This is a genomic window from Hymenobacter sp. AT01-02, assembly GCF_000961955.2.
Lineage (GTDB): Bacteria > Bacteroidota > Bacteroidia > Cytophagales > Hymenobacteraceae > Hymenobacter > Hymenobacter mucosus.
This window is the reverse complement of sequence record NZ_JZIR02000010.1, coordinates 1-57434: the sequence shown is the minus strand read 5'-3', so window position 1 is coordinate 57434 and position 57434 is coordinate 1. Positions and strand designations below refer to the sequence as shown.

Sequence of the window (57434 nt, the reverse complement as noted above, 5' to 3'; positions counted from 1 at the left end):
TGTTTGCGGGGCTCAGCTTTGACGTGCCAGGGTTGGGGCTAGTAGTGGCCGTGCTGCTGGTGACGGTAGTGGGCTTTGTGGCCAAGTCGTTTATGGTGCGCCCGTTTCTCATTATCACGGAGCGCCTACTGCACCGTACGCCCTTGGTGAGTATTATTTATTCCAGCCTCAAGGATTTGTTTGATGCTTTCGTTGGCGACAACCAGAAGTTTAACCGGCCGGTGCTAGTGCGCATGAGCAACTCCGAGCAGCTGTTCAAAATGGGCTTTGTGACGCAGCCCAGCATGAGCGCAATTCAGCGCGATGACTTGCTGGCTGTGTACTTTCCCCACTCCTATAATTTTTCGGGTGAATTGGTGTTGGTGCCCATCCAGAACGTAACCTACCTAGAACTACCTAGCAGTGAGGTTATGAAGTTCATCGTTTCCGGTGGCGTGTCGCGGATGGGGTAGGGGCGGAGTAGGCAGTATCTTCGGGTCAGCGCTGGCCGTGTTCTACTGCTTAAGGTATAAGCACAGGCTAGAAAAGCACGCGGGAAAGAACATGCGGCAGCTCACGGGAGTACAAGTGCGGAAGCAACGTTTCGCGCATCGGCTCCCATGACAACCTACTGGCACTTCCAAAAATACGGCTCGGGGCCGCGCGTGGTACTGGCCTTTCACGGCTATGGGCAAGGCGAAGGCACTGGCGTACTATGGTAGGTGTGCTGGGCCCAGAAGTGACGGTGTACGCCATTGACCTGTTTTACCACGGCCGTAGCCGGCTGGCAAAGGCCGATGCCCCCCTAACTAAAAGTCGGTTAGGAGAGCTGCTGGGGGATTTTTTGCGCGCTCAAGGGATTGGGCAGTTTAGCTTGCTGGCTTTTAGCATGGGGGCCAAATTTGCGCTTACAGCTGTAGAGGCCTTTCCTGATCAGGTAGAGCAGGTGTGGTTGATTGCGCCCGATGGGTTGCAGCGGCAATTCTGGTATTCATTGGCTACGTACCCGCCCTGGATGCGCGGGGTGCTCGGCCGGGCCGTGCTACGCCCTCAGCGCTTGTTACGCTTCCTGGACAGCCTGCACGAGCGGCGCCTCGTAGACGGCAACCTCATTCGCTTTGCGCAGTGGCAGCTAGACAGCCGCGAGAAGCGCCTGCGCGTGTACCGCAGCTGGGTAGCTTCCGCCACCTCACGTTCAGCCTGAAACAGCTAGCTACAGTGCTCAACCGCCGCCCAACTCCAGTAACGTTCTTCCTCGGCCGCCACGACCGGGTAATACCTCACGCTGGTCTTCAGGGCTTCATAAACTCATTGCAGCACAAGCGCACAGTACTGTTAGATGCGGGCCACGCCGGCCTGATTTATGATGTGGCTTCCTACCTGCGCCGCCACCCCGAAGTGCGGCTGTAGGCAGCTTAGGTCAGCCGGCTAGGGTTGCTTTTCGAGTTCTTGTTCCAGGGTGCGGTACCCGTCTTCATCAAACGCCACAAGTACTACCTTCTGGGGATGCTGGTGCTCTGCCAGAAATTGCCGTATCTCCCGCACGGCAATGCCAGCCGCCTCGGCTTTGGGGTAGCCGTAGATGCCGGTGCTAATGCCCGGAAACGCTACGGTGGCGGCGTTATACGCTGCGGCTAGGCGTAGGCTGTTGCGGTAGCAATTCGCTAAAAGCTCCGGTTCGTGTTTTTGGCCTCCGTTCCACACGGGGCCCACGGTGTGAATAACGTGGCGGGCAGGTAGGTTGCCGGCAGAGGTAATAACTGCGTGGCCCGTGGGTAAGCCGCTACCATAGTGCTCGGTCCGCAGGCGGCGGCACTCCTCCAAAATAGCGGGGCCACCCGCCCGGTGAATAGCTCCATCTACCCCGCCTCCACCTAATAGGCTGGAATTGGCCGCATTAACAATAATCGTAGTGTCGAGCTTAGTAATATCACCACGGTATAAGAAAAGGCGGCCGAAAGAGCGGGCGTGGGTGCACCAGTTGGGAGGGGAGGAAGCCATTGCACAGAAGCAAGCGTAGGGTTAAACCTGTCATCAAGAGTAGGCTGGGCCTTCGTACGCAAAACGCTCCCCAAGGGCTGCTACGCCTCAGTCTAAAAATCCAACGGTTCAGTACCCATAAGCAGCAGTTGGGTAAGGTTTGATTGGGGCCGGTTGCGGGCCGCTATATGTTTGGGCATCCTTTCACCCTAGCCTCTACCACTCATGGAAACTACCCGCAACCCCCAGCTCTGGCGCTTGGCCAAACAGCGCGCTAAGTTCAAGTCACACCTCTTCACCTACTTATCTGTGAATGCCTTGTTGTGGATAATTTGGGCAATTACTGATCGTCAATCCTCGCCTCTGCCCTGGCCTGTTTGGTCCACCGTATTCTGGGGAATTGGGGTATTTCTGAACGGGCTGGGCGTATACGGTGGCCTTGATAGGGGTAACCTCTCGGAGCGGGAGTATGAGCGGCTGGTTCGCCAGCAACAAGAGAAGCGGTAAGAAGCTGCGGGCATTCTACTGGGCGGTGCAACCTTCCGGGTAAGGAGGTAGTTTGTGGCAGTATGAAAACCCGCCGTTTCCTTCCCCTGCTACTGCTGGCTCCGCTGGCCTTCACTGCTTTCATTCCTGGTCCGCCCGCGCCGGCTGCCGATGCCAACTTGAGCAAAATCAAGCTGCCGGCCGGCTTTACCATCAGCTACTTTGCCCAAGGCGTGAAAAGTGCCCGCGAACTAGCAGTAGGCTCCGATGGCACCGTGTATGTGGGCACCAAAGACGACAAGGTATTTGCCCTGCCCGACCGTAATAAGGACGGCCGCGCCGATGAGGTAGTAACAATTGCCACGGGCCTGAACGCGCCCAACGGGGTAGCCGTGCGCAATGGGGCCCTCTACGTGGGCGAAATTAACCGCATCGTGCGCTTTGATAACATTGCCCAGCGCCTGCGTCAGAAGCCCAAGCCGGTGGTCGTGTACGATAAGCTGCCCAACAAGGACTGGCACGGCTACCGCTACATTTCCTTCGGGCCCGATGGCAAACTGTACGTGCCCGTGGGGGCGCCGTGCAACAGCTGCCTACCCGAAGATCCAATTTATGGTACTATCAACCGGCTAAATGCCGATGGTACGGGACTGGAAATATTCGCCTACGGAGTTCGTAACACGGTTGGTTTCGACTGGAGCCCCAAGGACAAGGCTCTGTGGTTCACGGATAACGGCCGGGATATGCTGGGCGACAACCTGCCGTCCGACGAGTTGAACCGCGCCCCCAATGCTGGACTGCACTTCGGCTTCCCCTTCTTCTTTGCCGGCGACGTGCCCGACCCTGAGCTAAGCAAAGGCAAGTCGGCGGCTACCTATGCCAAGCCCGCCCGCAAGCTGGGGCCCCACGTGGCGGCACTAGGAATGAAATTTTATACGGGTAGCAAGTTTCCGGCCCAGTACAGAAACCAGATTTTTATTCCCGAACACGGCTCCTGGAATCGTAGCAACAAAATCGGGTACCGCATCAGCCTCGTGAAGCTCGATGCAACGGGCAAGCAAGCCGTGAGCTACGAAACCTTTGCCGACGGCTGGTTGCAAGGACAGAAGCCCTGGGGCCGGCCCGTGTGCCTGCTGGTGCTCCCCGATGGCTCCCTACTGGTGTCTGACGACCAGAACGACGCGGTGTATCGCATCAGCTACAAAGGATAAGTAGTACCCAAGTGCGATGGAGAAAAGAGAGCCTACTGGATGGGTGCGCTAGTGGCGCAGCCTCGGTGGTAGGTTCTTATTTCTCCATCTCACATTTTCGGCTTTACTTGCCACTCATGAAAACGCAGCGCGCATCCAAGCGGACGGTAGGGCGTCGGGAGTTGGTAGACTTTCCGCACTTTCACCTGTGGGGGGTAGAAGCCAAGATAGATACCGGTGCCTACACCGGTGCCATTCACTGCAGCAACATCCACGTACAAACCGGTCCCGACGGCCGGCCGCGCTTGCACGTGCTACTGTTAGACCCCTCGCACTCCAACTTTGATGGCACGCCCATGGAGTTTGCGCAGTTTTCCTTACGCGACATCAAAAGCTCCAACGGCGACGTGCAGGAACGCTACGTTATCCGCGCTGCAATTCGACTATTTGGTGAAGATTTCGACACGGAGTTTTCGCTTTCCGACCGTTCTGATATGCGTTATCCAGTGCTGATTGGGCGGGTATTGCTGCGGCAGGCCCGTTTCGTGGTCGACGTGGCCCGGCGTAACGTGTCCTATAAAAGTCAGCTCGCAAGCCGCTAAGGCGGAGGTTTTGCCCCGTATCTTTGTGCGCGCTTCTGCTCCTTCTATCCTTCAAGCACCCTCTCTAATGAAACTGGCGATTCTATCGCGCGAGCCGAAGCTTTATTCCACTACCCGTTTGGTAGAGGCTGCCGAGCAGCGTGGCTACCAAGCCGTGGTAGTAGACCACTTGCACTGTAACCTGGTTCTTGAAAAAGGCAAGCCAGGCATTATTTACGAAGGCCAAAAGCTCGAAGGCTTCGACGCCATTATTCCTCGTATCGGGGCTTCCGTGACGTTTTATGGCTGCGCGGTAGTGCGGCAGTTTGAGATGATGAAGGTGCGCACAGCCGTCGAAAGCCAAGCCATTGTGCGCAGCCGCGACAAACTGCGTTCCATGCAAATCCTCAGTCGGGCGGGCGTGGGTATGCCCAAAACAGCCTTCACTAATTACTCGGATGAGGTGCCGGAAATGATTCAGCAAGTAGGTGGGGCTCCGGTCATCATCAAGCTGCTGGAAGGCACCCAAGGCCTCGGCGTGGTGCTGGCTGAGTCGGCCAAAGCGGCACAATCGGTTATTGAAGCGTTCCACAACCTGAAGGCCCGCATTATTGTGCAGGAGTTCATTGCGGAAAGCAAGGGTGCCGACCTACGGGCCTTCGTCGTCAATGGTGAGGTAGTAGGGGCCATGAAGCGCCAGGGTAAGGAGGGCGAATTCCGCTCCAACTTGCACCGGGGCGGTTCAGGCACGCTGGTCAAGCTAAGCCGGGCCGAAAAGGCAGCGGCTCTGCTGGCCGCTAAAGCCCTGGGCCTAGGTATTGCCGGCGTCGATATGTTGCAAAGCCAGCGGGGGCCCCTAGTGCTGGAGGTAAATTCCTCACCGGGCTTGGAAGGTATTGAGAAAGCAACCGGCCTCGATATTGCGGGCAAAATCATTGAATATACCGCCGAAATAGCTCAGAAGAAGAAAGTAAAAAAGGCCACTACCAAGCCCCAGAGCTCGGAAGTGCTGCCCGATAGCCAACCCGACTAACGGTACTAGCTGCTTACTTTTTCGTTAAGAGAGCCATCCTTTACAAAGCACGTTTGCACTGTGAAGGATGGCTTTTTCGGTTGCAAACGAAGGCCGCGAATGACCCGCTTTTCCGTTCCAGCTTTGCTCGGTGTTTGGGCGCGTTCTTATTCTTGGCTGGCTTACGTGCAGGGCGAGCCCAGGAGACTAGTGGGAGGTGAGGTGTAAGAGGAACACTATATAGTCGGCCGGGTTTTTGCTAAAGTGCAGGTTTGAAGCCATTTCGTACTGCCTTGCCTGATTCCGTAACTACTGCCCTTGCCCCCGTCAACCTGCTGCTGAATGGCTTAACCATCAAACCCGGCGAACAGGTGCTGACGCGGTTGGTAATTTCGCGGCTCCCTTCGGGGACGGTAATCGATATTCCGGTGCACGTGTTTCGCTCCCAGCAGCCCGGCCCCACGGTGCTGCTTATGGCTGGTATGCACGGCGACGAAGTCAATGGCATCGAAACGATTCGCCGCCTCATTCGGCGGGACATGCTGCAGCCCCTGCGCGGAACCATTATTGCCATTCCCATCCTCAACATCTACGGGTTCCTGAACTTTTCACGAGAAGTTCCGGATGGCAAAGACGTCAACCGTTCGTTTCCCGGTAACCCCCGCGGGTCGTTGGCTAGCCGGGTTGCGCACCGGTTCATGCGCGAAATCATGCCCTTGATTGATTACGGCATTGATTTTCATACGGGTGGCGCCACGCGCGCAAATATTCCCCAGATCAGGTGCCTCCTGCAGCAGGATGCCGAAACCGATGCGCTTGCGGCGGCCTTCTGTGCTCCGTTCACCTTGCACGCGGCGTTGCGGCCCGGCTCACTACGGGAAGCGGCTATGCAGCTGGAAAAGCGCATTATCGTCTTCGAAACTGGGGAGTCGTTGCGGCTTGATGAAAACGGTATCGACGAAGCCATTGCGGGCACGTTCCGGCTGTTGCAGCATTTAGGGATGGTAGCTGAGGCAGCCCTTCCCGCGCGGCCTAGCGTGGTATGTATGCGTTCTTCCTGGCTGCGCGCCCGCTACGCTGGGCTATTTCGTAGCCACGTGCACTTGGGCGACTACGTAGAGAAAGGGCAAGTGTACGGCACTGTATCGGACCCGTACGGAGAGCGGTCGGTGCGGCTGGAAGCACCAGTAGCGGGCTACATCATTGGCCTCAACCACATGCCAGTGGTCAACCAGGGAGATGCGCTCGTACACGTGGGTCGCACCGACGTGACGCCTACCCGCCTGGATCTGGCGGCTCCATTCGATGAGAAACCCGCTCTCCCCACTGATGCCGAGCCCGATGAGGAGGAAGACGAGCTGGATGGCGAGGACGAACTCAACCACGGCGAGTAACCGTCCTACTACCAGTCTATTGTTGCGGAGTGAGTGGTATAGTCGGCGGGGCTTTGTTTCTTTGGGTTCTGGTTGGGCTCAGAACCTACGAGCCGCTAGACGTTTCTTTCTTTTTGCATTTCGATGAAAAATTCTCTCCAACTGGCTATCAATGCCGTGCTGGTCATTGCCGTGGCCGTGTTGTTTTACCTGCACTTTGCCAACCAGCCTACTGCCACTACCCCTAAGAAGCCGGTAGCTGCCACCGCACCCTCCGACTCCGCTACTTCTTCTGCCATAGCTACTGAGGACCCCGCTGACCTGACTGCCGCCGCCGATACCGAGAAAGTAGCTTATGTGGAATCCAGCAAGTTACTAGATGGGTACCAAGGTATGAAGGATGCGCGGCGGAGCTTTGAAGCCAAGGCCAAGCGCTGGGAGGCGCAAAACCAAAAGATGGTGCAGGGCTTTCAGGGCGCTGTGCAGAAGTACCAGCAGCAAGCCGCTAGCCTGACCGCCGAGCAGCGCGCTGCTACGGAGCAGCAATTGCAAGGACGCCAGATGCAGGTGCTCAAGAGCAGGAAAAGCTGCAACGCCAGGCCCAAGAAGAGGAAGCTAAGATGACCCAGCAAGTGCTGGAGCGCATCCACAAGCAGGTGGAAGTGTACGGCAAGCAGAACGGCTACCGTCTGATTCTGATAGCGGCTCCTAGCGGTACCATTGCGTATGGCCGGAAGGACTTGGACATTACAACTCCCGTGCTCAAGCACCTCAACACGGAATACAGCAGCAAGAAAAAATAGCTTTCTGCCCGTTACAGTACAGTATAGAAAACGGCCTCGTCGAGATACTTCGACGAGGCCGTTTTTGTGGTGGGAGTGAGCAACCATGCACTTCGGTTGAGGACGAATTACTTGCTATGGGTAGGGTAGGTGGTATTAAACCTAGGCCTTGGAAATGCGTCAAAGAAACGTAAGCACTACCAACCTAGTAGCTCTCCGACCCCTGAAAAACTACCTGAAATTTCCCTTTTTCCTCTTCGTACTTCTGTTGGCCGCGGCTTCGCTTTCTGGTTGCGTAACTTCTGCGGGCACTGGCGTTGTTGTGGGCCCCGACCCATACTACCGGCCCTATCCTCGCCCTTACTACCGCGCCTACCGCGGCCTTATTACCACCCACGTCGGGTTATTGTGGCACCCGCACCTCGGCCTTACTATCATGGTCATCCAGGGCGGACGTACCGCGGCAGCGACCCAGGTAAGAATACCCGCGCAATCCTACGTAAGCAAAGAGGCCCCGCTGCATTGCAGTGGGGCCTCTTTGCTTACGTAGGATTGCTACTTAGAAAGCAAACCGCAGGCTGACGGCTGCATCGTTGTAAAGGCCGGTGTAACCATCAAACACCTCAAAGAAAGGTTTGTAGTCAACCCCAATAACGAAGGCAGGTCTTCCATTTTGTATTCTAGACCTAAGATAAGGTCGGCGCCTCCTACAATGTAGTTGGTATCATCGTACCAGTAGCGGTTGTAGAAAGAGTACTTTTTGCCCCGGCGGAAACGTACATCTTCAAAGTAGTAGCGGCCCTGGTAGGAGCCGATATGGGCACCCGCACCGTAGTAAAATTGCAGGCCTTTAAAGTCGGATACTGGTAGGTGCTTTTCCAGTAATAGGGTGACACGGCCACCCCGTGCGGCATATTCTCGGGTGAGTAGGCCTTCAAATGCCACATTGTTCTTACCACTCAGGAAGTGCTTTACCGTGAGGCCCGAAGACCAGCCTCCGCCCCGTAGGCCGATACCGGTAGTATAGCCGGAGCCGCTGCCACCACTTTTCTTTTTGCTCTGTGCATGTGCCCCCTCAACTGAGCTTAGCAGCCCTAAGCACAGCATACCAAAAACTAAACGCTTCATGCGCAAACTGGAATAGATAAAAATTAGTGTCTGGCAAAAGTACAAACAGGCTGGGAATACGGCTAGTCTTATTTATAATCCGCTGGAAGCTAGGCGTGCTGGGGTAGAGGAATGCACTTGTGTGCCTACGCTAGACGCTTCGGCGGCGCTTAGCATAGCATGCGCTACGGTATCGGCGCCCACAGCGCGGTACTTGCGTAGTGGTCCTTGCAAAATAGGCCCTAGGGTGCGCAATACGAAGGCCCCTATTCGCTCACCAGTGCGTGGCCTGGCGCGCTGGCCCAGCAGCAAAGAAGGCCGGAAAATATGAATAGCCCGAAAGGGGGCTTGCTGCACTGCCTCTTCCATTTCGCCCTTTACCCGGCTGTAGTAGAACCGGGAGTGAGAGTTGGCGCCCAGGGCCGATACGACCAGAAACTGAGCCGCAAAATTGCCGGCCGTAAGGGCGGCTAGCTTCACAACGTATAGATAATCAACCGTGTAAAAGGCCTCCTTGGAGCCAGCTTCGCGCAGAGTAGTACCTAGGCAGCAGAACACGTCATCGGCGATAAGCTGGAAGCGGTGGTCTTCGAGGTGGTCGAAATCGAGGAGGCGCTGCTCTAACTTGGGATGAACTACCAATACCGGCCGCCGGCCCACTACAATAACCCGGTTATACCGGTTGGAAGCGAGCAGCAAGGGCAGCAGCTGGCTCCCGATAAGGCCGCTGGCACCAGCAATGAGTGCGGTTTTCTGCATACGGAGACTGCATAGATCAGCAAAAAGCAAAGACAGGAAACGGCAGTAGCGCTTAAGTTGGTACGTGTACCATTCTGCTGTTGCCCACCTGCTAGCTAATGGATGCGGAAAGTTCTGTGGCAGTTGCCTACTCAGGCCAGGGTAGTAGCTAGAAAGCCCTGCAAACACCTCCGGGCTGCCAGCACAGCGCGCCAGCAGCCCGGAAGTAGAAATCTAAGCCGAAAACACTATTCGCCCGGAGTTACAAGGGTGGTCTTCTCTGGTGCCAGCTCTACTACGCCTTGCTTGTAGAGAGAGCCTAGTGCTTTTTTAAACACCTTTTTACTCATGCCCAACCGACGATACACATCGTCGGGCTCGCTCTTGTCGCCCAGTGGGAGGGAGCCACCTGCTTGGCGCAGAGCAGCAAGTAGGGTGTCGGCGGCGGCTAAGGCTTCATCGTAGCCGGGGCGCTGCAGGCTTAGGTCCAGCTTGCCGTCGGGGCGCACCTGCCGGATGTAGCCCGTGTGCACATCGCCAAGGCGCAGGGGCTTGAATACCTCATTGTGGTAGAGTAGGCCCTGATGCGTACCATCCACAATGACTTTGTATCCCAAGTCAGTTTCCTCGGCCACAAACAGGTCGGCAGAGTCACCGGCTTTGCCCGGGAATGGGGCCTCGCTTAGAAACCACTCCCACTTAGCCGAGGCCACGATGCGGTCAGTGGTTTCATCCAGATACACGAATACTGTAACCCGCTCTCCGGAGCGCAAATTGCGGCGCTGGTTGCGGTAGGGCAGGAACAGGTCTTTTTCCAGGCCCCAATCGAGAAACGCGCCGTTCGGCGTTACATCGCGCACGGTAAGCGCCGCAAACTGGCCTACCCGAGCATAGGCTCTAAGTTCGTAGCAATGAGGCGGTCTTCCGAGTCGCGGTACACAAATACGCGCACAATGTCGCCCACATGGGTTCCCTCGGGAATGTATTTGCGCGGGAGCAGCAGGTCGCCATCGTCGGAAGTCAGGTACATTCCGAAATCTACCTCGCGGGCTACCTCTAGGTCGTTGAAATCACCAAGGTTCATCTGCAATCAAAAAAGAGAAGTAAGGATCAAAAGGCTGCACTACCAGGGGCAGGCGGCGTTTACCGAAGCCAGGTGGGCGCTCTGGTACTGTGCCCAGTCTTGTATACGTGGTGTAAAGGTGAGAAGAACCCGCGCGAAGCCAGCAATTTTTCGTCCTCTTCCTGGGGTTCTTCCCGGGGCCTACTGGTAGCGCACTACGCCGGGCGAGCTAAAGCTGAAGTCGCTGAAGTCGTAATAGGCACGGGAGTTTTCGAAAATACGGATGCCATTGGGTGCGCTCATGCCGCGGGGGTAGAAACCAAAGCTGATTTGGAAGGTGCGCACGGCCGCGTACTCATTGCGGAAGCGCAGCCCCAAGCCAAAACCCATGTAGGGAGCATCGTAGAACGGGAGGGCTTGCTTGAGGTTGTTGGAGTTAAGCCAGGCAACATCGGCAAAGGCAATGCCCGCCATCCGGAAACCCAGGAACGAGACGGGTGTGAACAGCGTGGCCTCGTAATTGAGCGTAACGCGGCTGCTGCCCAGCAAAATAGTGCCCGGCTGAAAGCCGCGCAGCCCCCGTTCCCCATCAATGGACAAGGGCCGCTCGTCGGGAAGGCGGTTGAGGCCAATGCTGCTGCGCTGCCAAAAAAAGTGGCGCCACTGGTAATTACCCGTATGGTATAAGCGCGTGAACAGCAGTACCTCGCCCGTGAGTACGCCCTGCTGCCAACGCCCGTCGCGGCGGTAGCTGCCAAATTCGCCGTTCATGTACAAGTAGCCCCGCTGCGGGTGGTAGCCGGCATAGCCCAGCCGGAAACCATAATAGCGCCGGTCGCCCTGCTCATTGAACTCGTAGCCCGTAGTGAGGCTAGCCAGCGTGCCCGTTGGTATGTCCTCCGTTCGGCCAAAGCCAAACAGATATTTGTCCTTGTAGTACCGGCGTACACTGTAGCCTACGGTGGCCAGCATCAGGTTGGCATTGTGCAAGTCGAGAGCAGGCTTAGCACTGTAGAAGGTGCGGATGCTACGCGCCGAAACAATGAAGCGTCCTGGGTTCTCGTAGCCTAAGTCGTAGCTTTTGAGACGTAGCGCTCGGCCTACCCACACATCCTGCTCGTTGTAGCGCATGGGGCTGAATATGTACGGCTCAGTTTCTGAGCCCGTGCCTCCCGTTGCCAGTAGGCGGTCTACATATCGGTAGCTTATGGCCCCGGCGTACCGCGTGTTTACCGAGAAGAAGTCGCGGGAGAAACGCAGCGTCGATTCCTGATTGCGCGTTTCGTTGCGGTACTGAGCTTGGCCGTAGAAGAAGTTTCGGAAAGGAATCAGGTAACTGCCGTTGTAGCGCCAAGTTTGGGCCCCGGGCCCAACATCCGTCCGGCCATACTCATAGCGGTTTCGGATTTGGTGGCCCTGCCCGAGGAAGTTCACGTCGCGCAAGCCTATTACGCCGGCCCCCACATCGCGCAGCTGAAACGAGCCGCTGATGCTGAACACATCCTTGGTAATGATTCGGATATCGACGCTATCGGCGGTAGTAGTACGCTCGTTTACGAACACGCGGGCATCTAACAACTCCGACGTCTGACGGAGTAAGCGTTCTGACTCCGCCAGGGCTTGGGGCTCCAATTCTTCGCCTGTGCGAAACAGCAGCACCTGCCGCACCCGCGACCGAGTGGTTTTGATGTGCAAAGTGTTGCCGGTTTTCTCCATGAAGTTGCGCGGCCGGCGGGTGGAGTCGGAGATGCTGAACCCAAAGGCATCGAGCGTCTGAATGTCGATGCTGCGTACAATCTTGTAGCTGTGCCGATCAAACTGTCGGTCGAGCAGCACGGCGTCAAGGCCCGCCCGGTCTTCGCGCCGTTCAGTGAAATTGAACAGGGCCGACGCGGCTTTGCCCGCTATGGTTTTGCGCTTGGTGTACGCCTTCAGGCCGTTGAGCAAACGCTCTTCATCGAAGCGGCGGCGTAGGGAGTCGGGGCGAGTTGTTAGGCGGGTTGTGTCGGCCTGTTGAGCTATGACAGGGCTAGCCACAACCAGCAGGCCGAGCCACAACAACCAATAAAAGGGTACTAGGTACCGCATATTCGGGAAAAAGCCACTACCACTTGCTACTGCAAGATACGCCAATAGCGCGTTTTTATGCGCAATTGCACGCATAGAAAGGCCCTGTGAAGCAGAACAGGAGGGCCTAGACTAGGAGTTGATAAAAGGGGTGGATAAATCTGCGCGCAGCGGAACATTTCTAACGAATTTAGCCTTAGTAGATATTGCGTAAGTGCGCGCATAACTCTATTTTTAAGCCAATAAATCGGCCCAATGAACGACCAGCGCATTCAGGAAAAGCTAAGTATTTTGGCAGACGCCGCGAAGTACGATGTATCGTGCTCTAGCAGTGGGGGCAAGCGCGAGAACGAGGACAAAGGGCTGGGCAATGCCGAGGGCATGGGGATTTGCCATAGCTATACCGAAGACGGCCGTTGCGTGAGCCTGCTTAAGATCTTGCTCACCAACCATTGCATCTTCGATTGCGCTTACTGCGTGTCGCGCCGCTCCAATGATGTGAAGCGCGCTGCCTTCACGGTAGACGAGGTAGTAGATCTGACCATGAACTTCTACCGTCGCAATTACATCGAAGGGCTGTTCCTAAGTAGCGGTATTTTCTCCTCGCCGGATTATACCATGGAGCGCTTGGTGCGCATCATCAAGAAGCTGCGTACTGAGCACAAGTTCAACGGCTACATTCACGTAAAGGCTATTCCTGGTGCTTCTGAGGAGCTGATTCAGGAAGCCGGCTTGTACGCCGACCGTTTGAGCGTGAACATTGAGCTGCCTTCGGAAATGAGCCTGACGACGCTGGCTCCGGAGAAAAACTACCAAGAGATTCTGACTCCAATGGCCCAAATCCGGGACGGCATTGTGCAGAATAAAGAGGAGAAGGCACTATTCAAGAAGGTACCGCAGTTTGCTACCGCTGGCCAAAGCACCCAGCTCATCGTGGGAGCGTCGGCGGAAAACGACCTGCAGATTATCAACCTTACTGATTCGCTCTACAAAGGCTACGGCCTGAAGCGGGTGTATTACTCCGGCTACATTCCCGTAACCGATGATGCACGCCTACCACAGGTAACGCAGCCCCCGCTGATACGGGAGCACCGCCTCTACCAAACCGACTGGCTTATGCGTTTCTACGGCTTTCAGGCCGACGAAATCCTGGACCCCGCGCATCCCTTCCTCGACTTGGAGGTTGACCCCAAACTGGCATGGGCCCTGCGCAACCGCCACGTGTTTCCGGTGGATGTAAACACGGCCGATTACGAGATGATTTTGCGCATTCCGGGGGTCGGAGCGCGCTCGGCCAAGCGCATTGTGGCCGCGCGCCGGTTCTCGCCCGTCACCCTCGACCATCTGCACAAGTTTGGGGTAGTGCTCAAGCGTGCTAAGTTCTTTCTGACTTGCCGCGGGCAAGCCCTGGAAAAGCGTGATTACGACGAGCAAACTATTCGGCGTCAGATTCTCTTCGGAGCAGGTTCCGTCCGCTCTGCTCTCGTTACGCAACAACTCGATCTATTTGCCCAAGCTTCTTAACCTAGGGCCGGCGGTACAATACTAGTAAGCCGCCGGCTCCTGTCAACTGACTTCCGTCATGACTATTTCTCATCGCGCCGCCGACGCGTCGGCCGCTTCCTTCGACCCACAGAAACCCCAGAAAGTAGCCCGGGTAGCGTGCTGCTGTAAGCTCTCGGACCTGTTGCCGCTAGTACGGCAGATGCACCAAGAAGCCGCCCGGCGTAATGCGGCCCGCAACGGCCAGCAGTCGGAGGCGGCCTAGTGCCTCAAGGAGCCGCAACCTTGTACTGCTGGACTGGGTAGGGTAGAAGGTGGAACACGAGTTAGAACACCATTTCGTCCAGACCAACGGCATTACTCTGCACGTAGTACAAAGCGGACCTGCCCAGGGGCCGCTGGTAGTGCTGCTGCATGGTTTTCCTGAGTTTTGGTACGGCTGGCGCCATCAAATTCAGGTGTTGGCGGCGGCTGGGTACCGCGTATGGGTGCCAGACCAGCGCGGCTATAATCTCAGCGAAAAACCACCACGAGTAGCCGACTACCGCATTCATCGGCTCGGGGCAGACATTCTGGGGTTGCTGGATGCAGCGGGCCAGCAGAAAGCGGCCCTGGTTGGTCACGATTGGGGTGCGGCCGTCACGTGGTGGCTTGCGGCCAATCATGCGGAGCGACTCACGCGGGTTGCTATCCTGAACGTGCCCCACCCGGCCGTACTGGGGCGCGCACTCAGGCGCACGCCACGCCAGTTATTGAAAAGCTGGTACATTTTCTTTTTCCAATTGCCTTGGCTGCCCGAGCGACTTTTCAAGCGAAAAGGCTTCCGATTTGGTCGTGGCGCCCTGCGCGGCACCAGTCGGCCGGGTACGTTTGCTTCTGATGACTTGCGGCAGTATGTGGCAGCGTGGTCGCAGCCTGGGGCCCCTACCGGCATGATTAACTGGTACCGAGCTGCCTTTCGCAAGGCGGGGCAGGTAGGGAAAGCCGGCAAGATTACGCTGCCAGTGCGCATCCTCTGGGGCCGTAAAGATGCCTTCTTAGAGCCAGTGTTGGCCCAGCTGAGCGCCGAACAATGCGAGCAAGTGGAGCTAACGTACGTTGACCATGCCACCCACTGGCTGCACCAAGAAGAGCCTGATGCAGTAAACAGCTTGCTACTCCGTTTTCTGCAAGCTGACTTGGATACCTTTTCCGCCTGACGCACTCCTATGAGTCATTCCCTCACTCCTGTTCCTTCCGGAAAAGCAGCTACCTCTACCGGGGCCGTTAGAACGCAGGCGAAAGCGCCTCAGCTCATTAACCCACCACTGGATTACGCCTACGACGGCTCGTTTGAGGGACTATTAACGGTACTATTTCAGGTCTACGACCGGAAGTCGGCCCCGAATAGCATTCAGCCGCTGGGTGCCGTACAAGGTGGCCTGTTCGCGCAGCCCGTGCAGGTAGATACCGATGAGGCCATGGCCGCGCGGGTGTGGGAAGGCCTGTTGCGCTACATGGATAAGGAAGCGCGCACGCGGTTATTTCATGCTTTTCTGAGCGAACAGCCGGACCGAGAGCTTCTGATTTTCCGCTATGCTGACCTTGCCATGCGTGCCGGCCGCGACATTGCCGAAAACTATGCCGACGACAATGTGCGGCGCATAGCTGGCATTGCCCAGCAAATGTACCGCGAAAAGCACCGAATGGAGGCCTTCGTGCGTTTCGAGAAAACTAGCGACGGGCTATTCCACGCAACCATCGACCCAGACTTCGATGTGCTGCCCCTGATTGCGCCGCACTTCACCAAACGTTACGCCGACCAGCGTTGGCTGATCTTCGACCAGCGCCGCCGCTACGGGCTGTACTACGACCTGACGCGCACCGATATAGTAGAATTTGAAAGTAGCGGCCCCCAGCGCAATACCGATATTTCTGCCACCGTGCTCGATGAGCGGGAGCCGTTGTTTAAGTTGCTTTGGCAGTCCTACTTCGACCACGTGAACATACCAGAGCGCAAAAATATGAAGCTGCACCGCCGCCACATGCCCCTGCGTTACTGGCGCTACCTCAGCGAAAAACAGCCGCGCGAGCAGCGCTTCGAGCCCATTAAGAACAAGAAACCCATTGGATAAAGGCACTGACCGTACGACAAAAGAGGTAATTTGCGGCCCTTAACCAAGGCACACAACGAGTATGGTGTGCCTCCACTTAACGCAGTATATGGGTAGCACACTCGTTTTCGGGGCTTCGGGCCAACTTGGGCAATGTTTAAAGCACGTGGTGGCCGAGCGCAACACGGCAGAGCTAGTTTTCTTGCCGGAGGAGCAAGCCAACATTCTAGATATGGGAATGTTGCAAGCGGCTTTTGCCCAGTACAAGCCAGCCTATTGCATCAACTGTGCCGCCTATACTGCTGTAGATAAAGCGGAGGATGACATAGATATTGCCCGCAAAGTAAACCGCGACGGCGCCGAGAATCTAGCAAAGTTGTGCGGCGAATATGGTACTACCCTCATCCACATTTCCACCGATTTCGTGTTTGCTGGCACTGGCAATCAGCCCCTCGTCGAAACCGATGAAGCTGCTCCTATCAGCGTGTATGGCCTCACCAAACTGGAAGGCGAGCAAGCTATTCCAGCCCATACCAATCAGTATTTCATTTTGCGCACTAGCTGGCTGTACTCCGAGTACGCCAACAACTTCGTGAAAACCATGCTGAAGCTGGGTCGGGAGCGGGAAGAGCTGCGCATTATCTGGGACCAGGTAGGTACGCCTACCTATGCCATTGACTTGGCTGGCTGCATTGTTAGCATCATCGAAAGCCAGAGCCAGCAGTATGGCATCTATCATTACAGCAACGAGGGCGTTACATCCTGGTACGATTTTGCCCACGCTATCTTCGAGTTAGGCAACGTAGCAGTTCGTACGGTGCCCATCCGTACTGCCGAATATCCTACCAAAGCCACGCGGCCCGCGTATTCCGTGATGGATAAGACCAAGGCTAAAACTCAGCTTGGCGTTGCCATCCCCCATTGGCGCGATAGTTTGAAGGTGTGCATCAGCCGATTAGAAGCATAGCCTCTCTTGCTAGGTAACTACTAAAACTAGCAAACGGCTGTAAGCCTGATAGATATTGCCAAGCGAAAAGGCCACCACTACTCAGTAAGTAATGGTGGCCTTTTTGCGTGAGAACAGCTTGTATTACTATGCTACAAAACCGCAGCAGTGCTACTAATGCTAGACATATTATATTGATTGACGTAATGATTATGCCTGTTAGGTAGCTATAATTACAAAGAACAGAGTAGTGAAAGCAAGTCCTTGTTCATTACACTCAAACCATTGTTACTATGTCTCGATTTGCTACTTCAAAATACGATTACTGGCCTATCTATGAGCATCTTAAAAAATACTATCCACTAGGAATCACTATTCAATATGATGATATGGCAGAATTGTGGAGCTACCCCGGCTACAAGGAATTGGGGACTCAAATAGTTACTGCTATCCAAGACGAGGCTCAATACGCTAAATGGACTCGATTTACGGCACAGATAGCGGATACCGTAGGACTTCCTAGTATGAGTACTACCTACGGTCAGCATCCATGCTATAGTGCTATTCTAAAAATAGATGAAGTTGCAGTGGGGAACCGGTTGCTAGTTAAAGAGCTATTTTTCGCTGTAAGTGTAGTCGGACCTTTTTACACTGTATTGGGTCAGGACCAGGTTGTTACTACACTTGTCGATCAACCCGTGCGGAGTACATCTTACCTAACCCTTTCCCCACAGGACGAATATAAAGAGGCATTTGAGGCAACATGCCAAGCAATTGAGCAATACTTTACTGGATACCGGTTCGTGCCTTTTTCTATTGCTACTCGACGTTTGCAAGGATTATATTATGGAGTAAATGAATCAGACCACAACCCTATCTTCTATGGCCTCTTCAATGACCAAGTAGATATACACGCGGCAACTGTGGGAAGCCGCTCCTACAAGAACGAGGACTGGATTCGTAATGACTGGAAGGATGATGGTGGCAGATGGGAAATATATCCACCGATGATGTAATTGTAATAAGGCCTTGCTCTACTTGTTAGCCATAGAATACTAATGGGTACTATGCTCGTCCGTAGAACCGGTTGAGTAGGTAGCTAACACCACAAAGCTTAGTCCGACAGAACACACGCCCAGCCACTGAAAATGGTCCCAGGCAATGCCGCCTAGCAAAGACCCCATAGAAGCACCAATGAAGCAGCAAGTCATGTACACGGTGTTGAGGCGGCTCCTGGCCTCTGGACGCAAGGTGAAAATGCGGGCTTGGTTGGAAATGTGCGCCATCTGTTGACCCACATCCAGAAGGATGACCCCTACTACGAGGCCCAGCAGGTAGTAGCCTCCAAAGCTTAAAAGCAAGTAAGCTCCAAGAAACAGGAGAATACCCAGGTTCAGGGCGTAATCGGCTCCTTTCGTGTCGGCTGATTTACCCGCGAAGGAAGCCGCAAAGGCTCCACTAGCACCAATCAGCCCGAATAGGCCCGCTACGTCGCTGTGGTAGTGATAGGCATCGCTCTCCAAGAAAAACACGAGACTAGTCCAGAATGCACTGAACCCGGCAAACATGCAGGCCCCCACTACGGCCGAGCGGCGCAGTATCGGCAATTCACGCGTTAAGGTGCCAAGGGATTTAAGCAAGCTCCCGTAGCTGCCCGTAAACTGAGGCTGATTGCGGGGTAGCATGCGAGACAGAATTCCCGTGAGAACTACCATCAGGCCCGCGCCCACCCAGAACATAGTCCGCCAGCCGAAGTGTAGTCCCACGTAGCCACTTACGGTGCGCGAAAGCAGAATTCCAATTAGTAGTCCGCTCATTACTTTGCCTACTACCCGGCCACGTTCTTCGTCGCTGGCCAAGGACGCGGCCATTGGGATGAGAAGCTGGGGTACGGCTGAAAATACGCCAATTAGCAAACTGGCTGCTACCAGTAGCCCATACGTGGGAGCATAGGCCGCGCCGGCCATGCACACGGCGGCGCAGAGTAGCAGGCCCAGCGTTAGGCCTTTGCGCTCCCGCTTGTCGCCGAGGGGAACTACAAACAGCAACCCTAGTGTGTAGCCTACTTGCGTGATAGTAGCCACCAAGCTAGCCTGGCTTTCCGACAAGCCAAACGTGTGGCTGATTGCTACCAGCAGGGGCTGATTGTAATAGATATTGGCTACTACCAGGCCGCAGGTTACGGCCATAAGCCATACCAGGGAGGCCGCAAGGGGGGGAGTAGGGGCGGGGGTAGGTGCTGCTGATAAATGAACGTCAGCAGAAGCGGTTTCTCTCATGCAGTGAAATGCGCCACAACCTGTTGGCTACGGCGTAGGTGTGTGCAGAGAACCGCTAAATACAAAGAAGGTTGCTTAGCCCCACTATGAGTTTACTGTCGTTGATGGCGGCCTAGTTGTTTTCGACGTAGCAAGTGCAGAAGTACACGGGGATATTTCTATGAGCTAAGGGGGCAAGTTCTAGCTCACACACTGCTTCTTGTATACGCCCGGTGTTACGCCTTCGTACTGTTTAAAGATCTTCTGAAAGTAGCCCGTGTTGTTGAAGCCAGCCCGGAAACACACATCCGCCACGGTTAGTAGGGGCTGCCGTAGTAGGCGCTTCGCTTCGGCCAGCCGCTCCCGAATAATGTACTCAACGGGTGTAATACCCAGCTCCCGCTTGAAGATGCGGAAGAATGTAGCCTTGCTCATGCAAGCTAGCTCCGAGAGCTTCTCTACCGTAATCTGCTCGGTGAGGTGCTGCTTAATGTAGTGAACCACGGCCGCAAACCGGTGGGAGGTAAGGTGCTGGGTGTAGTTGTGGAAAAGAAGCTGACGAGCCTGGGTTTGCATCAGGCGTACTAGCATCTCCTGAATGGTAAACGACGCCAGCACGTCCTTCACCCGTCCCGTGTCGCGGGCCGAGAGCTGTACCAGGCGCTCCAGCGTGCCCGTCAGTTCCGGAGTGTTTTGGAAGTGCGCATGGTCGAGTAGGTCGAGGTGCCAGGGGTGAGTTGCTTCCGCCAGGGGCTGCTCCTCGTTCAGCAAATCCACCGTTTGGCGAATGGTATCGGTCGGAATAGCCACGGCTAAGCACTGAGTGGGACGCTCCTCGGCAGCCTCGGGAAAATCAATAACCATGGTTTCGTTCTCACCCACCACCACCGACTCGCCGGGCAGGTACTCGAAGGCTGGCCGGCCTTGCAGGTGCATCACTTTCTTACCGCGTAGCATCGTCGTCAGTACCACGTGGCCCATGCTGAGCGGCACTTGGTGGGCCATGCGGTGGGTCTCAAATACGTTTAGCTCGAAGGCTTCCAGGGAATAGACCGTACGGTTTTCCACCAGGGTAGTAAGCTGCTCGGGGCGATGCAAGGCAATGGAAGCGGTAGATGGGACATAGGAGCGAGGAGGCAGAAAGGAAGAGAACAAGTGCACTGCTTGCAGCCTTGCTACAGCTACGTAGCAAAGTGCCTAGAAAAGAACCATGCTAAGGGTAGAACGTTGCAAATCACCTGCGTAGCATGTTGCGTGAAGATAAGTTATATGTGAGTAAGTGGTTACAAATTGAGATAATACCTTGCTTTTGTGCGAGAATAGTGGAGCTATGAGGATTCCACAGAAGGGTACCTTGCTAGCATCAACAACAGCCAAGCTTCTCACCCATGGAAACTCTCGAAAAAACCACCACCCTTGTTGAGCGCCCCAAATTCAAATCTCACTATGATAACTTCATCGGCGGCAAATGGGTAGCGCCAGTTAAAGGGCAGTACTTCGAAAATATCTCTCCTATTGATGGGCAGGCGTTTTGCAAGGTAGCCCGCAGCTCGAAGGAAGACATTGAGCTGGCACTTAATGCGGCGCATACGGCCTTTGCCACCTGGAAGCAGACCTCGGCCACGGAGCGCAGCAATATGCTGATCAAGATTGCGGATATCATGGAGAAAAACCTCCCGCACCTGGCCGCCGTGGAGTGCGTGGAGAACGGCAAGCCCATCCGCGAAACTACGCTGGCCGACTTGCCCTTGTGCATCGACCACTTTCGCTACTTCGCCAGCGTTATCCGGGCCGAGGAAGGCTCCGCCACGGAACTGAATGCCACTACGCTGTCGCTGAATATCCATGAGCCTCTAGGGGTAGTAGGCCAAATAATTCCGTGGAACTTCCCCCTGCTCATGGCTACGTGGAAGTTAGCGCCTGCCCTGGCCGCTGGCTGCTGCGTAGTTATGAAACCCGCCGAGCAAACGCCGGCCTCTATTATGGTCCTGATGGAATTGCTGCAAGATGTGATTCCGGCCGGGGTGGTAAACGTCGTAAACGGGTTCGGCCTGGAGGCGGGTAAACCCCTGGCTTCCTCGCCCCGCATTCAGAAAGCCTCGTTCACGGGTGAGACTACTACGGGGCGCCTTATCATGCAGTACGCCGCCGAAAACCTGATTCCCGTAACTATGGAGCTGGGTGGCAAGTCGCCCAATGTGTTCTTTAAGAGCGTGATGGACGCCGATGATGACTTTCTGGACAAGGTCATTGAAGGGGCTGTCATGTTTGCCCTCAACCAGGGAGAAATCTGTACTTGCCCCTCCCGGATGCTCGTACAAGAGGATATTTACGATGAGTTTATTGAGCGCGTAATTGCCCGCGTAAAAGCCATTAAGCTGGGCAACCCGCTAGATATGGAAACCATGATGGGGGCCCAGGCTAGCAACGACCAGTTTGAGAAAATCTTGAGCTACCTGGAAATAGGCAAAGCGGAGGGCGCAGAAGTGCTGACCGGCGGCGACGCCTACTCGCAGGAGGATGGCGCCTTGGCCGAAGGCTATTACATTCAACCCACTATGTTCCGCGGCCACAATAAGATGCGCATCTTCCAGGAGGAAATCTTCGGGCCCGTAGTGTCCGTGACGACGTTCAAAACTGTGGAGGAAGCCATTGAACTTGCCAATGATACGCTGTACGGCCTCGGGGCCGGCGTATGGACCCGCGATGCTCACGAACTTTACGAAGTGCCCCGCGCCATTCAGGCCGGCCGCGTGTGGGTAAACTGCTACCACGACTACCCAGCCGGGGCCCCCTTTGGTGGCTATAAGGCTTCGGGCTTCGGTCGCGAGAACCATAAGATGATGCTCTCGCACTACCGCCAAAACAAAAACATGCTCATCAGCTACAGCCAACAGAAGCTAGGGTTCTTTTAAACGGGAGCCGGTGCGCTAGTGAAAATGGTGAGTTGACGTTTTGCCAACAGCAAAATGTCAACTCACCATTTCGCTTCCCGCCGGAGAAGCAGTACGTAAGCTTCCCCGTATCACCAATGAGTTGTACTCTCCATAAGTATATGTCTGCAGAACCTACCCCCCGCGTGCTCGCCACTGCCGCCGCCGAAGCTACCATTGACGTGCTGCGCGATGAGCACGGGCCGCTTATGTTTCACCAAAGCGGCGGTTGCTGCGACGGCTCCTCGCCTATGTGCTTCCCCAAAGGGGAGTTTCGGGTGGGAACAAATGACGTGTGGCTAGGCCAAATTCATGGCTGCGACTTTTTCATGAGTGCGGCGCAGTTTGCGTACTGGAAGCATACTCAGTTGACAATAGATGTAGTGAAAGGCCGGGGCGCTAGTTTCTCTCTGGAAATTCCGCTGGGCGTCCGGTTCCTCATTCGCTCGCGCCTGTTTACACAGGAGGAATCGGGCAGCTTAGCGCCTGTGTATGATGGAGAGGAATACACGACGCGCCCCGCAGCTAGGCATTGATAGAATACGGAGGTGGTTGTATTCTTGGAAGCTGGGTAGGTATTTACCCCCATGCGAGATGGGGTTTATCGGTAGCTAAATCCGTATTTTCTGAGCGGTTTAGCGGAAAGAAGAAGCGTATACCTAAGGGCTGCCCCAGTATAGGGGCGACTTTATTGCTCTCTTTTTTCACTACAACCCTTCACCTAATGTTCTATCACGATAGAGAACTTCAGTACAAAGTACGAGTAGATAAGCCCAATCCCCTGTTTGCCCGCATGCTTCAGCAGGCCATCGGCGGTATAGAAGGCGAAATTCGCGTGTGTCTTCAGTACCTGTTTCAAGCATGGGGCTCCCGTGGCCCCGAGAAGTATCGGAACATGCTGCTGGAAACCGGTACCGAGGAAATGGCTCATATTGAGATGCTGGCTACGGCCGTGGCCCTTAACCTAGAAGGCGCACCTACTAGCATGCAAGATGAGTTTGCGAAGGACAAAGTGGTAGAAGCCGTATTAGGTGGCATGGATGTTCGTCACATCCTCTCATCGGGTATGGCGGCGTTGGCTTCCGATGGAAATGGGGTGCCATTCAATGGCTCCTGGATTGTAGGAAGCGGCAATATTGTGGCCGATATGTACACCAACGTAGCAGCCGAATCGACGGGCCGCACGTTGGCAACTCGCCTCTGGCACATGACCGATGACCCCGGCATGAAGGACTTCCTTTCCTTTCTGATTGCCCGCGATACCATGCACCAAAACCAATGGCTAGCAGTAATTGAGGAAAACGGTGGCCTGAATGCTACCCCAGTACCCAACAGCTTCCCACAAAGCGAGGAAGTACAAGGTTTCAACTATGCATTTGTCAGCACCTATATTGGGAATGACATCACAACCGGCGGCCGCTGGACCCAAGGTCCATCGGTGGATGGCAAAGGTGAATTCCATGTAGAGAAAGCCGCGCCGCTCGGTGGTATTCCTAAGCTGTCGCCGCCAGTGCCTGGTGCATTTGCCCAAAAAGAGCAAATGACTACTGTAGATTCGGTCATCGGCACCGTGCAGTCAAAAATAGAAGGCACCCTAAATAGCCACCACGACAGCAACTCGTAAACGGGTGCAGGATGCTATTGTAAATACAAGGCCCCGGCTACTAAGTAGCCGGGGCCTTGTACTGTTTGTGCTAGTAGGAAAGTGCTTAGTTGCGCAGCTTCACGGGGAGGCCCTCCAACTGCACGTAGCTCAGCTTCCAAGAGTTGTTCTTTTGCTTTTTCCAGAGCAGGATGAAGTTGCCTTCACCTTCGCCGTGGGGCTGGCCCGGAGCGTCCGGCAACACGTCGGTAGAGAAAGTGCCAGCTTCATAGGCAATGTTTGTGTCGGTGCCGGTAGTGGTGGTGTACGTTTTCAGATCGGAAATAGTACCCATCGTGGCACGCACCCACTTATCCGCTACTTCCGACTTGCCATTGAAGCGGGTTTCGCCCTGGGCGTACTGCACGTCGTCGGCCAGCAGCGTATCCAGCTGGGCAGTGTTTTTGGCATTCCAGGCGCTAATGAACTGCTGATTGAGGGTTTGCACGTTTACAGCAGCGGCATCGGTAGCCTTAGGGCCCGAGCAGGAAGCTAGCAAGGCGCCTCCGATCAGAAGACCAAACAAGGGTTTCATGAGAACAGGGTTTAGGTAAGAAAGCTGAAGGGGCAATCGAGGAAAAGGTGAAGTAGCAGAAAGCCCAGGTGGAATGGCCTGGGCTTTCTGTTACAAAATAAGAGGGGGGTTACCAACTCTTGCGACGTACTTCGGAAGAGGGGTAAGCGTGGTACGGTCGCCGTACGACGTGTTGCTCAGGTAAGCACCGTTAGAGGCAAACGTAGCCGAACCAGCAGGAGCAAGGCTGTTCATGCCAGCAGCGGGCGAAGCAGCTTCAGCAGCGGCAATAGCCGCCATAGCGTTGGCGTTGCCCGTGCTGTTGGCTTTCGCCGTGGCCGATCCTTTCGCCAGACCAGCGCGGTAGGCGGCTACCCGGCGCTGCTCGGCCCGGCGGGCGGCGGCTACGCGAGCGGCTTCGGCTTTGCGCTTGTTGTCGGCGTTTTTACCAATGGCGTAACCTAAGCCAGCACCAGCGGCGCCACCCACGGCACCACCTACTACGCGGTTGCGCTTGTTGATGAGGGCACCAGCGGCGGCACCACCCAAGCCACCAATGATGGCACCTTTAGCATGGGAGCTAACCTTGCGGTCTTGAGCAAAGCTGCTGGCAATTGTGGTGAAAAACATCACCAGGGCGAGAAACAAACTTACCTTTTTCATGAGAATAGAAATTTAGGTTCAGTGGGCCGATGATCGGCAGCCCTGAACTGGGTTTTGCAAGCACCATGCCAATACGGAAAGCCAACTCTTCAAGTTGAGCTTGCCAAGTAGGCAGCACAGGAGCGGCCCTACTAGTGGCAGATGCTGGAAAATGTACGTAAGCGGCAGCCAGCGCGGATTTTTCGTACTACACCAGATGAAAGATCAACTCTTATTTCGGGTAACTGAATGCGTGCCGCTGACGGGCCTTGGTGTACTGCTGCTGGGGGCCGAGGTAGCCCCATTGCTTGCCAGCCTCGCCCTGCATACTGCCTTGGCGCTCACGCTACGGTACTCGTCGGGCCGTTCGGTAGCGGCCGTAGCTACGGTGGAAGAGGTAGCCCGGCCTGGCGAATTGCCAGTCCGGGCGTTGCTGCTCACCCAGGAAGCGGCTGGTCCTGTGCCGGTTGGTACGGAAGTATGGTGGTCGGGCACGGAAATAGGGTGGGAGCAGCTGTTTTAGCGCAGCCAGCCGCCGGCATCCAGCCAGTTTTGGAGGCGGTCAGTCCAGTTGTCTTTGGTGGTTTTGTTGAGCATCCCAAAACCATGGCCACCCTGCGGGTATAAGTGCATTTCTGCGGGTACTTGGTGGTGGAGGCAGGCCTCGTAAAAAGCTAAGCTGTTCTGCACCTTCACGGTTTGGTCATCAGCGGCGTGCACCAGAAACGTAGGTGGGGTCTGCGCCGACACTTGAAGCTCGTTGGAATACAGCCGAATTTGGCCCACGCTTGGCTTCTCCCCAATAAGGTTGGCGCGAGAGCCCGCATGCATGAGCGTATCTGAGAAGCTAATAACCGGATATAGCAGCATCAGAAAATCGGGTCGTACGGAAGTATTATCGTTAGTGGCGCCGGCTGGCTTGGCGAAATGCGTGCCCGCCGTGGACGCCAAGTGCCCGCCCGCAGAAAAGCCCATCAGCCCTACCCGCGCTGCATTTATACCAAACTCCGTGGCCCGCTGGCGCACCATCCGAATAGCCTGTTGGGCATCTAGCAGCGGGGCAATTGATTTATCGACTTGGCTTTGGTCGTTGGGTAGGCGGTACTTAAGTACGAAAGCCGTGACCCCCATTTCATTGAGGCGCTTGGCTACGTCGTAGCCCTCGTGGTCGATAGCCAGCCGTGCATAGCCGCCACCAGGACAGATAATAATGGCCGTGCCGTTGGCTTTGGCGGGTTTGTACACCGTAAGCGTGGGCTGTATTACCTGAGCAATGCGGATGCTGCCGTTGGCTTGCTTATCCACTACTTCCTGCACCTTACTTGCCTTAGAAGCAGGAATAGGACCAGAATAAAGGGGTATGACTGGCTGGGTTTGCGCCATCAGGAAAGAGGAAGGAATGCTGAAAAGAACAGAAAGTAGGAAGGCTCGCATCAGAAGCAGGAAGTAGTGTGCAGCAGATTACGTGGAAAGTAAGTAGGTAGCTGCCTTTTCAGCGCTGCCGACTGACTCCACGTTTGCAACTGCGTGGCCACGGCGGCAGCTACGGCCCTCCGCGTACGGCTTTGCACATCGGCGTAGCCCCAATCAGCTTGCGCGTGTTGCGCAGGGGCACGGTTGACAGCAGTGAAAGTAGCTTTTCTAACACTTGGCGCACGGCATCATCTATGAGGGGGCTGATGGTGCGAGCTTGCGCTAAGATGTCGGCGAGGCGTTGTACGGGCACAAAACCTGCGTGCAATAGCTTGCCAAGCGTTTGTCCTAGCGCATGCGGCACTAGGCGGCCAGTTACTATTGACGCCAAGAGCGCCACAGCCCGGCAGGCCGACGTACTATGCGTGAGCCCCAAGGCCAGAATAAGCGTAGCGGGCGCTGAGAGACCAGGGCCCATCGATAAAAAAGAGTGCAGTACCGTTTGTAGAGCCTCTTATACTGTGGAATCGGCCTGAATTGTCTTGCAGCCCAAGCGGATTAGGTGCCAGTATACTTGGTCGGCATTATATGGCAGTAGGGTAAGCAGAAAGGGTAAATCAGTTTGTAAGGAGCACAGCGAGTCCCAGCCGTTGTCCTTAGGAAGCGGCACGTGGTGGGAGTATAGCAACAAGTAGTTCGGTAGGCGCTGGCGCTCAGAAACGGTAGCGGTTACTTGCAATTCCAACCAGGTGTTGGTCACTTCAGGCTGTTTGCTCCAGCTTTGTTTGTAGGTCTGCGACAGAGACCTAAAATATGTCAATTAAACTTATTGTTGCTAATAAAATTAGCTAAAAAATAGAAACGGATGAATGTATGGCGGATAACCATGTTAGCGAAGATAAAATGTAGTTTGAGCTGTAAAGGGGGCGTTATTTCTTAAAGCTAAGAACCAATGTATTCTAATATTACTAGCTAAATGAGTAGCAGTTATAGGTATGCTAAAAAAAATGAGACTTGCAGACTGATTCCATAGGAATCAGTCTGCAAGTCTCAACACGCAGGGCCATCTAACACGATAGCCGCTACCTTACTACTTAGGCGGGACTTGGCGCAGGATGTTCGCCTTGGCCAGGAGCGTCAGGGTGGCCGCCGTGCTCTTCATCAGGCTTATAGTTGGCTTCTAGCTCAGCTAACTTCTCCTTGCCATAGGCGAAGCGGGTGATAAGCACATACAGCACAGGCACAATGAAAATAGCTAGCAACGTAGCCGAAATCATACCGCCAAGTACCGTCCAGCCAATAGTTTGGCGGCTTTGAGCACCAGCCCCGGAGGCAAACACCAGGGGCAATACCCCCAGAATGAAGGCCAACGACGTCATGATGATAGGACGCAGACGGAGACGCACGGCTTCCAGCGTGGCTTCTACCAACGGCATTCCTTTATCCACGCGCTCCTTCGCAAATTCGATAATCAGAATGGCGTTCTTTGCCGACAAACCAATCAGCGTGATCAAGCCAATTTGGGCGTACACGTTGTTGGTGAGTTTGGGTAGGAAAATGAGCGCCACAATAGCTCCGAACGCGCCCAGCGGTACGGCCAGCAGCACGGAGAAAGGTACCGACCAGCTTTCGTACAGGGCAGCCAGGAACAAGAACACGAACGTGAGCGACAGGGCGAAGATGTATACCGTTTGACCACCTGCTAGCTGCTCTTCTCGGCTCAGGCCCGAGAACTCAAACCCATAACCCGCGGGCAGCGACTGAGCCGCCGTTTCGCGCAGGGCGTTGATAGCATCACCGGAGCTATAGCCAGGGGCCGGGTTTCCGTTGATTTCAGCGGAGCGGAACAGGTTGTAGTGTGAAATAAGCGGGGCCGACTCTGTGCGCTGGTAGCTGGTAAGTGTGCTCAAGGGCACCATACCGCCGGAACTATTGCGTACATAGTACTGGCCCAGGTTGCTGATATCGGCACGGTACATGGAGTCGGCTTGGGTTACTACGCGGAAGTTTCGGCCGTACACCGTGAAGTCGTTCACGTAGGCCGAGCCTAGGTAGGTACGCAGGGCCGTGCCAATATCAGAGATGGAAACTCCTAGCTTCTTGGCCTTTTCCCGGTCGATGGTGAGCTGGTAGCCGGGCGTATTGGCGGTAAAGAAGGAGAAGGCCCCCGTAATTTCTGGTCGCTTGCGCAGAGCACCCAGGAAGTTCTGCAGTTGAGCATCAAACTTCTTGATGTCGCCGCCTGCCTCACGTTCCTGCAGTACAAAGGAGAAACCGCCCGTGTTGCCCAAGCCCGGAATAGCCGGCGGTGAAATAACCACCACGTTGGCTTCCTTAAGGCGGCTGAGGCGCTGCTGAATGGTAGCAATAAGGCCTTGCAACTGTACCTCCTTGTCTTTGCGCTCTTCCCAAGGCTCAAGCTGGCAGAACACCGTACCACTGTTCGACTTGGAGGAGAAGTTTACCGCATTCAAGCCACCAAGACCGGCATAGTGCCGGATGCCCTTGATCTTACTCAACTCCTTCATAATCTCGTTGAGCGTGTTTACCGTGCGCTCCGTGGAGGAGGCTTCGGGCAAGTTGAAGGTTACGATAATTCGGCCTCATCTTCGGTAGGAATAAAGCCGCCGGGCTTTTTGGCAAACAGGAGGCCCGTGCCAGCAATAATGCAGACCAGAATAATAACCACAAAGCGCGAGTTCTTGATGCCGCGCTGCACGCCGTTGCCGTACTTGTTGGTTACCTTATCAAACCAGGTGTTGAACTTGTAGAACAGGCGGTCAAGACCGGTAGAGTTTTCATCGCGCTTGTGCGGCTTGAGTAGGAGCACGCACAACGCAGGCGTGAGCGAAAGCGCTACAAAGGCCGAGATGATTACCGAAATGGCAATGGTGATGGCAAACTGCTGGTACAAGCGGCCCGTGATGCCCGGAATGAAGCCTACCGGTACGAACACGGCCGCCAGAATCAGGGCAATGGCAATAACCGGAGCCGAAATTTCGCGCATGGCCGCCAGGGTGGCGTCCAGCGGGCTCAGGCCCCGTTCGTTCATGTTGTGTTCTACGGCTTCCACCACCACAATGGCGTCGTCGACCACAATACCAATGGCCAGCACGAAGCCAAACATGGTGAGCGTGTTGATGGTGAAGCCCAGCGGAATAAACATGATGAACGTACCCACAATGGACACCGGAATAGCCAGCACCGGAATCAGGGTGGAACGCCAGCTTTGCAGGAACAGGAACACTACGATGATAACCAGCACCAAGGCTTCCACCAGCGTGTGCAGCACTTCCTCAATAGACACCTTCACCACGGATGCGGCCTCAAATGGTACCACGTAGGCGAGGTCGGCGGGGAACTGCTTTTTGAGCTGCTCCATGGTGTTGTTCACGTTCTCGTAGGTTTCGAGGGCGTTAGCACCAGGCGCTTGATATACCAGCAGGTAGGCGGCGCGTTTGCCGTCCACAAAAGAGTTGTTGGCGTAGTTAAATTTGCCCAGCTCCAAACGAGCAACATCCTTCAAGTAGACTACCGAGCCGTCATCGGGCCGGGTTTTTACAATGATGTTGCCGAACTCTTCTGTATCGGTTAGGCGGCCCTTCACAAACACGATGTACTCAAAGGTTTGCCCGGTTTGGGCCGGGGGAGCACCAATGGAGCCGGCCGCAATCTGCGCGTTCTGCTCCTGAATGGCGGCCGTTACTTCCTGGGCCGTAACCCCTAGCTGAGCCAGTTTATCAGGCTTGATCCACACGCGCATGGAAAAGTCATCGGCGCGCGATACAATGTCGCCGACACCTTTGGTGCGCAACAGGGCGTCCTTAATAAAGACGTTAGCGTAGTTGTCGAGGAAGGTAGTGTTGTGGCTACCGTTAGGAGCGTAGAGTGCCACCAGCATCAGAATGCTGGGGTTACGTTTCCGCACAATCAGGCCGAGGCGCTGCACTTCCTGTGGCAGGGTAGGCTGGGCAATGCCCACCCGGTTCTGCACGTCGAGGGCAGCAATGTTGATGTCGGTGCCTACCTCAAAGTTCACCGTCATGCTCATCTGCCATTGCTGGTGCTGTTGCTTTGCAGGTAGGTCATGCCCGGCGTGCCGTTCACCTGCACTTCCACGGGCGTGGCTACAGTCTGCTCCACCGTTTGGGCGTCGGCGCCGGTGTAGGTGCCCGAAACGGATACCGTGGGGGGCGTAATTTCCGGGTACTGCCCAACGGGCAAATTCAGGATGGCCAGCACCCCGACCAGCACAATCACCAGGGAGGTGACAATGGCCGTGACGGGACGCCGGATAAAGGTTTCTGCAATCATGATGGGGCGTTTAGCTGTGCGCTTGGTTCAAGTAGCCCTAGCTCCTTCCTCGCGCTGCGTGGGAGGGGAGTTAGCCTTCTAATCCTAGCCACTCGTTAGTTCTTATTTCGCGGCTCCTTGAGCAGGGGCACCCGCTTGGGCTTGCGCTGGTGTGCCCGTCTGGATTGTGCCGCCATCACGCAGGCGCTGAATGCCTTCGGTTACTACCTGGTCGCCTTCTTTAATGCCGCTGATAATAACAATCTGGTCGCGCAGGCGCGGGCCGAGTTGCACTTTGCGCTGGTAAGCTTTGCTGCTGTCGCCGGCAATAAATACAAAGTTCTCGCCCATTTGCTCGGTTACGGCTTTGTATGGAATTACAATACGGCGGCCCGACTGGCGGTTCAGCACGTTCAGTACGGCGCTCATACCGTCCTTCAGCTCGCGTTTGGGGTTGGAGAACTGCACCCGAATCTGTACGGTACCGGTTTGCTGGTTTACGCCCCGGTCAATGGCTAGTATCTTACCCGGCTGGTTGTAGCGCGTGCCATCGGGCAGCACCAGGCGGAAGGTAGAGTCGGCGCGGCTGCCGGTTTGGCGCTGCAAGTCCACAAAGCGGCTCAGGTCGGCTTCGGTAATCACGAAGTCTACGCCCATAGGGTCCTCCCCGCTGATGGTATTGAGCAAGGTACTGCCGGGGCTCACCTGAGAACCCAGGCGCACTTGCGAAATGCCAATGCGACCCGTGAAAGGCGCGTTGATGATGGAATAATCAAGATCGGTGCGCGCCGCCGATACGGCGGCCTGGGCCTCGGCTACTTGGCTTTGCGCCGTAGCGTACGAGGTGGCTGCGTTGTCCACAATCTGGCGGGCAATAGCGTCTTGCTTGGCTAGGCGCTCGTAGCGGTCCAGGTTTACCCGGGCGTTCTGCACAGTGGCCTGGGTGCTACGCAAGCCGGCCAGGGCCTGCTGGTAAGCCGCCTGGTACTTGCGCCGGTCAATCTCGTAGAGCGGCTTGCCTTTCGTGACCACATCCCCTTCTTTAAAGTAAAGCTGGGTGATGAAGCCCGCGACTTGGCTGCGCAGCTCTACGTTGTTGATGGCTACGACCGTAGCCGGATACTCATCGTAGTACACGGCGTCGGAAACTTGGGCGGCCATTAGCGTCACGGGCGTAGCCGGCGGCGGACCAGCCGGTTTGTCGGCTTCTTTGTTGCCGCAGCTCACAAGGGCGTAGAAGCCCGCAGCGTAAGACAGGGCTAGAATAGTCTTCTTCATATAGGTACTGGAAGCGGCGGAAGGCTAGTAGGACGTGGGCAGATTGCCCTGAGCGCGCAGCAAGTCTACCTTGCTGCTCAGCACCTGAAACAGGGCGCTGTAATAATTGAGCTGGGCGGTGCGAAGGGTGCTTTGGGCAATGATGACGTCGAGGTAGGTTTTGATGCCCTCGCGGTACTGTAGGTTCACCACCGAGTACACCTCCTTCGACAAGGCTAGGTTGCGCTGCCCAATGAGGTAATCGGTGTAGTACCCTTTGTAGGTAGATAAAGCCTGCTCAAACTCCGTGTTGATGCGGTTGCGCGTAGCCAGAATATCCTGGTCGATGCGCTGATCGGTGAGGCGTTCCCGCCGTAGGTTTTGCAGGCGCCTAGTGCCCTGGAAAATAGGTAAGCTCAACTGAAGCCCAGCGTAGGAGTTGGGGAACCGCTGGCTGTATAAGTCGCCGAAGTTGTTGTTCTGAAATACCGCGTTGTAGTTGCCGAAGGCCGATACGGAGGGCAGGAAGCCCCAGCGGTAATAGCTAATCTGGGCCGACTGCAGTGCTTTCTGCGTCTGCAGCTGTTGAAACTCAATGCGGTTGGTGGGGTCGAGCGCTACGGCCGTGTCCACTACCGCTTCGCGCATCAGCCGGATGGTGTCGTACTGCAAGGTGAGCGGCTGTGGACCAGCCAAGCCCATTAGTTCCTTTAAGTAAGCGCCCTTGGCCTTAATGGCTTCAATGGCCTGCTTGCGCGCTACAATGGAGTTGTTAAGTAAAATCTCGGCCTGCTTGAAGTCTATTTTGTCAACGATACCCGCATCGTAGCGGGCCCGCGCATCCTGAAGGCTACGCTGCAGGCGCACAATGTCCTCGTTTAGCACGTCTAGCTGGCGCTGGGAGAGTAGCACGTCATAAAACGCTTTGCTCACATCCGTCACCACGTCGATGCGCACGCCAATGGTGTTCTGCTGGTAGAACTGCCGCGAGGGCCGGGCCGTGCGTAGGGCCAGCCGCACATCGTTGTTGTAAATAGCTTGGGTAGCGCCCACGCCCACCGTGGAAGTATTGCGCAAGCCAATTTGGCGCGGCGTGTTTACCCCATCAATCGGAATTACCGAGTAGGGCAGCTGAAAATAATGCTGACCCGTGGCATTGAGGTTTACTTGGGGTAGCCAGCCCGACAACCCAATGCGAATGGTGGCCTCGTTGGTTTCTTCATCAATGCGAGCTTGGCGCAGGGCAGGCTGGTTTTGCAGCGCATACTGAAGGCACTGTTCCAGCGTGAGCTGATTGCCAGATGGAGGAGGAGCCGTGGGCTGGGCCCGCGCCCACACGGGGACAAGCCAGACAAGACCTAGCAGTAGCCGAAGCGCCCGTTTCATGTGTTTCATATCGTAAGTAAAGCAGCTACTACACGGCATAGCTGATGCACTGCTGACCATCCTTTGGGCCAGTCACCATTCCAAACATCAGGCGCAAGGACGCAGCTATGTGCCTGCACGCTGCCTGAAGTCGGCCGTATTCTGTGAAAAACCTGACCTCCCAGTTGGCTGTCAGGGTAGTACCTAGTCAAGAATATTCAGGGCTGAATAAAATTTTGTCCTTGGATTACAAGGGTGGTAAACCACGCACCGGGCAAAAGGTTGTGGGCCTTTCAGAGAAATACTTTTTGCTGACCGGCGCCGAAAGGCTTACTGTCGCGGTTGCTATTTTCTTACTGTTGAGTAAGCTCAGAGCCAGTGTGGGCCTACTCCAGCTCCGTTATGGTCACTAGCACGTTGGTATTGCGGCCGTGGTCGTCGGCGCAAGAAATCTTGAGCGGGCCAGGCGTTGGCCGGAAAAAAACTCGCTCGGTAGCCCCGGCTGCACGCAGAAACTGGTCGTTGACGTACCAGTACACTTGTTGCACCTCGCTGTTGGTTGTGCAACTGAGCAGAAGTTGTTGCTGCTCGCGGGCGTTCAGCACGTACTCAGTATTAGGTGTGGGCGAGGTGATAGTGGGCGCTTGTTCTGGCCCACCGCGCACTAGCTGGCACAGGGGGTTGTGGGGGGGCAGCCGACGGTACGGAATGCCCTGGGCCTCCTTGTAGGCTGCTACCTCCGGGAGTAAATTGGGGTACAGCTCCCGCCGGTACCCCGCCGCGGGTGCGCAGGCCCGGCAATAGGTAAAGGCGCCGTCGGCCGTTACCAGCACTTCGCGCAGGTGCTGGCAGTGCTGGCCGCTGGAGATACTCGGCAGGAAATAGTCTATCACTTGGTTTGGGCAGTTCTCGCCCGGCACTAGGCCTGTTTCGGCACACACCAGCCGAAAGTCGAGGGCCGCTGGGGGCACAAACCAGTCATTGGGCGAGTTGTAGGCTACCGCGTTAAACAAGTCGAAGAGTAGGGGCGTGGCTACATCGGCCCCGGTAAGGGCCTGGCTACCCTGACCACTGAAGTTGCCCACCCACACCCCAATGGTGTACTGCCGGTTGTAGCCGATGCTCCAGGCGTCGCGGCGGCCGTAGCTAGTACCGGTTTTCCAGGCAATCTTGGGCAGGCGCATGCTGCTGGCCGCCCCCAGGGGCAGGTCGGGGCGCGTGAGTTGGGCCAGGATGTCGGTGGTGAGGAAAGCCGCTTCCGCCGATACGAGCCGGGTGCTGGAAGCTTGTTTGGCGGTGGAAGTTAGGTGCAGGCTTTGATGCCGTCCACTGCCGGCCAGGGTCACGTACAGGTTGGTTAGTTCCTCCAAGGAAGCCCCACAGCCCCCTAGAATGCTGCTCAAGCCTAGGCGGGCGCGGTTGCGGGTTATGTTATGGAAGCCTGCCTGGCGGAGCTTGTCGGTGAAGGCGGGTACGCCCAGTTGGTTGAGCACTCGCACCGCCGGAATGTTGAGCGAGTAAGCCAGCGCCCGTTCCAGAGTCACCTCGCCGTTACAACGCTTATCGAAGTTCTCGGGGCGGTAGCCCTGAAAGTTGGTGGGTACATCGGGCAGCAGCAGCTTGGGCGTGACGAGGCCACGGTCCATGGCCAGGGCGTACAGAAACGGCTTGAGCGTACTGCCCGGCGAGCGGACGGCCGTAATGCCATCGTTCTGGCCTTGATTAGCGAAATCCCGAAAATCAGCTGAGCCTACGTAGGCCTCTACCTGGCGAGTGTGGTTGTTTACCACCAGCACCGCCGCCTGCGTGATGCCCAGTTCATATAAGCGCCGCGCGTAATTGCGGGTAAGATCCTCTGTTTTGTATTGCTTGCTGCGCTGCAACGTACTGTGAATAATAGCCTGCCGCGGAAACTGCCGTACCAGCCGCCGCGAGAGGTGCGGGGCCAGGGCAGGCGCGGCGTGGCGCTGCACGTCTAGCGGCTCCAGTAGGGCATCTTCTACATCTTGCTTCGGAAACAGGCCCGCGGCCCCAAAGCGCCGGAGCCATCGGTTGCGCTCCTGCAGCACAGCCGCATTATTCTTCCCCAGCACCAAGCCTCTAGGCCTGTTCGGATGATGGCCAACGTGACGGTTTGAGCCAGTGAGAGGTAGTCGGGCGTTTGCTGAAAGTAGAGCAGGGCCGCCGACTTCACGCCTTCCACGTTACCGCCGTAGGGCACCAGGTTTAGGTACAACTGCAAAATTTCCTCCTTGCTGTAGTGCAGCTCTAACTGGGTGGCACGCAGCATTTCTAGCAGCTTATTGCCAAAGGTGCGCTCCTTAGGCTCTAGCAGCCGGGCCACCTGCATGGTAATGGTGCTGGCCCCGGTAGTGCGGCCCGTGCCAAACACATTGCGCCCGGCTGCCTGCAACAGAGCTATCGGGTTTACGCCCATATGCCACCGAAACCACCGGTCTTCTTTCTCCATAATGGCCTTGCGCAGCACCGGCGTAATCTCGCGCAGCTCGGTTTTCATCCGCCACTTCTGGGTGGGGTTGAGGTAGGCGTGCAGCACGGTGCCATCGGCGGCAAGTACAAGGGGCGAATACTGCGGCGCGGGCGGCAGCGGAAACCACCAATCTAGGCCTAGCAAAAGCAGCAGCACTAGACCTAGGGCCGCTAGGCCACGCGAAATAACACGCCTATTCATACACTCAAATATACCGGCTACCCAATAACAGTGCAGGCTATTTGGCAAAACAACAACAGCCAGCTAAGCACGCCTATAAACGTCAGCGAAGAGCATTTGCATATGAGTGTGTGTTGCATATATGATAGTATTTAGCTGATATAGGTGCGATTATATCATCCAAACTCAGCTATGGTTAAAAATATTTCAAAAAAGACAAATCCGCTTTGTGAATACTGTTCGTAGGTATTCCGTGACAGTGCGGTGCAAGTACCAACTGCCGTTGATTGCCTATGAGCATTCAGTCAACGACATGTATGCGGCGCTGCTTTGCTTCCTTTCCATCCTCTTACTCCTCCCTTATTCCACAACCGCTACATGAAACGTAAACTTTTTCTCTCCCTCGCGCTGGCTGGTGTCAGCATCAGTGTGTCGTTCGGACAAGCTACTGTTGACCCAGAATTGCGGTCGGCATTGGCTACCAATCCTACGGCTCAAGTAATTGTTACTTTCAAGGGGAGCGGCGCTCCTGGCCTTATCCAGCGGGGGCTGTTGCAGCGGCTGGGCATTACGCGCGGCGTTACCCTGCAGGCCCTGCCAGTAGCGGGTGTTATTGCCACAGCCGCGCAGGTAAATGCGCTGGCGCAAAGCCCCGAAGTTCGCTCCCTCTACATTAACAAGCGGCTGGAGTATTACAACTTCGATGACACGCACCTGACAGGCGTGAAGCGCCTGCGCACCGACCAACAGATGACGGCTCGTAATGGCGGTCTGCCCGTTTCAGGCAAGGGGGTGGGCGTACTCATCAACGACAGCGGCGTAGACGGCACGCACGAGGATATAAAGTTCGGCACGCACCTGGTTCAGAATACGCTGGGCTCCACCAACCTCAACTCACTAAGCACTCTGCTGCCCGTTACGTACCTAGAAGGTGTGCCGAATACGGATACTAACTCGGGCCACGGCACGCACTGCGCTGGTACCGTAGGCGGCACCGGGGTTCGCTCAGGAGGAAAGTATGAAGGCGTGGCGCCGGGCGCCTCATTGCTGGGCTACGGCTCTGGAGGAGCTCTCTTGGTGCTCGATGCCATGGGCGGCTTCGACTACGCGCTTACTCATCAGTTTCAGTACAACATCCGAGTAATCAGCAACTCGTTTGGCAGCAGCGGCGACTTCGACCCCAACGACCCGCTAAACGTGGCTACTAAAAAGTGCTACGACCGTGGCATGGTGGTGGTATTTGCCGCCGGCAATGAAGGTCCCGGGGCTGATACGCACAACCCATATGCCATTGCACCCTGGACCATTTCAGTAGGTGCTGGTGACCGAAACGGGCTGCTGGCGGAGTTCTCCTCGCGCGGCGTGCGGGGCGAGCAGGGCACCTTTACGGTAGACGGCGAGACCTGGACCTTTAAAAACGAACCCGTGATTGTAGCGCCCGGCGTAGATGTGGTTTCTACCCGTGCTATTGCGCCGGTATCATCGTTGGGAGCCCAGCAAGACATTGAATTGTTGCAACCCAGCGAAGTGCCGTTCTATACCCACAGCAGCGGTACTTCTATGGCTACGCCCCACGTAGCAGGCATTGTGGCGCTGTTGCTAGAAGCGAAACCCACGTTGAATCCGGCGCAGGTGAAAGAGCTGTTGCAGAAAACGGCCACCAACATGCCCGGTCGCGAGTCGTGGGAGGTAGGTGCCGGTTACGTAAATGCTTACGCTGCCGTAGATCAGGCCTTCCGCTCCTCTACTTATGGCTCTACGGTGAATGCTAGCCGCCGCTACAACAGCACCGTGAATGCACAAACTGCCACGGTACCTTTCACCATCAACTACAACCCCGCCCTGGCCGCTGGCAACCAGTTTACCTTCCCGGTAAGTGCTGGCACTAACAGCTTGGAAGTGAAAATTTCCTCGAGGGGGCTGCTAGGCGAAACCGGTAACCTGACCAACCTGATCCTGGTTGACCCTAACGGGCTAGAATACCGCTCTGGCACCCCCGTTACGTTTACGCTCTCAACGGACCGCAGCGTAGCGGTAGCCGGGCCGGTAGCGGGCACCTGGACGCTGAAAGTAGATGGCCTACAAGGCGTGGCCCTACCTGAAACCATCAGCGGCAGCATTACCGCCCTAACAGCCACCGGCACCACTAACCTCTCCGACATTGTAGGCCACCCTGCTGAAGCCTCCATCAAGATGGCCGTTGCTAATCAGCTGGTTGATGGCCTAAGCAACGGCTTCCGTCCCGACGCCCCGCTTACCCGCATCCAGCTGGCCGACTACCTGCTCATGGGCCAAGGCATCCGGCAGCTGCTGCCCTTCAGCGGCGCCCGCACTTTCTCCGATGTATCAACGCCCGCTGAAATTCTGCTGACTGAATCGGTGGTGGCTAAAGGGGCCGCCCAGCGCGACCGGTTTCACCGGGCCGCTGGCGTGATGCTGCCCACCGCCACTGGCACGTTCTCGCCGAATGGCCAAGTAAACCGGGCCTCCCTGGCCTACTCGCTGGTGCAGAGCCTGGGCTTCCAGGAGCAGGCGCTAGCCCGCAACAGCCAGCCCCTGACGGTGCAGGTAAACGGGCAAACCATTCCGGTAGATGATGCAGCCAACGTGCCGGCTGCTCTGAAAGGCTACATAAGCATTGCGTTGGAGCTGAATCTGATTAATGCCTACTATTCGCTCACCCAAGGTCCCTACGACCAGCAGCCTACGCTACACGCTACCTTTAAGCCAAGCCAAAATGTTTCGCGCGCCGATTTTGCCGTTATCGTAAGCCGGACGTTCCCGCAGTATGACGCCGTAACGCAACCCACAGCAGTAGCCAGCGCAAACGCCAGCACTACGAGTCTGTTGCCAGCCGAAGCGGCTGCTAAATCTGGCGTGCTTTTGCAAGAGACGGCAGCCTATCCAAACCCCTTCACGGCGGCTACTACCATCAGCTACTACTTGGCTCAGCCAAGCCCCGTAAGCGTAGAAGTATATAACACGCTCGGCCGCAAAGTTCAGACGCTAGTATCGGGTGTAGAAGCTGCCGGCAACCACCAAGTACAGTTTGATGCCAGTAACCTGGCACGCGGCACCTATCTCTACAAAGTAAAAACCGGAGCCTCAGTAACCACGAAGCGTTTAGTGCTGCAATAAGTCTTGCTCAAGCTGCTTCAATACAAAAAGGCCTGCTCCGTGAAGCAGGCCTTTTTTGTATCGAAGCAGCTTGAGCTACTGCCCCTGATTTCTCTACTTATTTAGGAGGCTCGGGCACTTCTACTTCCAGCTCAAAGTCGCGCTTGGGTGGGGCTTCGTTATTAGCGGCGTTGCGGTAGAGGAAGCGGAGCGTGGTTTTGCCGGGGTTCAGGGCCTTGAACTGAAAAGTAACATCCTCGTCACTGCCTACTTTGGCTTTCTTCTTGGGCTTCTTTAAGCTTGAGGTGGGCGCAGTTGTCACTAGCTGCACTACTTGGTTTGCAATGGGCATTACCTCCCACGTGTACTGCGAGCCGACAGTAGTATCAAGCCGAATAGCGAGCTGGTCGCCCTGGTTAACTTTCACGCGGCTGCGGTTGCCGTACTCCGTAATGTTCACGTTTTTGGCCACGCCAGGCTTATCAATGGTAATAAACACCCGAAAGAAGCCGCCCAGTGATGCGTAGCCGGTGCCAGGCTGAGCCGAAACCAGCGTCAGATCAAGCCCACCCGTGCCGATGGCCTGGAAATGAATTTCGAACGTGGCGGGCGCGCCCGGTACTCCGCTATTCACACCGGGCAAGATGTTCGTGATGGTGGGCGTCAGCTGGCCAGGGTAGGTCTGGGTTAGGCGCCAGCCGAAACGAGGAGAAATGGTAGGCAGCAAAATTGTAAGCTGGTCGCCCACGTTCAACTGCACCTGCTTGCCATTATCATTCGCATTGAGCGTCACAATGTCGGCTTGGGCAAGAGTAGGGCGTAGGAAGGCAATAGGTATCAACAAAGTGGCTAACCAAATGCCTAGCCGGAGGCGAGGACGAAAGCCAGGAATAAAAGGCAGTAGCTTCATCACGTATGAACACAGTAAGTTTCATGAACAATACAGCCGGCCACTGAAGAAGCGCCGGCTGCGTGAAAAACAGTTAAGAAGGTATACGAAGGGCTAGAGAAAGGGCTGTTGTTGAGCTAGTGAGCACAAGAGATATTACGTCTCGTGTATCCAGTAACGAACCACTTTACCATTGCTGAATTGCAAAGACAGAGCGTCACCATCAATAGGAATGAGTCTGGGCGTCATCCCTATGTAGTACTGCCAAAATTCCTCGCCTTTATAGTTAGGTTCACCTAGTAATACAGTCACTTCATTTTGCGTAAGGCCAACAAGCCGGTGGGAGTGCTGTACGTCCTCCACCATCTCATAGCGCTTATTCATATCAGAGGTCCATTTGTCTTTCTGAAATTTCCGATGTGGATAGTACAAGTAAATGGCTAATGCCAAATACACACCTGCTACGCAAAGGCAAGGTGTCGCGATAACCGATACAAGAGCAGCAACCCGTTTCGGTTGTTGCAGCCCCGGCCAGAAACGACGAAGTAGGGCCCGCGTAGCTGCAAACACAAGAATGAACCCTGGAAGGGAGAAGAGGGCTAGGACTGCATAGAACAGCAGATCACTCCAGAATTTCACGGCTAGATAGTGTGATTGGTGGTAGACATCAGCAGCAGTGCCATGCCTATCGAGGCATGTGTACCTTTTAGGTAAGAAGCTGTCCGGAATTAAATGCTTCTACAAGCTCTCTACGATAATGCATCGGCTTTACCGCACCCGCACCACGCCGGAGCCGGCGTAGCTGTGGTACTCGGCATTGTACATGGCATCGGCGCTGACGGGGCCTAGCTTGAACGTGCCTTTGCTCACGGCGCGGCAGAGGTAGTAAAACGACTTGGCCGTGGGCGTAGCAGTAGTAAACAGATTGATCCGGTCGTCGCGCACGTCGAGGTAGTCGGGTTGAGCGGCATCCTTGGCCCAGGTCAGGTCGCGCACGGCCCCGATACGCGGGTTCTCGATTTCCAGGCCAGCAGGGAGCAGGTCAGTAATGGCCACGTTCTTGACTTCGCCCGCCGTTTCAGCCGACTGGATAGTGATGCGTACCACTACCAAGTCGTTTTGCTTGAAGGAGGTAGAACCAACCAGATTACCGTTGCGGTCCAGGAACTGGCGGCGCACTTGCAGGTAAGCATCTTCCTCACGCACCTGGCCGGTAGGCGAAATACCTTCGGTTTCCCAGAAGTAGTAGAGGCTGCCTTTGCCGCTAGTACGCAACTGCAGCTGGCGGTTAGCCACGTTACTTACCGTGAGGTCTTTGCCCGTGAAGTTGCCAATAGCCTTGCCATCCGCTAGCAGGCTAGCTACTACGGTGCTACCCGCATTCTTCTTTGCCAGCTTACCGAGGGCCAGCAGCGCAAATGACCGTTCTTGGGTGTTGAGCCAACCGGCCTGCTTTACCTGGCGGCTGAGCTGACGGGCCAGGGTGTTCACCTGAGCATTGGCCGGGTCGGCGGCCAGCAGGGCGTTGAGTACTAGAGCTTCGTCGCGGATGGGGGAGGAGAAGGCCCCATCGAGCTGACGGCTGGCAATGCTGGGCGCGGCGCCTAAACGGGCAGGTACCGTGCTTTGGTAGCCGCGCTGGTTGCCGCTCAGGGCGAAGGCTGCCGCCAGCAAGTAGCGCGAGTCTTCGGCCAGTTGGGGGCGGTTGGCTTTGTAGTAGTTCAGGCCCACGGCATCGGGGCGGCCAGCCAGGGCCAGCACGTAGAGGGAGTAGGCTACTTCCTTCTTGGCCAGCGTCACAGGCTGAATCACGCCGCCGGTCTGGATAATGTTGTAGGTGTCAGTTTCGCGCTTGCGCACGCGGGCTTGTAGGTAGCGCAACACTCGGTCGAGCACGTTCTTGTTCACGTCGAAGCCAGCTTGCTGGGCTTCCAGCAGGAAGTGGGCGGCATAGGTGGTAGCCCACCAATTGTCGTAGTCGCCCCCAGGCCAGTAGCTGAGGGAGCCGTTGTACATCTGCTGGGCTTCCACCTTCCGGATGGCTTCCTGCACGTGGTAGTTGGGGTTGAACAGGCCGGCCTTGCCGGGTTTGCCCGTCTTCTGACCTAGCGTGGCGGCCAAATCACCATAATACAGCTGCGGGAAAGCGGCCGACACAGTTTGCTCCAGGCAGCCGTAGGGGTATTGCAGCAGGTAGCGCAAGTCCTTGGCAAACTCCGTCATGGGCGAGCGGCTCACTACCAGCTGACTCCGCAGCGACGAGGGCAGAAAATCGGTTTTCAGGTTCAGCTGCTGGGCCGCGCCACCCGCCACCACACCCGCCCCCGTGCGCTTCTGCAGCGGCGAAGCAGGACGGACGGGTATCTCAATGGTTTCAGTGAAGGTTTCTTTACCCGCATGGAAGCTGATGTCTACCTTCGCGTTACCAATTCTAGACTTAGCAAATACGTAGAATATCACACGCTTCTCAACTCCTGGGTGTAACAGAGCGCCGTATGAATCGGTGTGAGCAAAGTTTTTCTGACTAACTGGAATCACGCTTAATGGCTCTTGCGGATTCAATGCAATTGTAGCAGTACCGTTGATTGGTTTTCCTGTCGTATTCGTCAGCGTTACGGGCACGTCAATTGTGTCGCCGGGGCTGAGGAAGCGGGGGAGGGCGGTGCTAATGACGACCGGGTCGGCGACGCGCATGGTGTGCTCGGCGGAACCGAAGGCGTCGTTCTTGTAGGCCACGGCCATGATGCGCACGGCTCCGCTGAACTGGGGCACTTGCAGCTTGTAGCGCACCTTGCCGCTGGCATCGGCGGTGAGCACGCCGCTCCATTTGGCGAGTAGCTTCACGCGGCGGTTGGGCACGGGCGTGGTGCGACGCGAGAGGTCGTAGCCGTCGCCGCCGGTGCTACTGGTCCCGAGTTCGGGCAGCAGGAAGGGGTAGACGTCGTAGGCCTGTACTTCTAGGGCGCGCTTCTGGTAGAAGTAGCGTAGGGGTCGGGCGTGCGGTAGTCCTTCATCTGCAGAATGCCCTCATCCACCATAGCCAGCGTTACCTGGGCACCGGGGGCGGTGGTTACTTCAATGGTTTGGGCAGTCTGGGAGCGGCTTTGCGCGGGCGCTTTAATAGCTACTTGCAGCTTGGCGCCGGGCTTCTCTACTGTCAGCGGCACAAAGCCGCGGGCTACCGTGAGGGGGAGGCGGTTGTCCTTGATTTCTCGGATGGCGGTGGCCGTCACGTACACGTTGGGCACGTGGCCGGTGCGGATGGGGATGCTCACGCGGGCTGATTTCTCGTCGGTGTTCACGTAGAAGTGGTCTAGCACGCGGTTGCGCTCTACCGTCACGAGCACGCGGCCGGGGAAGGGCGTTTTCAGCAGCAGGTTGGCAGTTTCGCCGGGCTCGTATTTGGCTTTGTCGGCCTCAATGGTCACCTCTCCCTCGTTGTTCACCTCGAAGGAGTTGCTCTGGGTGTCGCCGTAGCCGTAGGCGTACACGCGTTGAGCCACGTAAGTCACGGCCCCTGGCCTAGAAATCCGGATTTCGTACTCGCCGGAGTAGGTCGGCGTGAAGCCCAGGCCAGCATCAGAGCCGCCGCTTGCTACCGTCACGGTGCGGCTCAACACCACCTGCTCGCGCTTCTGCGAGTTGTAGATGTAGCGCCCGCCCTGACGCTCAATCACCGTTTCCCAGAGCAGGCGCACCACGCGCACCGTGGCCTGGGCTGAGGTGGGCGTGCCAGCTGGCGTGAGAGCCACCAGTCGCACCGGCAGGGCCTGACGGGTTTGCACCAGCTCATCCATGTTCTTCACCCCAAACAGCACAGGCTGGGTCTGCACCTCGAAGGTAGCCAGGCGGTTCACGGGGCGGCCGGTTTCATCGAAAACGGTGGTGAAAGCGGTGCCTTCCAGAATGCCGAGGTCAGAGTAATCGGGCACCTCGTAGGTGGCGGTGCCGCGGCCCGCAGCGTCGGTGGTTCCTTCGCGGGTAGTCTTCTCGAACCGGTCGGATATCGGCGTGGAAACTTGGTCCCCGTAGCTGCCCCGCTGCCGCTCGCCGCTGTTGATGGCAAAGGTGTAATCGCCGTAATTCTTCGGGGTAAAGGGTTTTTCCTTCAAGGAAAACTCTACTTCAAATTTACGGTCAGCGGCGGGTGGGCCGAACAGGTTCTGGGCCGTAATCAGCGCTGAAATAGCCTGTCCGGGTTTCACGACTGGCCTAGAGGCTTTCACTGTCACCTTCATGCGGTCCGGAATGAACTCCTCCACCGAAATCTGGCGCGAAGTCAGCAGCACGTCGTTGCCGGTTAGCACTTCCATTGTGTAAAGGCCAGTCATGACGGCCGGGGGCAGCAGGAAGCGCGCCTCGAAGGAGCCAGCCGCATTCAGGGTTTTCTGCAGGCTGGCGTACTCCTTGCCGGTGGGCAGCAGCAGCCGAATTTTCACCGGCAGGCCCTTGGGCGGTGCCTGCCAATCCTCGGTGCGGATAACGGTGTTGGTCTGGATGGTGTCGCCGGGTCGGTATAGGTCCCGGTCGCCGTAGAGGAAGGCCTGGTAGCGGGCGGCGTTGCTTTGTAGGCCACCCACCTCGAAGCGGGAAGTTTCTACGCGGCTGCGGCTCAGGTCGAGGAAGGTGAAGTCGTTGCCCTGCTGGGCCATGACCATGCCCAGCTTGAAGCGACCGTTTTGGGCGGTGCTGTCGAATTTCGCTACCCCATCGCCGTTGGTCAGGCCGGTGCCCATTACCTGGTTGTTGGTGCTGATAAAGCGCATTTCCACGCCGTTGAGGGCCTTGGCGTTGCGGATGGAATTGGCAAATACCAGCGTGCTGCCGGCCTTGCCCTGCTTCACAATCAGCCCGATATCCGACACGGCTACCAGCTTGCTCACCTGTAGCCACTGGCGCTCGGTGTCCTGCACCTTGATGATGTAGAGCCCTTTCAGGCCGCCCGCAAATTCCAGGTCCTTAAGGTTCAGGTTCAGCAGCCGAAGCCCTTGCGCCTTCGGCAGCCCCGACACGGTGTAGGTGCGCTCCGTGAGCACGTTGCCCAGGTTCTCCACGTCGTAGTACTGGTAGGAGCGGTCCACGTACCCGCCTTCCTCACTTTCCTCTTCCTCACCCTCCGATTCTTCCCCGTCGTAGCCGGGGTAGCCGTACTGGGTGCCGCTGCGCAACAGCTGCTGGATGTTATTAGCGTACACTTTAGCAATGGTCACTTTCACCTGACCTACCTCATTTATGCGCACGGCCAGGTTGCGCGAACCCAGGGCGTCGAGGTACATGGCTTTCTCGGCGCTGGCAAAGCTGATGGTTGGGCGCTCATCGGAGAAGCTCACCGTTTGGGTGAAATCTTCGCTGAGGTGTCCGCCTAGGCCACCCCGCAACCCCTGGCGCAAGCTCACCTGGTAGCTTTTGCCTACCTCGAAGCCGCCCTTGAGCCGAAAGCCACTTTCCAGCTCCTCTACCTCGTAGGCCACCTGCGGCGACACTGACAGTGCATTCTGCAAGTCGCCCGTGGTTACCGGCTGGCTGGTCAGGATGGTAATGACCGGGTCGGCCGCTTGCAGGGTGCCCGTGATGGAGCGTATTTCCAGCTCCTCCGGGTCGGGTACCTGAACTTGTTTTTCGTAGTCGGAGGTAGAGGCCTGGTCGCTGTCCTGAGCCCGCAAACCCTGGCCCAGCGCCACCGTGAGCGGGCTGCCGGGGCGTACCTGTTGGTTGAGGCTTACGCGCACCACTTGGCCCGGCTCCCCGCTCACTTCAAAGGCCACGGGCTGCCCGTCCTGGGTCACGCGCAGCAGGGGCTTCACGTCGGCGGGCTTCACGGCGTAGTTGAAGGGTAACTCCACGCGCATTTCGGCCGTGCCCGCTGCTCGCTCCGAGCGGCCCCAGAAGGCCTGCGGCTCCTGCAATTGCAGGTAGGGGGTGTGGAATTTCTGACGATTCTCGGGTAGTTCTACGTTGCGTTTGCCCTCCGGCAGGGCTTCTTTGCGCAGGGTGGCCGTGAAGGCGGTGCTAGGCTTAAAGGGGGTGGTAGGCGAGAAAATCAGTTCTCTATCCGATGTCCACTTGAACTTGCCGCGCATAGCCGGCTCAAACTTCACTACCTGCACGGTATCCCAGCGGTCCTGCTGCTCGGGGCTAGCTACGGCATCAGCAAACTGAAATACCAGGTTCTGGTACGGGTCAATTTCCTCGCCGTTAGGTCCTGGCCGGCATCGGAGCCCGACTTAGAACAGGCACATAGCAAAGCCAGCAGCACCAGCAGCGGCAGGCGAGAAAGAGAGCGGGGTAGCATGGATAGGGAGGCGCTAGAAAGGACGCCGGAAGGTATAGAAAAACGTTAATGTATAGTGCAGTCCTAGTGTAGTATGCTTCGGTTTACTCTGCGCTAGTAGGAGTAAGGTTGCTGCCTCAAAGTTAACAGTCACGCATTATGCTATTCCGTGAAATTGCTAATGAATACCTCCGCTAGATGGCTCACAAAGGGTAAATTTTATTTTTGCATACTACCTTGTATAACAAAGTAGTGCTTATATATTTGGTCCGTTCGGGTCGGTAGTCAGTTGCATCTAGCTGCTACACGCGTAGACTGGCCCCTTTCTGCCTCCCTTCTTATTCCTTCCACGCATGAAGAACTCACGGTATTCATTTTGGCTGCGCACTGTGGGCGCGGCGCTGGTTCTCCTGTTTAGTGTTGCGTCAACCGGTCAAGCCCAATCCGCTCCCGACAGCGTTGACCAACTGGTGCAACGGGCCATGCGGCAGTTACGCATTCCGGGCGTGCAGCTAGCGGTGGTGCGCCACGGTCAAGTTATTAAGCTAGGCAACTATGGCTTGGCCAATGTGCAGGACTCGGTGCCAGTAACTACACAGACACGCTTTTTTCTCAATTCCATTACTAAGGCGTTTGTGGGCGTAGCCGTAATGCAATTGGTGGAATCTGGTAAGCTAGACCTGGCCGCGCCAGTAGGGCGCTACCTGCCCGAACTGCCTGCAACCTGGCATCCGGTCACCGTCCGGCAACTGCTCACGCACACTTCTGGTCTACCTGATATTATGCCCGAGGATGCGCTAGTGACGGAAAACAACGAGAAAGAGGCTTGGGTCCAGGTGCAAACACAGCCACTGGACTTCCCTGCCGGTCAGCAATTCGCCTACAACCAAACCAACTACCTGTTGCTAGGTCGCCTCATCGACAAACTCAGCGGTCAGCCCTTTGCGCAATTTATCCGGCAGCGGCAGATTGAGGTGGTGGGGATGCCCCGCACAAGTGCCGGCGACGCTCATGACGTGCTACCCCACGGCGCCCGCGGCTACACGTACACGCAGTACGTTGATGGGAAACGGCGCCGGAGCCCGCAGCTACAGAACCTGTTCGAAGTATTTCCGCCCTCCTTGCGTACGGCCGCAGGCATGAGCTCTACCGCAGAGGAAATGGCCCGCTGGGTGCTGGCCTTGCAGCAAGGCAAACTGCTCCAACCCCAAAGTCTCTCGACGCTCTGGACGCCAGGCCGCCTCAACGACGGCTCCCAGCGCGGTTTTGGGGGCAAGCTCACCGGCTACGCCCTGGGCTGGCCCACCATTACACGGCCCGAACACCCGGCCGTGGCGCCTGTGGGTGGTGGCCGCTCTGCCGTGTTTCTCTACCCCCAAGACGAGTTAGCCATCGTGGTACTGACCAACCTGCAGGGTGCCAACCCCGAGCGGTTCATTGACGCGCTGGCTGCCTGTTACCTACCCGATATGCGCGTGGAAGACGGCTTCGGTTTGCCACCGACCTGCGTGCTCTGCACCGCACATTGCGCCAGCGTGGGTTTTCGCACCTAGAAGAAGAAGTTAAGAAAGCCCGCCGCCGCGACCCAGCCTACGCCTTGCCCGAAGATGCCATCAATGCCTGGGGCTACTCCCTGGTTGAGCAGGGCCAACTAGATAATGCGCTGGCTGTATTTCAACTCAATGTGCGCCTCTATCCCAATAGCGCCAACACCTACGACAGTCTGGCCGAAACCTATGCCGCGCTGGGTAATAAGAAAATGGCCTTTCAGCACTACACTCGTGCTCTGCAACTGAACCCTAAAAATCGCACGGCAGCAGAGTACCTCCAGAAGCCTTGAGCCATTGCATGCAAGCAAGATCTTCAACAAAGAAACTTACTCTGACGTCTGCTTTAGAACAAGCACATAGCAGAGCCAGCAGCGGCAGGCGAGAAAGGAAGCGGAATAACATGGATAGGGAGGAGCTTAAAACAACGTCGGAGGGTATAGAAAAACGGCGTTTCTGCTATGTTTTGTATAGGTTTGATATCAGTTTGTACTAAGGCGCATATTGAGTTGCTATGAATCAAGCTAAACTACTGCTCTATATAGCTCTATTCTTCTACCTGCCACTTTCGAGTTTCCATGTGGTGGAAGGAAATTCGTTTGTTTCTAATAGGCTAAAGAGTCCTGATTATATCGTAGCGTTAGACTCTCTCACTAACAACTACTTATCGAAAAAGCCCCTCCCACACAACAGGATGTGGGGTCTACACAAAATGCTGGTCAATCAACTGCAGAAATCTGGAATTGATACGGTCTTGTTTTACCAGGAAGGTTGTGTGGGATGTGAGTATTTGCCAACACCCGACGAATTGGGCAGATTAACTAAGAGTTGCCGATGTGCCGAAGAGGAATTGGTCGTTTATCTATTCTGGCAATACAAAGGCAAAACGTTATCTAAAAAGCTTGATTGCTGCCAAAATCAACCTGTAGCAACAGAAAACTCGGCCTTAATTGATTTCTACTTTCAGAATAAGCCCCATTTTCAAGCAGCAGAGAAATTCTTCCGGGACTTTGAGGCCTATAACCGCAGCCATCCTAAGAATGTAAAATTCTTGCCACCAACATCTATACACGATGATGTGACCCATGTCTTATTTTACTTAGGGAAAAAGACGGTGAATTTTCAAGTTAGAGGTGAAGAATTCACTGCCACAGGTAGCCCAAAACACCTCCGCTATCAATGGAAGCGCAAACAATGGGAATGGGCTGACCTGATTAAAAAGGCTGTAGCGACAAGATAAAACCCTACACCTCTCAAACACCTCTGTCTACTCAATACTAAACGCCGGCAGCGTGTACACCGGAATGAGGCCGGGCTTGTAAACCTCGCTACGGCCCTTGTTACTTTTGTTTCTATGCCTTCACCTACCATCCTCATTGTGCCTGGCCTAGGCAGTTCCGGCCCAGCGCACTGGCAAACTCACTGGGAACAGCACTACGGCTACCAGCGCGTTCAGCAGCGGGACTGGGATAATCCGATTTGTGAAGACTGGGTGCAGAACCTTGAAGCAGCAGTAGTCGCTGCGGGCCCTGGCGTAGTGCTAGTGGCACATAGCTTGGCCTGCGCTACTATTGTGCATTGGGCCCAAACCACCCAGCACCAAATAAAAGCAGCGTTGCTGGTTGCGCCCGCCGATGTAGACCGTTCTGATATGCCATCGGAGATAGTAAACTTTGCGCCCATACCGCTGGCGCGCCTGCCGTTTCCAAGTATTGTGGTAGCTAGCACCACCGATGAGTACGTGACGTTGGCGCGGGCGCAAGAGCTAGCGGAGGCGTGGGGAAGCCGATTCGTAAATGTGGGTGCACTAGGCCACATCAACTCCGAGTCTGGTCTGGGGCTGTGGCCGGAAGGGCATGTGCTGCTGCAGGAATTGGTAGGGTAGCGGTTATTGCAAACCAAGGTTAACCTAATCTCCCCTCCTCAGATGAGGAGGGGTGGTTGAAAGGTTAGAATTAAAAAATAGAGCTAGTTATCGTTCAACGGCTGGTCAACCACCCCCAACCCCTCCTCATCTGAGGAGGGGAACTGGTTCACTAGCTTAGGTTAGCTAGCCCGTACCTGCCCATTGCCGCGCACCTGCCACTTGTAGCTAGTGAGTTCTTCTAGGCCCATGGGGCCGCGGGCGTGCAGCTTCTGGGTGCTAATGCCAATTTCGGCGCCAAGGCCGAATTGGGCGCCGTCGGTGAAGGCGGTGGAGGCGTTGGCGTACACGGCGGCGGCATCTACCTGATTGAGGAACTGCTCGATGTGAGTAGCATCTTCGGAAATGATGGCCTCGCTGTGCTTGGAGCTGTGGGCGGCAATGTGGTCAAGGGCTTCGCCTAAGTCGCTACCGTTTTCACGGCCATTGCCAGGGAAAGAAACTCAGTGCCGAAGTGTTCGGCAGCGGCCGGGTGTAGTAGGGCGGCGGGGTACAAACCCCGTAACGCAGGGTAGGCCTGAGCATCGGCGTAAATAGTGACGCCAGCAGTAGCTAGCGGAGCCGTTAGGGCTGGCAGGTCAGCGAGACGGGCTTGGTGTACCAACAAACAATCCAGGGCGTTGCAGACGCTCACACGGCGAGTTTTAGCGTTGGCCACAATGGCGCGGCCCTTGGCCAGGTTGGCCGTTTCGTCGAAGTACGTGTGTACAATGCCGGCTCCCGTTTCAATGACGGGTACTTTGGCATTTTGGCGCACGTAATCGATGAGCTGCTGGCTGCCGCGCGGAATGAGCACATCTACGTAACCAATGGCGTGGAGCAGAGCCTCCGTTGCCTGCCGATCTGGAGGAAGCAAGGTCACGCTGGCCCCGTCAAGACCGTGCCGTTGGAGGACGCCCTGCATTACGACACTGATGGCCTGGTTGGAATAGGCCGCGTCGGAGCCACCCTTCAGCAGGCAGGCATTGCCGGTTTTCAAGCATAGCGCTGCCACATCGAAGGTCACGTTGGGCCGCGCCTCATAGATGACCCCTATCACCCCCAGCGGGACGCGCACCTTGGAAAGCAGCAAGCCATTCGGCAGCGTCTGTTGCAGCAGGGTAGCGCCCAGCGGTGAGGGTAGATCCGCCACGTTCCGAATATCGGCCGCAATACCTTCCAGGCGGGCCATGGTTAGTTGCAGGCGGTCATACTTCGGGTCATCCGGCGACATGCGCGCCAAGTCTTTCTCGTTTTCGGCCAGCAGGAAAGGCGCCTCGGCGGTGGCCGCAGCGGCTAGGTCGAGCAGTACGGCAGCAATGGTTTCTGCCGGGAGCCGGCCCAGCGCGCGGCTAGCACGTTGGGAGGCCTGGAAAGTGTCGTGAAGATGCATACGATGCGGTGGTGCCGACCCCGGAGAGTGCGGCAGCGTGGTTGGGAGGCGGTGCGAGCAAAGAGGCCGAGCCCGTAAGAAAGTACTCGGCCGACTACCCGGAGGTAATAGGCAGCTAGCTAATATCAGCCGTTAGAAACAGGTAATCATAGTGCACCAGGGGCTTTTGGTTTTGATGCCCGAGGCGTTCCAGGGCCTTATCGGAGCCGTATTCGGCTAGGCCCAAGCCAAGGGCTTTGCCCGTTTCGTCTAGAATCCGAATAATGTCGCCCTTCTGAAAGGTACCCGTGATGCCCAGCACGCCTACGGGCAGCAGGCTGGTAGCCCGGCCGGCAGCCGTGAGAGCCTCCTTTGCGCCGCTGTTGATGTGCACAGCCCCTTTGGCGGCTAAGTCGGAGTGGGCAATCCACTTTTTCTTGCTCGAGGCGTTCTTATTTGGTTGGAAGCGCGTATTGGCTACCTCCTCCGCCAGCAGGCGCGGTAGCACGTTTTCAGTTTTGCCGTTGGCAATGTGCACAGCTATACCCAGCTGCGCTACCTTGTGGGCCATATGGCACTTCGTAATCATACCGCCCCGGCCAAACTGGGAGCGTTGGGTGGTCACGAACGACGAGAAGCTGTTCATAGTCGGCTCGATTTCCGGAATCAGCTCGGCCCCGGGGGCTTTCGGGTCGCCATTGAAAATGCCGTCTACATTGCTCAGGATGAGGAGGGCGTCGGCGTTGAGCATGGATGCTACTAAGCCAGCCAGCTCATCGTTATCGGTGAACATGAGCTCCGTTACGGAAATCACATCATTCTCATTCACGATGGGAATAATGTTGTTTTGGAGCAGCGCCCGGAAGCAGTTCTGCATGTTTAGGTAGTGCACCCGGTCGCGGAAGTCTTCCTTGGTCACGAGCACTTGGGCGCACAGCAAATCGTGCTCCGCCAGCAACTCGGCGTAAGTAGCCAGCAGCTTTACTTGTCCCACGGCGGCCAGCACCTGGCGGCTCGTCACGGCATCAGCTTTGGTAGGTACCTGCACCAAACTACGCCCCGAGGCTACCGCCCCCGATGACACCACAATGACCTCCTTACCCTCCTTTTTAAGCGCCGCAATCTGGGCCACTAAGTGACGGATGCGGGCCAGGTCGGGAAAGCCATCGGGTTGGGTTAAGACGTTGGAACCGATTTTTACGATGATTCGATGGTAAGGAAGCGCCATAGTTGCCCAGTTGGTTCTGCGGCGTAAGGTAGGGCAGAAGCGTGGGTCGAGCGCCATAGCACAGGTGCAGAAAGTGCACTTCAGAATGAAATAGATGAGCTTTTACAGGTTCAGCTTACCCCAGTGCCGCTTTTGCAGGGCTGGAAAGAATCTGAAAATCAGATGATCCTCCGGCGCCCGCAGCCGTTTAGAAGAGCATGTTTCTATTGCGAAGCGGTATAAAATGGGTAGTGCTCGGCCTGCTAAGCCTCGGGCTTGTGACGCCCGCCGCTCTGCGCAAACGGCTGCTTCCTCCCTTAACCCCACCGCTACCATGGGTGCCGATCAAAACCGCCTGTACGCCGACGTTAAGTTTCTGACTTCCCTGCAGCCCCCGCGCCACTACCGCAACTTGGCTTCTCTAAACCAGGCGGCCGACTATATCAAGGCAGAATTTGAAAAGCTGGAGGGGCAGGTAACAGAACAAACCTTCCGCGCCGATGGCCGGCAGTACCGCAACATCATCTTGTCCCTGGGCTCGCCCACGGCACCGCGCATCGTAGTGGGAGCCCATTACGACGTGTTCGATGACACGCCCGGCGCCGATGATAATGCCAGCGCCGTGGCGGGGCTGCTGGAAACCGCACGCTTGCTTCACCACCTGGGCTCCAACCTGAAATACCGCATAGACCTAGTGGCCTACCCCAATGAGGAGCCGCCGTATTTTGCCACGGAATACATGGGTAGCGCCGTGCACGCCAAGTCGTTGTACGAGGCCGGGGTAGAGGTGCGCGCCATGCTGTGCTACGAGATGATTGGCTACTTCAGCGACGAGTCCGGTTCGCAACGCTTCCCCAACGAGCAGCTAGCGGCCCGCTATCCGAATACGGGCAACTTCATAACGGTAGTGGGGCGCACGGGGCAGGAGGAGTTTACCCAGCAAGTGCAGCAGCTTATGCAAACCAAGGCCGCTCTTGATGTGCAGCGCATCAACTTACCCGCCGATATGGGACTAGCGGGCCTTTCCGACCACCGCAACTACTGGAAATACGGCTACCAAGCCCTCATGATTAACGATACGGCCTTCCTACGCAACCCCAACTACCACCAAGCTTCCGACACCATTGACACCCTGGATTTCAAGCGCATGGCCGAGGTAGTAAACGGCGTGTACGCTGCGCTGCTCGGCCTGTAAGTTTCTGCCATCTGGTGCACACCACCACGCCTGCAAGCGGTAGCAGAAAATGCCTTTCCTTTGCTGCTACCTTGCTTTTCTCCGGTGCACTAGGTTCGAGCTATGCTTTCCCATCCTCACGAAATATTTCTGGAAGTAGCTCGCCAACTGAGCTTCACCAAAGCCAGCCAAACACTTTTTTTGAGTCAGTCGGCGGTAAGCAAGCAGGTCAAGGCTTTGGAGGAACACTACAAAACCGGGTTGTTTGAGCGTTTAGGGAATAGCGTGGTGCTCACGCCCGCCGGCGAGCTGCTGTACCGCAAGCTGCTGGTAGCAAAGCAGCTGCAACACGAGCTGCATCAGGAGTTCAGTGCGCTTAGTCCCACATTCTCGCCCCAGGTGCGTATGGTTATTGGGGCCAGCACTACCATCTCCCTCTACGTCATTCCGCCGGTCTTATCGGCCTACTTGCAGCAGTACCCAAACACGCAGCTCACGCTTAAGAACCGCAATAGTGAGAATATTCTGAAAGCCCTGCTAGAGCACGAAATAGACTTGGGCATTATTGAAGGGATTCACAAAGTCAGCAACGTAACCTACACGCCGCTGCTAACCGATGAGGTAGTGGCCGTGTGCTCGGCTCGCAACCCCCTGCACCAGCAGGCATTGGTAGCGCACGATTTGCTTCGCCTACCCGTGGCCTTGCGCGAAACCGGCTCGGGAACCCTGGCGGTGCTGGAAGAGGCCTTGGCGGAAAAGAACATCAAGCTGACGGACCTGCCCGTGAAGGTGCGCCTGGGAGGTACGGAGGCGTTGAAAAACTTTGTGCGCGTAGATACGTGCCTGGCCTTTTTGCCGCGCCAAGCCGTCATGAAGGAGTTGGCTTCCGGCGAGCTGGTGGAGGTGCCAATTCATGACCTGCACTTAGTGCGCCACTTCGACTTCGTTCAGCGCAAGGGCACTGAGAACAACATGCCCTATAAAAGCTTCGTGCAGTTTACCCGTCGTCATTATTCCAAAGTGGAATAGCCTATTCCGAATTGCCGTTAGGTTTAGGAATACACCTAGGGGAGTTTTGCGTTAAAATCTCCTCTATGACAACCTTCCAAGCCACGTCCTCACGCCTGCAAGTTCTCAACTGTGCTGCCTGCGGAGCCCCTCATACAGCTTTCACCCTTCAGCGGGTTTCGGAATGCTGTGCCCAACCTCTATTAGCTCATTATGCGCTGCACGAACCCCTTTCCAGGGAGCAAGGCATTGACACTGCCGAAAATTCCATGTGGCGCTATCATGCCGTGCTACCGCTGCTGGATGAGGCTAACCGAGTTAGCCTGGGAGAAGGCTGGACGCCTTTACTACCCTTGCATCGCCTGGGGGCGCGCTACGGCCTCGCCGATTTGCTGCTTAAGGATGAGGGACAAAACCCAACCGGCTCATTTAAAGCACGCGGCCTGAGCATGGCCATTTCCAAGGCCAAGGAGCTGGGCGTTACGGGCTGCATTATTCCTACTGCTGGCAACGCGGGTGTAGCTATGGCGGCGTACTGCGCCCGGGCCGGACTGCGAGCGGTAGTCGTGATGCCTCGCCACACCCCCAAGGCTTTTAAGGAGGAATGTTACTGGTACGGCGCCGATGTCCACTTGGTAGATGGCCTCATCAACGATTGCGCGGCCCGCGTGCGGGAGCTAAACGCCGATGGTGCCCTGCTCGATGTCTCGACTTTGAAAGAACCTTACCGGCTGGAGGGTAAGAAAACCATGGGTTATGAGCTGGCCGAGCAACTAAACTGGACGCTGCCAGACGTGCTCCTGTACCCTGCCGGCGGCGGCACGGGCCTCATTGGCATCTGGAAGGCTTTCCAGGAAATGAAGGCCATGGGGTGGCTACCCGCCACGGCCCAGTTGCCGCGCATGGTAGCCGTGCAAGCGGCCATGTGTTGTCCCTTGGTCGAAACGCTAGCTGGCCACCAAGCCAACTGCCACAGCTACGTGGGTCAACCTACGATTGCCAACGGCTTGGCCGTACCCCGCCCCCTAGGCGAGCCGCTCATGCTTCAGGTGCTGCAAGAGTCCCAAGGAACAGCCATAAGCATAACCGATGAGCAGATGCTGGAAGGCATGCGCGAGCTAGCCCGCTTAGAGGGCCTCTTTGTGGCGCCCGAAGGTGCTGCCGTGTGGATGGCGGCCCGAGAACTGCTTCAAACGGGTTGGTTGCAGCCAAATGAGCGCATGGTTCTGCTCAACACCGGTTCAGCCCAGAAGTACCTCGACAATGTGGAAGGCAGGTACTAGACTGCTCATAAGCCTAGTAAACAGGAATATGTGCCAAGTAGCTTGTAAGTAGCAAAGCTGGATTACCACTGCGGGGTGGCTGCTTCAACTAGACCTTCTAGTTTGAGTAGTTACCCCGCTTTTGTATATGTGCTGCACAGGTAATTATCGAAAGCCTTAGAAAGATGATAAAATGTGCCCTTGCCTATCGAATTTAGGGTGTATAATTAGTTTGGGTAGTGGTTTTTGAACATTTAGCCTCAAATTACTAGGGGTAGGTCGGGTTGTTATGCATATTTGCGTAATTTGGCTAGTGAAATCGAGGAAGCCATCATTACAACATCATGACTCCGAAAGCTGATTCAATCCGTCCGAGCTACAGCCTGTTCACGCTGGGCGCTCTTATTGTACTGGCCCTGATAGCTGCTTTTGTGCGCGTGCCCCATCCGGCCGCCGCTGCTGGCGCCCTAAATGCGGCCGACGTGGCCTGGATGCTGACAGCTACCGCCTTCGTGCTGATTATGACGCCTGGCCTTTCCTTTTTCTACGGTGGAATGGTGCGGCCTAAAAATGTCATCAGCACCATGCTACAGAGTTTTGTGGCTCTGGGGGTTATTTCAGTGGTGTTTTATTTCGTGGGATTCTCTCTGTGCTACGGCGAGTCGTGGCACGGCATCATTGGTAACCCTTTTACCTATGCTCTGCTCCGCAACGTGGGTACAGCGCCCAATCCCACCTTTGCGGCTAGCATTCCATTTATTCTCTACTTCGCTTTCCAGCTGAAGTTTGCCATTATCACCCCGGCGCTTATTACCGGGTCCTTTGCCGAGCGGGTACGCTTCAAGGGCTACTTGGCTTTCATGGTGTTGTTTAGCCTGTTCATCTACTGCCCCCTGGCGCACTGGACCTGGCATCCTGAGGGGTTCTTGCACAAGTGGGGCGTGCTGGACTTTGCCGGTGGCACGGTAGTGCACATTTCTGCGGGTGTAGCGGCTTTGGCGGGTGCTATGGTGCTGGGCCGCCGCTCGGCCCACCTGCGGCCTTCATCTTTCTCTACGCCCAATGTGCCGTATGTCATGCTGGGTACCGGCTTGTTGTGGTTTGGCTGGTTTGGCTTCAATGCGGGCTCTGCGCTTGGGGCCAACGAGCTAGCGGCCCTGTCTTTTGTGAATACGAACTTGGCCTCGGCCTCGGCACTTATTGCCTGGATTCTGGTAGAAATTGTGCGGGGTGGCAAGCCTACTGCCGTGGGTGCTTGCACGGGGGCAGTGGTTGGCTTGGTGGGCATCACCCCCGCCGCCGGCTACGTCGACTATGGGCAGAGCATCCTAATTGGAGTGATTGCCGCCCTTATTAGCCACGCGGCAGTGCACTGGCAGAACAGTCGTACCACTATCGACGACACGCTGGACGTATTTCCTTGCCACGGTTTAGGCGGCATTGTGGGCATGCTGCTTACGGGCGTCTTCGCGGCCAATGATGGCTTGGTGAATGGTAAGACGTCCTTGTTCGGCTACCACGTGCTGGGGTTGGCAATTGTTGTGGCCTTCTCCTTTGTCGGCTCTTGGGTTTTGCTGAAGGTGACGGACCGCATCTTCGGTCTGCGCGTGAAGCTGCAGGAAGAAGAACTGGGCCTCGACCTGAGTCAGCACGAGGAGTCTACTTACCACATCGACGAAGAATTTGAGCGGACCTACCGCCGCGAACAGGTAGTAGAAAACGCCTAAACCGGCTGGTTACCGCCAGTCAAGGGTAGAAGCTCTATGTAAAAGGCCGCTGGTAGTACTACCAGCGGC

The 57434-nt window shown here is 56.2% G+C and carries 51 protein-coding genes and 3 pseudogenes (1 of these 54 running past the window's edge); 29 read left to right on the top strand and 25 right to left on the bottom strand.

The genetic code is table 11. The annotated features are described in order from the left end of the window. The 3 genes from VI25_RS03865 to VI25_RS03855 form a co-directional block, all read left to right on the top strand. Nucleotides 1–452 carry the 3' portion of a DUF502 domain-containing protein gene (locus VI25_RS03865; protein WP_045688867.1) on the top strand. Its footprint begins 103 nt before the window's first position, so only the last 452 of its 555 coding nucleotides appear in the window; its start codon lies off the left edge, out of view; it ends in the stop codon at nt 450–452. A 137-nt stretch (nt 453–589) separates the two neighbouring features. Further along, entirely contained in the window at nt 590–1183 is a 594-nt protein-coding gene (locus VI25_RS03860) for an alpha/beta fold hydrolase (protein ID WP_410503423.1), read from the top strand. 14 nt (nt 1184–1197) lie between these two features. Then, on the top strand, nt 1198–1389 hold the full coding sequence (locus tag VI25_RS03855) for a hypothetical protein (protein ID WP_052695262.1): 192 nt from the start codon (nt 1198–1200) through the stop codon (nt 1387–1389). 18 nt (nt 1390–1407) lie between these two features. Here the strand turns inward: VI25_RS03855 and VI25_RS03850 are convergent, their stop codons facing one another. Further along, nucleotides 1408–1980, bottom strand: a complete 573-nt coding sequence (locus VI25_RS03850) for an O-acetyl-ADP-ribose deacetylase (RefSeq protein ID WP_045688866.1) — start codon at nt 1978–1980, stop codon at nt 1408–1410. 204 nt (nt 1981–2184) lie between these two features. Here VI25_RS03850 and VI25_RS03845 point away from each other — a divergent pair, with 204 nt between their 5' ends. The 7 genes and pseudogenes from VI25_RS03845 (at nt 2185) to VI25_RS03810 (ending at nt 7933) form a co-directional block, all read left to right on the top strand. Then, a complete protein-coding gene (locus tag VI25_RS03845; RefSeq protein WP_045688865.1) occupies nt 2185–2466 on the top strand; it encodes a 2TM domain-containing protein in 282 nt (93 codons plus the stop codon). Between the two features lie 62 nt (nt 2467–2528). Continuing rightward, complete coding sequence (locus VI25_RS03840; RefSeq protein ID WP_045688864.1) at nt 2529–3656, top strand: PQQ-dependent sugar dehydrogenase; 1128 nt, start codon at nt 2529–2531, stop codon at nt 3654–3656. 116 nt (nt 3657–3772) lie between these two features. Further along, nucleotides 3773–4237, top strand: coding sequence for an ATP-dependent zinc protease (locus VI25_RS03835; RefSeq protein ID WP_055562282.1), 465 nt, complete (start codon nt 3773–3775; stop codon nt 4235–4237). Nucleotides 4238–4304: 67 nt separating this feature from the next. Further along, on the top strand, nt 4305–5249 hold the full coding sequence (gene rimK / locus VI25_RS03830) for a 30S ribosomal protein S6--L-glutamate ligase (protein ID WP_055562281.1): 945 nt from the start codon (nt 4305–4307) through the stop codon (nt 5247–5249). A gap of 272 nt (nt 5250–5521) precedes the next feature. Beyond that, a complete protein-coding gene (locus VI25_RS03825; RefSeq protein WP_236704868.1) occupies nt 5522–6622 on the top strand; it encodes a succinylglutamate desuccinylase/aspartoacylase family protein in 1101 nt (366 codons plus the stop codon). Between the two features lie 123 nt (nt 6623–6745). Continuing rightward, a pseudogene (locus VI25_RS03820) lies at nt 6746–7404 on the top strand (OmpH family outer membrane protein). A gap of 154 nt (nt 7405–7558) precedes the next feature. Continuing rightward, nucleotides 7559–7933 carry a hypothetical protein gene (locus VI25_RS03810; protein WP_152981485.1) on the top strand — a complete coding sequence of 125 codons (375 nt, stop codon included), beginning with the start codon at nt 7559–7561 and terminating at the stop codon, nt 7931–7933. 5 nt (nt 7934–7938) lie between these two features. Here the strand turns inward: VI25_RS03810 and VI25_RS03805 are convergent, their stop codons facing one another. The 5 genes from VI25_RS03805 to VI25_RS03790 form a co-directional block, all read right to left on the bottom strand. Then, nucleotides 7939–8511 carry a hypothetical protein gene (locus VI25_RS03805; protein ID WP_045688946.1) on the bottom strand — a complete coding sequence of 191 codons (573 nt, stop codon included), beginning with the start codon at nt 8509–8511 and terminating at the stop codon, nt 7939–7941. 72 nt (nt 8512–8583) lie between these two features. Further along, entirely contained in the window at nt 8584–9249 is a 666-nt protein-coding gene (locus tag VI25_RS03800; protein WP_045688947.1) for an NAD-dependent epimerase/dehydratase family protein, read from the bottom strand. 227 nt (nt 9250–9476) lie between these two features. Beyond that, nucleotides 9477–10088: a S1 RNA-binding domain-containing protein gene (locus VI25_RS03795; RefSeq protein WP_236704867.1), complete on the bottom strand. Its 612-nt coding sequence runs from the start codon at nt 10086–10088 to the stop codon at nt 9477–9479. Between the two features lie 20 nt (nt 10089–10108). Beyond that, a complete protein-coding gene (locus VI25_RS26425) occupies nt 10109–10312 on the bottom strand; it encodes a S1-like domain-containing RNA-binding protein (protein ID WP_236704866.1) in 204 nt (67 codons plus the stop codon). Between the two features lie 180 nt (nt 10313–10492). Continuing rightward, complete coding sequence (locus tag VI25_RS03790; RefSeq protein ID WP_045688948.1) at nt 10493–12379, bottom strand: hypothetical protein; 1887 nt, start codon at nt 12377–12379, stop codon at nt 10493–10495. A gap of 234 nt (nt 12380–12613) precedes the next feature. Between VI25_RS03790 and VI25_RS03785 the strand changes: the two genes are divergently transcribed. The 6 genes from VI25_RS03785 (at nt 12614) to VI25_RS03760 (ending at nt 17916) form a co-directional block, all read left to right on the top strand. Further along, nucleotides 12614–13882: a putative DNA modification/repair radical SAM protein gene (locus VI25_RS03785; RefSeq protein ID WP_045688949.1), complete on the top strand. Its 1269-nt coding sequence runs from the start codon at nt 12614–12616 to the stop codon at nt 13880–13882. 58 nt (nt 13883–13940) lie between these two features. After that, nucleotides 13941–14126 (top strand): hypothetical protein, encoded by a 186-nt coding sequence (locus VI25_RS03780; RefSeq protein WP_045688950.1) that lies wholly within the window; start codon nt 13941–13943, stop codon nt 14124–14126. A 49-nt stretch (nt 14127–14175) separates the two neighbouring features. Next, nucleotides 14176–15060: an alpha/beta fold hydrolase gene (locus VI25_RS03775; RefSeq protein WP_055562279.1), complete on the top strand. Its 885-nt coding sequence runs from the start codon at nt 14176–14178 to the stop codon at nt 15058–15060. A gap of 9 nt (nt 15061–15069) precedes the next feature. Then, nucleotides 15070–15975 carry a TIGR03915 family putative DNA repair protein gene (locus VI25_RS03770; RefSeq protein ID WP_052695278.1) on the top strand — a complete coding sequence of 302 codons (906 nt, stop codon included), beginning with the start codon at nt 15070–15072 and terminating at the stop codon, nt 15973–15975. Between the two features lie 88 nt (nt 15976–16063). Further along, a complete protein-coding gene (gene rfbD, locus VI25_RS03765) occupies nt 16064–16921 on the top strand; it encodes a dTDP-4-dehydrorhamnose reductase (protein WP_045688963.1) in 858 nt (285 codons plus the stop codon). A 272-nt stretch (nt 16922–17193) separates the two neighbouring features. Further along, nucleotides 17194–17916: a hypothetical protein gene (locus VI25_RS03760; RefSeq protein ID WP_045688951.1), complete on the top strand. Its 723-nt coding sequence runs from the start codon at nt 17194–17196 to the stop codon at nt 17914–17916. Between the two features lie 39 nt (nt 17917–17955). Here the strand turns inward: VI25_RS03760 and VI25_RS03755 are convergent, their stop codons facing one another. Together VI25_RS03755 and VI25_RS03750 are read right to left on the bottom strand one after the other, a co-directional pair. Next, complete coding sequence (locus VI25_RS03755) at nt 17956–19179, bottom strand: MFS transporter (RefSeq protein WP_052695279.1); 1224 nt, start codon at nt 19177–19179, stop codon at nt 17956–17958. Nucleotides 19180–19359: 180 nt separating this feature from the next. Further along, nucleotides 19360–20256 carry an AraC family transcriptional regulator gene (locus tag VI25_RS03750; protein ID WP_236704865.1) on the bottom strand — a complete coding sequence of 299 codons (897 nt, stop codon included), beginning with the start codon at nt 20254–20256 and terminating at the stop codon, nt 19360–19362. A gap of 290 nt (nt 20257–20546) precedes the next feature. Here VI25_RS03750 and VI25_RS03745 point away from each other — a divergent pair, with 290 nt between their 5' ends. The 3 genes from VI25_RS03745 to VI25_RS03735 all read left to right on the top strand — a co-directional run bounded on the left by VI25_RS03745 (nt 20547) and on the right by VI25_RS03735 (nt 23715). After that, entirely contained in the window at nt 20547–22073 is a 1527-nt protein-coding gene (locus VI25_RS03745; protein ID WP_055562278.1) for an aldehyde dehydrogenase family protein, read from the top strand. 140 nt (nt 22074–22213) lie between these two features. Then, on the top strand, nt 22214–22627 hold the full coding sequence (locus VI25_RS03740) for a DUF779 domain-containing protein (RefSeq protein WP_045688954.1): 414 nt from the start codon (nt 22214–22216) through the stop codon (nt 22625–22627). A 188-nt stretch (nt 22628–22815) separates the two neighbouring features. Further along, nucleotides 22816–23715, top strand: a complete 900-nt coding sequence (locus tag VI25_RS03735) for a manganese catalase family protein (RefSeq protein ID WP_045688955.1) — start codon at nt 22816–22818, stop codon at nt 23713–23715. An 85-nt stretch (nt 23716–23800) separates the two neighbouring features. Here VI25_RS03735 and VI25_RS03730 read toward each other — a convergent pair whose 3' ends face one another. Both VI25_RS03730 and VI25_RS25730 read right to left on the bottom strand, forming a co-directional pair. Further along, nucleotides 23801–24268 (bottom strand): YybH family protein, encoded by a 468-nt coding sequence (locus VI25_RS03730; protein ID WP_045688956.1) that lies wholly within the window; start codon nt 24266–24268, stop codon nt 23801–23803. Nucleotides 24269–24358: 90 nt separating this feature from the next. Next, on the bottom strand, nt 24359–24910 hold the full coding sequence (locus tag VI25_RS25730) for a YMGG-like glycine zipper-containing protein (protein ID WP_055562277.1): 552 nt from the start codon (nt 24908–24910) through the stop codon (nt 24359–24361). 196 nt (nt 24911–25106) lie between these two features. Between VI25_RS25730 and VI25_RS03720 the strand changes: the two genes are divergently transcribed. Next, nucleotides 25107–25412 carry a hypothetical protein gene (locus VI25_RS03720; RefSeq protein WP_152981484.1) on the top strand — a complete coding sequence of 102 codons (306 nt, stop codon included), beginning with the start codon at nt 25107–25109 and terminating at the stop codon, nt 25410–25412. Here the strand turns inward: VI25_RS03720 and VI25_RS03715 are convergent. The 8 genes and pseudogenes from VI25_RS03715 to VI25_RS26415 form a co-directional block, all read right to left on the bottom strand. Next, a complete protein-coding gene (locus tag VI25_RS03715; protein WP_045688959.1) occupies nt 25409–26323 on the bottom strand; it encodes an alpha/beta hydrolase in 915 nt (304 codons plus the stop codon). The genes VI25_RS03720 and VI25_RS03715 overlap by 4 nt on opposite strands. 109 nt (nt 26324–26432) lie before the next feature. Further along, on the bottom strand, nt 26433–26798 hold the full coding sequence (locus VI25_RS28790) for a DUF6493 family protein (protein ID WP_410503422.1): 366 nt from the start codon (nt 26796–26798) through the stop codon (nt 26433–26435). An 18-nt stretch (nt 26799–26816) separates the two neighbouring features. After that, complete coding sequence (locus VI25_RS28785) at nt 26817–27062, bottom strand: hypothetical protein (protein ID WP_045688961.1); 246 nt, start codon at nt 27060–27062, stop codon at nt 26817–26819. Between the two features lie 334 nt (nt 27063–27396). Further along, nucleotides 27397–30616: pseudogene (locus tag VI25_RS03700) on the bottom strand (efflux RND transporter permease subunit). A gap of 102 nt (nt 30617–30718) precedes the next feature. Further along, nucleotides 30719–31873 (bottom strand): efflux RND transporter periplasmic adaptor subunit, encoded by a 1155-nt coding sequence (locus VI25_RS03695; RefSeq protein ID WP_045690040.1) that lies wholly within the window; start codon nt 31871–31873, stop codon nt 30719–30721. A 24-nt stretch (nt 31874–31897) separates the two neighbouring features. Next, nucleotides 31898–33247 carry a TolC family protein gene (locus tag VI25_RS03690; RefSeq protein ID WP_045690041.1) on the bottom strand — a complete coding sequence of 450 codons (1350 nt, stop codon included), beginning with the start codon at nt 33245–33247 and terminating at the stop codon, nt 31898–31900. A 356-nt stretch (nt 33248–33603) separates the two neighbouring features. Then, complete coding sequence (locus VI25_RS03685; protein WP_236704864.1) at nt 33604–35310, bottom strand: penicillin-binding protein 1C; 1707 nt, start codon at nt 35308–35310, stop codon at nt 33604–33606. Further along, nucleotides 35217–35909, bottom strand: coding sequence for a transglycosylase domain-containing protein (locus tag VI25_RS26415; protein ID WP_236704863.1), 693 nt, complete (start codon nt 35907–35909; stop codon nt 35217–35219). The genes VI25_RS03685 and VI25_RS26415 overlap by 94 nt, the downstream gene beginning before the upstream one ends. A 357-nt stretch (nt 35910–36266) precedes the next feature. Here VI25_RS26415 and VI25_RS03680 point away from each other — a divergent pair, with 357 nt between their 5' ends. Continuing rightward, nucleotides 36267–39026, top strand: coding sequence for a S8 family serine peptidase (locus tag VI25_RS03680; protein ID WP_045690043.1), 2760 nt, complete (start codon nt 36267–36269; stop codon nt 39024–39026). Between the two features lie 97 nt (nt 39027–39123). Here VI25_RS03680 and VI25_RS03675 read toward each other — a convergent pair whose 3' ends face one another. The 5 genes from VI25_RS03675 to VI25_RS25000 all read right to left on the bottom strand — a co-directional run bounded on the left by VI25_RS03675 (nt 39124) and on the right by VI25_RS25000 (nt 46186). Continuing rightward, a complete protein-coding gene (locus VI25_RS03675; RefSeq protein ID WP_045690044.1) occupies nt 39124–39915 on the bottom strand; it encodes a protease inhibitor I42 family protein in 792 nt (263 codons plus the stop codon). Between the two features lie 135 nt (nt 39916–40050). Beyond that, a complete protein-coding gene (locus tag VI25_RS03670; protein ID WP_045690045.1) occupies nt 40051–40533 on the bottom strand; it encodes a hypothetical protein in 483 nt (160 codons plus the stop codon). Nucleotides 40534–40662: 129 nt separating this feature from the next. After that, complete coding sequence (locus VI25_RS23920; protein ID WP_055562276.1) at nt 40663–42753, bottom strand: alpha-2-macroglobulin family protein; 2091 nt, start codon at nt 42751–42753, stop codon at nt 40663–40665. Between the two features lie 98 nt (nt 42754–42851). Continuing rightward, entirely contained in the window at nt 42852–46001 is a 3150-nt protein-coding gene (locus VI25_RS23915) for an alpha-2-macroglobulin family protein (RefSeq protein ID WP_055562275.1), read from the bottom strand. 32 nt (nt 46002–46033) lie between these two features. Beyond that, complete coding sequence (locus VI25_RS25000) at nt 46034–46186, bottom strand: hypothetical protein (protein ID WP_161806866.1); 153 nt, start codon at nt 46184–46186, stop codon at nt 46034–46036. Between the two features lie 332 nt (nt 46187–46518). On the opposite strand from VI25_RS25000, the gene VI25_RS03655 reads away from it, so the two are divergent. From VI25_RS03655 to VI25_RS03640, 4 genes are all read left to right on the top strand, one after another. Next, complete coding sequence (locus VI25_RS03655) at nt 46519–47718, top strand: serine hydrolase domain-containing protein (protein WP_052695506.1); 1200 nt, start codon at nt 46519–46521, stop codon at nt 47716–47718. Next, nucleotides 47691–48005, top strand: a complete 315-nt coding sequence (locus VI25_RS24585) for a tetratricopeptide repeat protein (RefSeq protein WP_045690047.1) — start codon at nt 47691–47693, stop codon at nt 48003–48005. Before VI25_RS03655 ends, VI25_RS24585 begins: the two co-directional genes overlap by 28 nt. A 221-nt stretch (nt 48006–48226) precedes the next feature. Beyond that, entirely contained in the window at nt 48227–48952 is a 726-nt protein-coding gene (locus VI25_RS03645; RefSeq protein ID WP_045690048.1) for a hypothetical protein, read from the top strand. Nucleotides 48953–49066: 114 nt separating this feature from the next. After that, entirely contained in the window at nt 49067–49597 is a 531-nt protein-coding gene (locus tag VI25_RS03640) for an RBBP9/YdeN family alpha/beta hydrolase (protein WP_045690049.1), read from the top strand. 161 nt (nt 49598–49758) lie between these two features. Here the strand turns inward: VI25_RS03640 and VI25_RS03635 are convergent. Beyond that, nucleotides 49759–51008 (bottom strand): annotated as a pseudogene (locus VI25_RS03635) (glutamate-5-semialdehyde dehydrogenase). 115 nt (nt 51009–51123) lie between these two features. Continuing rightward, entirely contained in the window at nt 51124–52272 is a 1149-nt protein-coding gene (gene proB / locus VI25_RS03630; protein ID WP_236704862.1) for a glutamate 5-kinase, read from the bottom strand. A 256-nt stretch (nt 52273–52528) separates the two neighbouring features. Here proB and VI25_RS03625 point away from each other — a divergent pair, with 256 nt between their 5' ends. The 4 genes from VI25_RS03625 (at nt 52529) to VI25_RS03610 (ending at nt 57365) form a co-directional block, all read left to right on the top strand. Further along, the gene (locus tag VI25_RS03625; protein WP_045687407.1) at nt 52529–53389 is read left to right on the top strand and encodes a M28 family peptidase; all 861 of its coding nucleotides are present in this window, start codon (nt 52529–52531) and stop codon (nt 53387–53389) included. 102 nt (nt 53390–53491) lie between these two features. After that, complete coding sequence (locus tag VI25_RS03620) at nt 53492–54397, top strand: LysR family transcriptional regulator (protein ID WP_045687398.1); 906 nt, start codon at nt 53492–53494, stop codon at nt 54395–54397. A gap of 65 nt (nt 54398–54462) precedes the next feature. Continuing rightward, complete coding sequence (locus VI25_RS03615) at nt 54463–55659, top strand: threonine synthase (protein ID WP_045687397.1); 1197 nt, start codon at nt 54463–54465, stop codon at nt 55657–55659. A gap of 323 nt (nt 55660–55982) precedes the next feature. Then, entirely contained in the window at nt 55983–57365 is a 1383-nt protein-coding gene (locus VI25_RS03610; protein ID WP_072144751.1) for an ammonium transporter, read from the top strand. Nucleotides 57366–57434 lie beyond the last annotated feature (69 nt).

What these genes read in the sequence shown, in the direction of transcription:
- VI25_RS03850 (WP_045688866.1), bottom strand. Translation starts at nt 1,980, where the DNA reads ATGGCTTCCTCCCCTCCCAACTGGTGCACCCACGCCCGCTCTTTCGGC.
- VI25_RS03845 (WP_045688865.1), top strand. Translation starts at nt 2,185, where the DNA reads ATGGAAACTACCCGCAACCCCCAGCTCTGGCGCTTGGCCAAACAGCGC.
- VI25_RS03840 (WP_045688864.1), top strand. Translation starts at nt 2,529, where the DNA reads ATGAAAACCCGCCGTTTCCTTCCCCTGCTACTGCTGGCTCCGCTGGCC.
- VI25_RS03835 (WP_055562282.1), top strand. Translation starts at nt 3,773, where the DNA reads ATGAAAACGCAGCGCGCATCCAAGCGGACGGTAGGGCGTCGGGAGTTG.
- rimK (WP_055562281.1), top strand. Translation starts at nt 4,305, where the DNA reads ATGAAACTGGCGATTCTATCGCGCGAGCCGAAGCTTTATTCCACTACC.
- VI25_RS03810 (WP_152981485.1), top strand. Translation starts at nt 7,559, where the DNA reads ATGCGTCAAAGAAACGTAAGCACTACCAACCTAGTAGCTCTCCGACCC.
- VI25_RS03805 (WP_045688946.1), bottom strand. Translation starts at nt 8,511, where the DNA reads ATGAAGCGTTTAGTTTTTGGTATGCTGTGCTTAGGGCTGCTAAGCTCA.
- VI25_RS03800 (WP_045688947.1), bottom strand. Translation starts at nt 9,249, where the DNA reads ATGCAGAAAACCGCACTCATTGCTGGTGCCAGCGGCCTTATCGGGAGC.
- VI25_RS26425 (WP_236704866.1), bottom strand. Translation starts at nt 10,312, where the DNA reads ATGAACCTTGGTGATTTCAACGACCTAGAGGTAGCCCGCGAGGTAGAT.
- VI25_RS03790 (WP_045688948.1), bottom strand. Translation starts at nt 12,379, where the DNA reads ATGCGGTACCTAGTACCCTTTTATTGGTTGTTGTGGCTCGGCCTGCTG.
- VI25_RS03785 (WP_045688949.1), top strand. Translation starts at nt 12,614, where the DNA reads ATGAACGACCAGCGCATTCAGGAAAAGCTAAGTATTTTGGCAGACGCC.
- VI25_RS03780 (WP_045688950.1), top strand. Translation starts at nt 13,941, where the DNA reads ATGACTATTTCTCATCGCGCCGCCGACGCGTCGGCCGCTTCCTTCGAC.
- VI25_RS03770 (WP_052695278.1), top strand. Translation starts at nt 15,070, where the DNA reads ATGAGTCATTCCCTCACTCCTGTTCCTTCCGGAAAAGCAGCTACCTCT.
- rfbD (WP_045688963.1), top strand. Translation starts at nt 16,064, where the DNA reads ATGGGTAGCACACTCGTTTTCGGGGCTTCGGGCCAACTTGGGCAATGT.
- VI25_RS03760 (WP_045688951.1), top strand. Translation starts at nt 17,194, where the DNA reads ATGTCTCGATTTGCTACTTCAAAATACGATTACTGGCCTATCTATGAG.
- VI25_RS03755 (WP_052695279.1), bottom strand. Translation starts at nt 19,179, where the DNA reads ATGAGAGAAACCGCTTCTGCTGACGTTCATTTATCAGCAGCACCTACC.
- VI25_RS03745 (WP_055562278.1), top strand. Translation starts at nt 20,547, where the DNA reads ATGGAAACTCTCGAAAAAACCACCACCCTTGTTGAGCGCCCCAAATTC.
- VI25_RS03740 (WP_045688954.1), top strand. Translation starts at nt 22,214, where the DNA reads ATGTCTGCAGAACCTACCCCCCGCGTGCTCGCCACTGCCGCCGCCGAA.
- VI25_RS03735 (WP_045688955.1), top strand. Translation starts at nt 22,816, where the DNA reads ATGTTCTATCACGATAGAGAACTTCAGTACAAAGTACGAGTAGATAAG.
- VI25_RS03730 (WP_045688956.1), bottom strand. Translation starts at nt 24,268, where the DNA reads ATGAAACCCTTGTTTGGTCTTCTGATCGGAGGCGCCTTGCTAGCTTCC.
- VI25_RS25730 (WP_055562277.1), bottom strand. Translation starts at nt 24,910, where the DNA reads ATGAAAAAGGTAAGTTTGTTTCTCGCCCTGGTGATGTTTTTCACCACA.
- VI25_RS03720 (WP_152981484.1), top strand. Translation starts at nt 25,107, where the DNA reads ATGAAAGATCAACTCTTATTTCGGGTAACTGAATGCGTGCCGCTGACG.
- VI25_RS03715 (WP_045688959.1), bottom strand. Translation starts at nt 26,323, where the DNA reads ATGCGAGCCTTCCTACTTTCTGTTCTTTTCAGCATTCCTTCCTCTTTC.
- VI25_RS03695 (WP_045690040.1), bottom strand. Translation starts at nt 31,873, where the DNA reads ATGAAGAAGACTATTCTAGCCCTGTCTTACGCTGCGGGCTTCTACGCC.
- VI25_RS03690 (WP_045690041.1), bottom strand. Translation starts at nt 33,247, where the DNA reads ATGAAACACATGAAACGGGCGCTTCGGCTACTGCTAGGTCTTGTCTGG.
- VI25_RS26415 (WP_236704863.1), bottom strand. Translation starts at nt 35,909, where the DNA reads ATGAATAGGCGTGTTATTTCGCGTGGCCTAGCGGCCCTAGGTCTAGTG.
- VI25_RS03680 (WP_045690043.1), top strand. Translation starts at nt 36,267, where the DNA reads ATGAAACGTAAACTTTTTCTCTCCCTCGCGCTGGCTGGTGTCAGCATC.
- VI25_RS03675 (WP_045690044.1), bottom strand. Translation starts at nt 39,915, where the DNA reads ATGAAGCTACTGCCTTTTATTCCTGGCTTTCGTCCTCGCCTCCGGCTA.
- VI25_RS25000 (WP_161806866.1), bottom strand. Translation starts at nt 46,186, where the DNA reads ATGCTACCCCGCTCTCTTTCTCGCCTGCCGCTGCTGGTGCTGCTGGCT.
- VI25_RS03655 (WP_052695506.1), top strand. Translation starts at nt 46,519, where the DNA reads ATGAAGAACTCACGGTATTCATTTTGGCTGCGCACTGTGGGCGCGGCG.
- VI25_RS03645 (WP_045690048.1), top strand. Translation starts at nt 48,227, where the DNA reads ATGAATCAAGCTAAACTACTGCTCTATATAGCTCTATTCTTCTACCTG.
- VI25_RS03640 (WP_045690049.1), top strand. Translation starts at nt 49,067, where the DNA reads ATGCCTTCACCTACCATCCTCATTGTGCCTGGCCTAGGCAGTTCCGGC.
- proB (WP_236704862.1), bottom strand. Translation starts at nt 52,272, where the DNA reads ATGGCGCTCGACCCACGCTTCTGCCCTACCTTACGCCGCAGAACCAAC.
- VI25_RS03625 (WP_045687407.1), top strand. Translation starts at nt 52,529, where the DNA reads ATGGGTGCCGATCAAAACCGCCTGTACGCCGACGTTAAGTTTCTGACT.
- VI25_RS03620 (WP_045687398.1), top strand. Translation starts at nt 53,492, where the DNA reads ATGCTTTCCCATCCTCACGAAATATTTCTGGAAGTAGCTCGCCAACTG.
- VI25_RS03615 (WP_045687397.1), top strand. Translation starts at nt 54,463, where the DNA reads ATGACAACCTTCCAAGCCACGTCCTCACGCCTGCAAGTTCTCAACTGT.
- VI25_RS03610 (WP_072144751.1), top strand. Translation starts at nt 55,983, where the DNA reads ATGACTCCGAAAGCTGATTCAATCCGTCCGAGCTACAGCCTGTTCACG.